The organism is Haloarcula amylolytica JCM 13557 (assembly GCF_000336615.1).
Taxonomy (GTDB): Archaea; Halobacteriota; Halobacteria; order Halobacteriales; family Haloarculaceae; genus Haloarcula; species Haloarcula amylolytica.
Genome location: NZ_AOLW01000012.1, coordinates 1 through 55,153 on the forward strand (window position 1 = coordinate 1; position 55,153 = coordinate 55,153).

The following is a 55,153-nucleotide window of genomic DNA, read 5'->3' on the forward strand; positions in this document are numbered from 1 at the left end:
TTTGTGACACGACGAACCGAGCACCGCTGGAAATTGGCTTTAGAATTTCGCTTGCTGACACAACCCTCTAAACTAAACACTACCGGTTGACCGTCCACAGCAAGCTTACACTGCTTGCCGTTGAACTCAGTACTTCGGATATAGTAACAATTGGCAGTGTATCGCTACGAGTGCGTAGAGGTCGTGACAGTCACTGTTCGCAGCCAGCGACCGACGGACGCGGCGATCGAAGCACTGGTCCTTCGTGCAGTGGCCAGGCAGTCGGATGAGTTGGATACCCTGATGTGCTGGAACTTCGAGTAACACTGGACGTCGACGTTGACAGGAAAGCACCGCTGGTGGGCAGATCGTGACAACCGTTTCGGTAATCGATTTTGACACCATGCTGGCTGGATATCGATAGTTTCAGCCGTCATGGAACCGCTCCCGTTGCTGTGTTTTTGCACCGGCTCACCGAGATACACAATTGCATCCGGGAGTCGGTCAGCTAAGCATGAGCGGTCCCACCGAAAGCGTCTGTTTAGCGAGCGTCGCGAGCCGGAGGATGAAGGAGATGAACAGGAGAAATGGCAGCGTAGAGATAGCGAACGCGGCGCTAACGACCCAAAGAACGGTCTCGATGCCGAAGACCGTCCCGAGGAACGTTGTCGGGTCAACGAAGATGACCATCCCTCCAGCGGTGGTGAGTGCAACCAGGGCGGCATACAGGATCGCTCGTGAGAGTTTCACCAGCGCCCACTGGATGTAGAGGTTCTTGATGTACTCGCGGACTGGTCCGTACATTGTAAGCACCTCTAGCAGATCTCGGAACGCGCTTCGCTCCTCGTTGGTGAGGGAGTCTCGGTTCTCCATCCCGAGCCGGCGGACATGGTGTATCTTCCGGTCATAGTTGTAATCGAGTGCGGGCGATACGACGTCGAAGGTGCCAAAATCTGCGTCTTCGAGGAGGCTGTGTGCGTGATTGGCGTTCTCCAGTAGATCGGCGACGTACTCGTCCACTTGTTCGTGGAGCTCCTGATTTTCAGTTTCGGAGAGTGTATTTCGCAGTGTCTTCGCTCGCTGTTCGCTTGTCTCGATAAGCTCATAGAGGTAGTCTGCAGGGTCGGCGGGTGTCGTCATCCCGAGGAGGCTGTCCGTATTCTGGCGGAAATCCATCGTCAGGTCCATCCGACTGCGCTGGCTCCCAAGCGAGCTGATCTCCTGGGAGAGGACGAGCTGATTGATCGTGACGACCAACGTCGTTCCCGTGATGATAGCCCCGATAAGACCGGAGAATAGCGTCTCGACCATGTCGCTCGACTCCATCGTCGAGTGCAGCGACACCGGTTTCAGCAGGCCCCAAGTCATGAATACGAAGAAGATCACGAAAGCGAGTCCGACGGCGAGGAGCCATCGGTTGGCCTGGAGCAGTAACCAGAACCAGTACTTGTTGATGTCCGTTCGCTCACGTAAGGTATCCCCCGTAGAGAACTCACTCATGTGAGACTGGACGTTTGAACAGCAGTAGTTTCGTCCCGCCACCGTCGTAGCTGATGGTCTCGACGAGTTCCCAGCCCTCTGTACCGAGACGGTTGAGTTCCTCTGTTGGATCGACCGTCTCTCGCTTGGTCAATCCCTTCGGCGGTTCGAGCGTCTTGTACTCCCATTGCTGGTGCATTGTGATGTCTATGAAATGGTAATGGCTTTCACGTTGATTACTCTGTTGACAGGTAGTTCCTGTCGCGTAATGACCGAGAATAGTGTACTCATGCATCGGCGTCTGTCGCGGTTACGAGTCTCCCGTAGCGAACGTACTCATCGCTGGTAGCGCCGAGTCCGGATCTCGACATTGTCGGGTGTCGAAACACACCATTATTGTCGCTCAGTTGTCGGCGGAAGACGCAGTGGCGTCTTCCGGATGAGAGGGCATCGAACCAGGCGGCGTTGTCCAGCTAAGTTCGACCGTCCAGCGATTCGCCCCTTCCTCGTCCGTCGCCTGTTCGACGAGGTGGACAGTGCCTTCCGGCTGTGGAACCAACTCTTCGCCGTCGGTCCCTTCCACAGCAGATTTCCTCGTAAGTCGCTCGTTCAGCGCCCGGAGATAGGCTTCGACCGCAGCCGAGTCGAGCTATGCCTCGCGACGTGTCAGGTACGGTCCGGCTTTCCCGTCGACACCAACAACACGGGTCGAGTATCCTCCCAGTACCGCGTTGATAATCTGTTCCGCGAGCGCACGTCCGTCGGAAACCGAAACCATACGTACCGTTATAGTTCAGAGGGGAAAACACATCTGCTGGCCCCTGCGTGAGCCTGGCCGATATAGAGGTCCGTTACTCGGGACCCAGAACGGACGCACACTCCACGCCACTCGAAGGCCGAACTCACCTACACTGCGATTGCTTTGATGTCCTGCCGGAGTTTGCTGGCCTGCTGGAGGCGTATCTTCCGTGCTGACAATTCGCCGAGCACCGGCGGGCCGCTAAATTCCGGTGCGATCGGGTCGTACTCCGACGGGTCGAATCCCATCTTCCGCAGGTAGGTTACCACCGCCGTCGATTCCAGTCCCGAGTGGATCGCCTCTTGACTCAGTTCCCGAAGCGAGGGAAACTCCGGTACTCCGATCCGATCCGAGTACACACCGTGATGGCCATGAGCGAGTGGCTTCTCGCCGGTCTGTGAAACCAGCTCCCCGACATCCACTGCCAGTTGGATCACTTCGCTTGGCAGTGCAGCGTCGGGCGCTCGCCACTCGACGGTCGGCTGGCACCGCCGGAGTCGGACGGGATTGAGCACGGTATTCTCCGCTTCGAACAACTCATCGACTTTCGCTGCGCTCACACCGCGGCTGCTCGCTAAGTGCTTGAAGTGGTTGTACGCCTGATCGACTCGGTCCGTCCATTCCTGTAGACTGCCTGCGTAGGGCCAGAGCTCGCAGAACTGCTGGAACTCTTGCCCGCACTTCGTCCGATAGGCTCGTGCTCGCGAGGAACTATCACCGGCTTCGCTACAGTAATACGGGGAAGAGTTCAGCAACGCCAGTGCCGGGTCGAGTGCAGTCAGCAGGTTCAACTGGTCTATCACACTCCCTTTCTGGAAGTGAATGTGTGTGCCGGCACAGTTCTTTGCGCTCTGTACCCCGTCACCGTAGATCTCCTCGAACAACTCCCCCCGTTTGCAGTTCGCCTGCGTATTCGATGAGGTGAGTGGTGTCCCAGTGGGACGAGCTGTTTGTCGTGCTTTTCAGCCACCCGGACGCCGGTCCGGAGTGTCGTCTCCAGGTCACGTCGCAATCCAAACTCGTCCTCGTGGGGTTCTGTTTGGACTTCAACGAGCGGGTCGATGAACTCCGGTTTTATCTGTTCGTGCGCAGCAACGATCTCTGAGCCGTCGGCCAGTCGCCCATTGTCGTCTACGACCCACAGTTCGAGCTCTACCCCGGTTTTGATATCGCACATGGCTATGCACCACCTCGTTTGATCTTGTCGTCGACGGATTCCTCGGTCGTCTCGCTGTCACTGTCGGACTGGATTGACATATTGGCCGAATGAGATCGGAGGGAAAGAGCGTTTGGGTCACTGTAGCGTGCGTTCTCAATCCAGTTAATTTCGCACCGATTAAATGGCATCTGATTGAACGTACGGTGAGAATGAGTGGTATCAGCTCAATCAAGGGGGATAGACGATCGTAGACATCTCTGGGCATCTCGCGTTCGGCCTGTTGTTCGCGCTGCCGGCCTGGCTCCGGTGGAACGACAGGCGAAGTGTCGGGTTCGTCATTCTCGCCGTAGTCGCATCACTGATACCTGACATCGACTTGTGGCTCGTTGCGGCTTTCCCGAACCAAGTTCATCATCACGGTGTAACGCACACGGTTCTGTTTGTCACGTCTGCGAGCGTCGTCGGTGCGGCGATAGTGGCGGGTGTGTTCACCGATCAACTCGACGAGTGGGTCGGAACCGAGCGACTCGACCGTAGACAGGTGTTTTTGTCGTCGTTTCTCGCGTTCTTCGCCGGGGGGCTCAGTCACGTTTTCGCCGATATGCTCTCAGCGCCCGATATCTCCACGCCCATCGAGCCGCTGTGGCCTCTCGTCGACGGGTCCTGGGGTATCGACCTCGTCTGGTACAACAATTGGTGGATCAATTTCGGCTTCTTCGCAGCGATGGTGGTCGCACACGTCGTCGCGGCGTACGCGCTGACGCCACCTGAACGCCGGCGTCGACTGAGTCCGTTTTGAGACTGAGCGGGTGAACCAGCCTGTAGGGTGGTACACGATAGTCCGCAGAACTCAGAGGCCATACCCGAGTGGGTACCCGCAGATCCAACTCGCCGTCAACGGCCCTTCGCGTCATCGGCTGCTTTGGTCAATCCGTCGAAAAACGCCGAACAAGCTTCGTTGAACCCGCCCGACTGGTCCTGGTTGACGAGGTGTCCGGAGTCAGGTATCGATTGCGCGGTCCCCGTCTGGACAGTTCGGGCGATTCGCTCACCCTGTCGCTTGACGAGTGGTATCTCGTGGTCGCCGTACAGGACGAGTGTCGGCGTCGAAACGTGTGAGAGCGTCGGAGCCACGCGTTCGTAGAGCGCTCGGAATATCTTCTGGAACTCGGTTGCAGAAATCGAATCGACGGCATTCAGCGATTGCTTGCGCACCGTTTCGTCGAGCGAGAGCCAGTGGCCGCCGTTCGTCATCCGGATCGAATCCAGCAGTGTTTTGAACGTCAATTTCGGCCCAACGGCGGAAAGCGACCCCGAAAGTAGCGGAAGGGGTGAAAACAGCTGTTTCATTCCGTGAGGAAGTTCTATCGGCGGCAGCGTCTGCAACGGTCCTCCAATGACCGCGCCACGGGCACTATCCGGGTGTCGGTCGAGATAGGTCTGAATGACCATCCCACCGGCGGAGATGCCGGCCAAAACCGGGCGGTCCACGTCCAACGTCGCCACCAGCTTCTCCAGATCATCTGCGAATAGGTCGACAGAGTACCGCCGTGACCCAGTCGGGCCGGTCCGACCGTGCCCTCGAAGGTCGACGGTTATAACTCTGTACTCGTCAGCGAAGTAGTCGACCTGTGCCTGCCACGACCGGTGGTCCTGCCAGCCCCCGTGGAGGCAAATGAGCGGCGGCCCGGTCCCCGTCTCTTCGTACCAGAGGGAGCCGTCTTCGATCTGAATTGTTGGCATCGATGAAAACCAGTGCCCCCAACTAATGAATCTTGGTCTTGCAGCGTCACGGTCATGAGTGGCGAAGTCACTACGTCGTTTACTGAAATGATGATACAGATGAAAGTACCTTGGTATGATATGTACTCGTCTCGGAGAGTGGAGTATGGTACTCGCACAGTTAGCCGCGGAAAGTATAATTCCAGTACAGAACGTCGTGCTTCAGTTTGGCGGTGATCTCATTGGTCTCGCGATACTGTTCCTCGTGCTCGCGCTCATCACAGGGGTACTGGGGGCGAGCGGCGTCGCCGGCCTCAGCATGGATATCGCGAAGTGGCTCGTCATCATCTTCGTGGTGCTCGCCGTCCTCACCTTCATATTCTAATCCGAGACGGGCTATAGCCGGAGCCAAGCCCGTATCAAGCCGGATAGCGAATCATCGGACGAGCAGTCTTGCGCTGGATGGTTATCAGAGGACAACTGAACGAATGAACCGAAACGAGACCAAGACAGGACAGCACACGACGAAGCGCTATCAGCGTCCGCTTCAGCAAGACAGCCGTGGTTTAAGGGCTGCTGATCCGAGGGGTCCCGCTCGCTGTCGGGGCGTAAATACCCGGTTCGACGACCGAACGGAGCCGTTTGTGTATTACAGGGCCATGCTGGAGTGGGCAGTTGCAACGAACAGCGATGAGTTACTGTCAACGTCGACGTGCGGGGTTCCCCGATGGATTTAAAACGCCTCGGATGGCTGCGAAGTTGGTTTCCCATCCCGGTGGGACGACGCGGGTTCAAATTCAGCCGGTGGATACTGCTTGAAGGACACCGGATCGCGGTCACTGGGGCATTGCTTTCTGTGACGTTCGCGAGCATCGTGTTCATGGGTTCGATCTGGACCTTTGAGATGAAGATGCTCCTCACCGAGACTGCGGCCGTCCAGACGATTCTCAACTCGTTTCTCAGCGGGATCATCCTGCTCGTGTCCATCGTCGTCTCCATCAATTCTATCGTCCTCTCCCACGATATCACCTCTATCGGCGCGCAGGAGAAACGCATCGAAAGCATGATCGAGTTCCGGCGTGACATCGGCGGTCTCACTGGTAATGACGCTGCACCGAAAGATCCGGATTCGTTCCTCAAGGTGATGGCGACGGTAATCAAAGAGCGCGCACACTCGCTTGAAGGTGCCAGTGAGGACCTCGAAGACGATATCGGTGACGAGTTCACCGAAGATATCACGACGTACGTAGACTCAGTTGCTGCGACGGCGGAAGAATTGGAGATTGCGGTTCAGCAGGTCCACGGTGGTGACCTCTATGCCCTGTGGTTGGGACTGGAGACCGATTACGGGCCGTTGATGAACAGTACGCACAATATGACCTCCACGTACCGGAGCCAACTGAACGACGACAAGATAGAGGAATTCACAGACCTGATGGAAATGTTCGAGATGTTCGCGACCGGTCGCGAGTACTTCAAAACGCTGTACTACGGCAAGGAGATCTCAGAACTCTCGCGAACGCTGCTGGTTTTCTCCCTTCCATCGATCATCGTTACCATCTGGGCGATACTGGCTATCGACGCTGGCCTCCTGCCCGATGTCGGGGTTTTCGGCCTGTCACCGTTGCTTCTGTTCGTTGCCCTGACGTTCACAGTCGCGTTAGTGCCGTTCATCATCCTGACATCGTATATGCTCCGCGTAGCGACAGTGAGTTCGCGCGCTTCGACGTCGGGGCCGTTTAGATTACGGTCCTGACCGGCGGGCTGTCCTGACACCCTACCGATATCGGTGTATGTACCGATATGCGGTCTGGATAGCCTCGTCGAACGCTGTACTGCGAAGTTGCGGCTCTACTCGACCCGCCTGAATAGCCTCGACGACGGTTTCGGGGGTGAGCCGTGACGCCTCGATTCGGGTGAATGCGCGGCCGACTTCGAAGGGATAGTGTGCGTCGCTCCCGCCGACAATGGGAACCGATAGTGTGTCCGCGAGCTTTCGGACACGTTCTATGTTCCCCGGGTGCTTACCGTTCACTTCGACGGCATCGAACTCCGCGCCGCTCTTGCGGACATCACTTCGGCGGAACGGATGGGCGATAATCGCGGCACACCCTCGTTCGTGTGCCAGCGAGACGACCTCGGTTGGGGTGAGCGTCCCCGGTGTCGTCCGTCGAGGCGGGTCGGGACCGACGACCAGAACGTGCCCGGCCGTCGTCGAGATTTCGATACCGGGAACGAACAGCGTCTCGGTCGTCCCACTTTCGTACCCGGGCGAGTAGTCGTGATTAGTCAGGGCCACACCGTCCAGAGAGTGCCACCGGCTGGCGAGCCGCACCAGTTGGGCCCCGAGTGGGTCGTAGGCTGTCGGCCTGCTCTCGAACCCGTGGAAGAACCGCGTGTGCGTGTGGAGATCTACGGTGTACATGAAACCATTGGCAGACAGTGGATAATCACGACAGTCTGTTCTGTCGGGTTCATTCCGGATCCGGATCGTATCCGTCGCCCACTGCGACGGACAACGTATCCGGGCGAACGTCGATTGTAAGCTCCCGGTGGCTGATTATTTCGCCGTCTAAACTGAAGCTGACAGTGGAGGGGTCGTGGTTCGTGATCGTGAGCGACGACGCCTTCGACCGTATGATGTGTTCGGAATCACTGCCCAGGAGTCGCTCGGTGATCCGGTCGCTCATCAGGTCCAACGTCGAGACGTCTTTGATCACCACGATGTCGAGGAGACCGTCCTCCATGTCTGCCTGCTCGCCGCCCGTTGTGGTAAACCGACGACCGTTGCCGATGAGCACACAGATCGCCTCGCCGGCCCACGCTGCGGACTGGTCATCGTCGGCGGGGTCGATAGTAAGCCGGAGCGAATCGAAGTCCGACATCGACCGGAGGCCCGTGATGACGTACGCCAGCACACCGAGTCGGTCTTTCATCGCGGGGGACGTCTCGCTGCTGGATTCGGCGGTCAGTCCCGCGACACAGGAGTTGACGAAGGGGCGGTCGCTGGCCTGCCCGAGGTCGATTCGACGTCGCTCGCCGTCGGTCAAGACATCGAACGCCGTATCGATGTCAGTGATTCCCAACTGCTGTGCGAAGTTGTTTCCCGTGCCGAGTGGGAGAACCCCGAGGGTCACACTGTCCAGTGCGTCCGCCTGGTCGATCCCTCGGATGACCTCGTTGATAGTTCCATCACCCCCAGCGGCGACAATCGTTTCGTACCCCGTCTCGGCGGCCGCTTCCGCCAGCGAAACGGCGTCGCCAGCCGCTTCGGTCTCTTCGATATCGTACTCGTGTGCCGCTGCCCGCTCCCGGACGGCGTCACCGTGGTCACCACTTCCGCTCCGGGGGTTATAGATCAGAACTGTTCCGGACATCCCTACATTGCTCCTTCCACAACGGTGTTTTGCGGCGTCCGCTGGCCAGTGTCCTGGCGCTTTCTGTCTCCTACGAGTCTCTGCATACCATAGACATGCTCTTGTAGCATTTTGTTAGGAACACTATATCTCTCCTCGACGATATGCTGGTGCTTTCAGGGCAAAATAATGTTATATTACTGGCGTTCTGATCGACACGGCCTGTTATGTCAGGCTCGCGGGCGTGTCATCAGCGGTCGGTCACTGCCGCACTACTGTGAACCGCTTCAGCGGCGATGCTGTGAGAAGCGACGCGTTTCGTCGTCACAGAAATCGTGGTTCTCTGTATGATTCCTGGCAGTTGTCTCGACTCACACACTGATCAACTCCCTTTCCCTGTGCCAACATCACTGTGGTGCGACGAGTCAGTCGTTTTCTCAGCGGCGACTATCGTCACTCGGTCCGCTGTGTAGCTCATACTGTCGGCTGTAAGTCTGTGAAGAATTTCGCCACCCGAGGTGGCGAATATCTTAAAATAGTTACAGCCAACAGTATCAGTCCAGCCCAGCAGTCCACCCGATGCCAGGCAAACGACGCTCGATCAGTCTTCGCGGACTTCCGAAAGCGCTTCTCTGGGGGCATCACAGCTCGGGCACGCGGACGGAAAGCTGTCTTCGAGTTCGCCCATCTCTCCGCACTCCTCGCACTGCCACATCAGATACCCCTCGCCGAACTCTTGCCCGGGGATCTCCTCCTGATCGACACCGTCACTGGCCCCCGTTTCGACTGTTTCGACTTCGAATCCATCGTCTGTGAAGCCACTGACGCGGCCCACTAGTTGTCCGGCTTTCGTGTAAACGGGTTCGCCCGGCTCGATAGACTCGTCGGTGGTCGCTAGGTTGTCGCTCATTGTCAACTAGTTACCCGTCCAACATATCAAACTGTCGACTGCCGCCACGCAGACCGAAAACAGGTCACTGGCCGGCAAGACACGTCGCAAGCTCGAAGGAGAGACGGAGAGGATAGTAAACGGAGGCAGTGCCGACCGGCCCCGGTTGATGCTCCCGACAGAAGTGTGTGATCCGCTCCGACCGCGTACTCTCGATCACTGCGTACCGCATAGATGAACCGCTACATACACTCTATCCTAGCAAACAACGGGCGTAAAAACCGTCTTGCTTCGGCTACGAGTGCTACTGCGTACAAGACGCGCTCGTTGTATCCCGAGGCGTAGCGTCGGCAAGGCTACGGGGAATGCCGACTCAACGCAGGCGACGACCGAGTCGAAGCAGTATCGAGACGGCCACCCCGATACCCGGGACACGCTGGGAGAGCGCCGCCGAGGCGATCAGCAGGAGTCCACTTTTCGACCGGCCGCGGGAGAACGCGACCGCGGCATCGACCAGTGTGGAAACGATTCCGATCCGTGAAAGCGTATCCGACGCTTTTGCTGTCTGTACCATCGCCTCGAACAACACGGCCGTCACACAAGTAAACTCGCCCTATTAAATTAGGAGTCCGGGTAGATTACTCGGTTACGCGTTCGCCCTCCTCGCTGAACAGCACGGCCGCGACAAGAGGTCGGAGCAGATGCCACAGCGATAGCGACGGCTTCCGCTTGTCGTGTAAACCGGTGGAACACGGCTCCCAACCCTGAGATGTCTACAGGACTACTCTGCCCGTGATTTTGCCAGAAATTGTAAAATCCACAACACCTATCCGGCTGGTCGCTGAAGGGAGTGTATGGCAAACGACCAGTCCAGCAGTGAGGAGACAGCCGACTCGCGGGAGTTGGGCGTCGACTTCGGCAGCCTCGGCGACGAACTGGCGTCTGAAACGTATCCAATCGAGCGGGAGATGCTACTTTCGAAGTACGGAGACGCCGAAATAGAAACGAATCGTGGTTCCCAGACGTTACAGTCGATACTCGGGGGCCAAGAGATAGAGACTGATAGTCACGAGTACGACTCAGCGGACGCGGTTCACCAGGCCGTACTCAACATGATCGGTTCCGAAGCGATCGGACGGGAGGAATATTCGGACCGTGGCGGGTCGAACAGGGATCAGGGCGACGAGGGGGAAAACCAGGACGAACAATCCCTCTGAGACATCGAATCCATCGTCTTTCCCCATAGTTACTGGCCGACTGGCCCAGTCTCGAAGATCCGACCGTCAGTATGATCGACCGCATTCGAACTACAACGTTCATCAGTACACTCGGGATGCTCTCAGGGGTACTTGCCGGCGGGTTGGAAACTCATGCGGGACTCCGCCACCTCGCTCTGTTCCACAGAACGTAGCCGCGTCCGTTGCGTAGCGACTGACCTGAACACTGTCTGGGCCAAGCGAACCTTTTCGGGCTCTGTTGCGTTTCTCAGCAACTGCTGTATCTCGCCCCAGCTTCAGTCACGACAGGGCACCACCTGAGCGCTGCTGAGGTCAGTAGAGCCGTCGAGTAACGAAGATGAAGAGACCGAGGATAAGGAGACCGATGCCCCAATAAACCGACGGGTACGGAAGATACGCAAGCAGGAGCGTTACCATACCGGAAGTGATGAGTGACCACCCGACTGTCGTTTGAATCGCCATATCACCCAAACAGTAGTGACTAATATGATTAGTCGCCCGTTTCGGTCAGTAGGAACACCTACTGAGCGATCGGTACAACCTATATTGTGTCTCTCAAGTGGAGGATTTCGAGAGCGGACCTTTCCAGATAGCTGAAACAGTTCTAAAAGCGTACTCTCGCCACGCCCCCGACACGCGGCGATACGTGTCCACGATGGGCATACCACTGAGCCTCGACACCATGCTAGGCATATCAGTCAAAATGTGAACGACTACAATGACAACAGACCCAATCTATGGATACAACGAATCGAGTATCAGCACTCGTTGGCCCCTCGGAATTCTATCTGGTGCCATCGGTGTTTGAAGGGTTTCAAGCGATGGTAACTGCGTCGACGTTGTGTGAACGGGACATCCGTCCCTTACAGGGTCGCTAATTCGTGCAGCCCTGGCAACGTATATGATTGATAGTCCCGCTTATTAACGAATTAATTTGCTGATTTGACGTGTGAGATTATCATATTTACCTATCTCAGAGTATGTTATATATCAGTTGAAAACGTTCAGCCGAAACAGTATCCGAAGCGAACGCAGCCTGAGATGGGTGGGCTTAACAATAGTACACCTGTTATGAAAATAAATGCTAAATTTTATCACAGAGTCTGTGTTGATTACCCATACCACCCACTCCGCAGAACTGAATCGACTCGCTCTCTCGGCATGAGTCCCCGGCAACAATCAGTGGTCTAGCGCCTGAGAACGGACCAAAGCGTCGCAAGGCTCGCGACCGTCCGCACTTCGATGGAGTTCAGCCTATTTTGCTACAAAGAATGAGACTCTAGCAGCGGTGGGCTCCAAGGCAACGATAAACGGTTTTCCGGGATAGGTAACTAGAACGTAACCTACGGCTGGAACCGTGAGATCTGAGTTGCCATGCGTGATGACAAAGGGAACACGGAGTTGTGACAGCCCTTCCATAGCAGGGACAGAGCAGCCGGTGAGAGAGCTAGTAACCCCGGATTTCGCTGGCCAAGCCCAGGCACCCACAGCTTTGGTACCTTGTACTATTGAGTGCGGAGAGCGATACCCACATATCATATGGCCACGATGATGCGAGCCGGCATTCCGACCGAGCAGTTCGCACTGTCCGGAACGTTCCAGGCTGTGCCCGAAGTGGAGTTCGACGCTGTCAGGTTTGCTACATACGGAACTGACCGGGTTGTTCCCCTGCTCCGGGCGACGAACGCAGACACTGATTCCGTAGGTACGGCGATTACCGAAGACGAGACGGTGCGGAGCGCACAGGTCATCACCAGCCAGGATCAAAACACGTTACTCCGAATGGACTGGACGGATCAGGTCCGGTTTCTCACCCGTGTACTGGTAGGAGAGCACGGGACTGTCGTCAGTGCTCGCGGGAGTACTGAGGGGTGGACGTTCCGTATCCTGTTTCCGGAACGAGACGCGGTTTCCTCGACATGTGACGCGTTCGAGGAATACGATATCGACATCGAACGGATAACTGCGCTGAAAGACGCGCCGTCGATAGAGGGGTCCCAGCTCACTGACGGACAGTTTTCGATACTCAAAGCCGCAGTCGACGAGGGCTACTACGAGGTCCCTCGCCGAACGAATCTACAGGAGCTGGCATCGGAACTCGGGGTCTCACATCAGGCCCTCTCGGAACGATCTCGTCGTGGGCACCGAGCCCTCATCGAGTCAGTCGTCATGCCGTGACAGTGAACTACCCCACCCTACCGCTCGCCTGACGGCTCGCGCTTGAGGGTGGGGCTTCCTGCTTCTATGACGCACTTTGCAGATACAGGCGTATCCACAGGGAGCGCAGTCTCCACAGGCGTTAATTCGGAGCGTCCCGCTCCTAACCGCTTCTTGATGCCGCGAGAAAGAATATTCCACGCCGCGTTCGCATCTCTATCTGCCTCAAACCCACACGCCGGACACGAATGCTCGCGCACCCACAACGGCTTCTCCGTCGAAACGCCGCAGGAGGCACACCCCTTCGTTGTTCCGCGCGGATTCACAGCGACGAAGTGCGTTCCTTCGCGTTCACACTTGTATTCGAGCATCCGTAGGAATGTTCCCCACGCCGCGCCTGCTCGGTCCTGGGAGTTACCCGGTAGTTCGACCAAGCCCTTCGCGTCCAAGTCCTCTACAGCCACGAAATCGTATTCGCGGGCGTAGTGATTCGACAGTTTGTGGAGGAAGTCACGGCGCTTGTGCTTGAGGTCGGCGTGGTGTTCGGCCACGACACGGCGCTGTCTCTCCCAGTTGTTCGAGCCGTGTTCCTTCCGCGAGAGGTCGCGTTGGGCACGTTCTAACCGTTCACGTTCGTCGGACAGGTCGAGAGATCCCACGGCGGTTCCGTCGGTATCGTGGGCGTACTTGAGAATTCCTACGTCGATGCCGACGCACTGCTCGGGATTCTCGGGCTTCGCAGGCGGGTCGTCCGGGGATTCGACGCCGAGGATGGCGTACCACTTGCCGGTTGGTTCTCGTTTGACTGTGACAGTCTTGATTTCGGCGTCGTCGGGCAGGTCGCGGTGGAAGGTGAGGGGGATGTCTCCGAGTTTCGAGAGCCACAGTCGCGTCCGACCGCTCGTGTTCTTGAGCTTGAAGCCGGATTGACTATAGGTGAAACTGCGGTACTCGCCCGGAGCCTTCCAGTTGAGAGTGCCGACGTGGTAGCCGTTCTCTTTGCGACCGCGAAGCGTTGAGAGGTTGTCGTACAACCGCTGAACGACTTTCTGAAGGACCTTCGAGTGAACGCTTTTCAGGTCGTTCCACCACTTCTTAAGATTCGGAAGGAGTTTCTGTTCGCTGTATGCCGAAGTGTCGTCGGTTCGGTTGAGTCGGTGGAGGAAGTGGTTGTAGACCTGTCTACAGGTATCGACAGTCCACGCTAACTGTTCTTCGAGAGCGTCGGACGGTCGAAGTCGATACCTGTAGTTGTAGTTCATCTACGAGCGTTCTTCGATGAGTTCGTCAAGTTTCTCTTGGACGAACGAGGACAGACTCAGGTGATTCTCCTGAATCCAATCCTCTTGGTCGTCGCGGATAGAGATGGTCTTGCGCGTTGCCACACCATAAGTTATGCAAAACACGTACTAAATGGTTGCGATTGCGTGGGCCTGTGGGCCAAGCGACGAACGTGTTTGAGAACCGTGCGGCGCTGTATCCCCTCCCTACTCAACCGCTTCGCTTGTTCGTTGAGGAAGGGGCCTTAGCGCCTCAATTCAGGTAAAAATGAACGGCACCAAGAACCACAAGAGGCCCGAAGTCGACAGGCACGACGGCCTACACATATAGACCGGAGATGTATCCGCTGCCAGAATGAACTAATTCATAATGAGCACTATCGTCGAAGCGACTGTCCCTGCAAACCAGTTCGCTCTCGGGCAGACGTTCGTCCGAGAACCGAGCGCGGAGTTTCGCACAGTCAGCCTCGTGGCAGACGGACCTGGCCGCGTCATGCCGTTTCTGTGGGCCGACCACAACGAAGCAGACCGGCTGATCGGCGTCATCGAACACGACGACAGCGTCCGTTCGGTCGATCTGCTCTCGGAGCGCGGTGGGGCGTGTTTGCTCCGGATCGAGTGGGGGCCGCGCATCCGCACACTCGTGTCGACTCTGACAGAAGCGAACGTCTCGATTCTGTCGGCATCAGGATACGACGGGTCCTGGCAGTTACAGCTGTTTTTGCCGAACTATGACCGAATAGCGGCTATTCACGAGTTCGGCGACGATAGCGGCGTTGACCTTTCTATCGACCACATCAACCGTCTCTCCGAATCCCCCACGTATGGCTCACTGGGCCTGACGGAGCACCAGTACGAGACTGTGATGACGGCGTATAACGCTGGATACTACGACGTTCCGCGCACGGTCACCCTCGTTGAGCTCGCAGAGGAGTTCGATGTCACACACCAGGCCCTTTCCGAGCGGTTGCGCCGGGCCCACGGGGCGCTCGTGACAACTGAACTCTACCACAGAACGCACCAGTGTGAGTCTGCCGTCTCCCCCAGATGTGCAGCAAAGACGATATCTAAGGTAAACCAATGATTCACTGCACCAGCCGTACCGATCTCTCACTGTCAGTATAACCGCTGTCGATCAGCTTTGGAACTCCGAAGTCACCCCATGGTGGATTCCCTCTCAGTACAGCGGTGCCGGGAAGTAACCTTGAGTACCGCCATTCACAGCGGAGCCGCCATACTGACGTGGACCGCTGCGTCCACATCCATCTCCCCAAAAGCGGTATCGAGACACATTGTGGTCACCGGCTGGGCCCTGCTTCGAGACCGAGGATTCAGGGGTTCAGTCACGTCGGACAGACCACTGCCGTGCTCACCGGTCCCGGACTCAGGTGTCTATCTGCGATCTCTCACAGATACGAGTCGTCCCACTCATCGGCGAGATGGAGGTTGCCACACTCGCTGCATTCGAGACGGTCGAGCCCGTCGCCTGATACGTCAGTACTGCCACAGTTCGAGCAGAAGTAGCCGTACTGGTCTGTGCGGTCCTCGCCCATATAGGTGGAAAAGAACGGAGCTTCTCGACCGGGGACAGTCTCGTCCCGTTCGATGGGACGGGCGGTCCCATCAACCGTGACAGACTCAGGGACTGGAACTGAGGGCTCGTTTGCGTCTTCCGTCCCCTCTCCCTCAGTGAATACCGCTACTGCGAACTCCTCGTTACCGAACGTCACATGCGCGTTGTCGTCGCTCTCGAGGTCGAAGTCTTCGAGGAATTCGCCACCCTCGACGGCGTCTTCGAGAATCCTCGCAACGAGCGGTGTCCCGTCGTCGTCCTCTTGGACACCCTCCAGCAGCGCGGTGGCGATCCCCTCGCCACGCGCCTCGGGGTCGACGTGAAGCCAGCGAATCGTTCTCTCAGTTCCTCCTGCCACGTCGATGAACCCCTGCACTTGCTCGGTGTCGCCGGCTGCGTGTTCGGCGACTAGCACCGTTGTGTCAGGGTCTGCAAGCCGATCAGCCAGCGTTTCGTCATCGAATTCGTTTTCGACTATCGTCTCAATCTGCTGCGGACTGAGTGCGTACGAGGTTCGGAACGAATCCCGTGCGAGCGTCTCGACTCGCTGACGGTCTTCGGAGTCAGCAGGACGAATCTCCATACACACTGTTCTCGGCGGACGGTAATAAGTCACCGCACTGATCTGTAAACGTCGGAGCTTATGTGCCACGGTGACGCGTCGTTTAGCTGTACCGGCGAGTCATCCACTCGATCTGCGACCCATTGCTTTGTGCGAGCAGCGTATTCGATAGTGTCTGGTCTCGTTCACTTGAGGTGCTCGTAGCCCCAACTCTCCAGTATTGAAGCCACAGTGTCGGGATTCTCTGCAGCCAGTTCGACGAACGCCTCGCGCAGATCCGTCACCGAGACATCCTTTGAGCGCATGCCGAGTTCATCGGCCACGTCGGCCCTCACTTGGTCCTCTAATTCGGCGTATTCGTCACGGAGGAACGCGACGTGTTCGTTATCGCGGTCTTCTTTGACCGTCTGTCGGCGAATGACGTACGGGATTTCGTCTGTACTCATGCTGTCGGTGGTGTCGCTTTCGGATTCGGACGGAGATCCGGCTGTCGTTTCAGGTGTTGGGTCCGGCGCTGGGTCGTCTTGCTCGTCGGTCGTCTCGTCGGCGAACGGGTCCTCTCCGGGGCCTTCTTTCATCCCGGCCATTTACGCCACCTCCTCGATAGCGCCGGGTTCCGGTGGGTTCGGGGCTTCGATCCCGGCTTGCGCTTCGAGGTAGCGAGCCAATCGGTCGTACTGTGCCAGCGTTTCGAGCTCGTAGTCACGTCGACGGTCGCGATGGTCTCGGACATACGTGAACGCCGAGCACTGCTGTGCCCACGACCCTTCCATGAGCGAAGTACGGTCGCCGAAGATTTCTGGTGTCGAGTACGGGATCTCGCTAAGGACGCGCTTCTGGTCGTTCGTCCCTTTCACGCCGACTGGGACGGCGGCAAGGACGCCCACATCGATTTCAAGCGTGTCTTCAAGGCCGGAAACGAGCTGTTCCAACCCCTCAACAGCGGCTTGACCCTTCGCGCTCGGTTCGACTGGGATAACCAACGACCGTGTGGCGTTGATAGCGTTGTGTAGGTGTGGGCCTTCCGTCGCCGGCGGGTCACAAATCAGCACATCGTACTCGTCACGAACGCCAGCATCGGCGAGCGTGCTGAGTAACGCGGCGTGAATATTGAACGCATCCCCGACAGCGGCGGCCTGGTCCTGTTCGCGGCGGAGCCAGTCCCCGAGATCGGCGAGTTGGTTGTGTTCAGGGATGACATCGACGCCGTGTTCAGCGGTGACGATGAGATCCTCAAAGTCACCTTTGGGCCGGTTGATCATATGCCGGGCGAGATGATCGATGTTCTTCGAGCGGTCCTTGTCGACGCCAAACAGCCGCGAGAGATTGCCTTCTTGCGGATCTAGTGGGACGACCAGTGGTTTGAGACCGGCGCGGGCGTGTGCGACGGCGAGGTTCGCGGCGGTCGTCGTCTTGCCGACGCCGCCGGCCTCGCTGTAAGTGCTGTATGAGAGCATAGCTGGTTGTTATAGCCCCCAGTTCAAATAACCTATTGATTGAACCCCCTGGTTCAAACAACTGGTTCAATCAACTGGTTCAAACAACTGGTTCAACTAACCGATTCAATCAGCTGGTTCAATCGATTGATTCAATTTTCCAGTTCAAGAGCTAACGCAAATCGACAAAATGCGGTCAGGGAACCACTGGCTGGCCGGGTCTGGTCATCCTGATCGCTGTCACAAGATAGTACCATGGCTTAAGTACACAACCGCACTACAGAGGAGTCGAATGGGTTCGGAGCCGGAGCCGACGCACACGTCGCTGGAGACACTGCAGGAAGCACTCCAAACGGAGCGAATCACCTACGTCGATACGCTGAACGAGGATATCGGCGCAGTCGTCGAGAGCGCAGACCAGCTCGCCTTCGATTACGTCGTCGGTGATGTCTCCGACTATGGTGTGTCCTCGAACGACCACGTCCACCTCGATCTGGTCCACGAGGGTTCGACAGTTCACTGCGTGCTCTTTGGGTACAAACGATCGACAATCGACACCACAATCGAGGATGGGATGCAGGTAGCTGTCAAAGGCTCGCTGTCGTACTACGAAGACGGGGGCAACGTCTCCGTCATCGTCGAAGACATCGTGGCGGTCGGTGAGGGCACGTACCAGCAGATCTACGAGCAAAACAGGGAACTGCTGGACTCGGATGGATTGCTCGATCCGGAGCACAAGCAAGCCCTGCCGGACTTTCCAGAACGGATCGGGATCGCCACCAGTGCGACAAGCGATGCCCGGATGGATGCGATCACCAGCGTCCACGAGCGGTATCCCGACGTGGATATCGTCATCCAGAACACGAGCGTTCAGGGCGACGATGCGATGATGTCGATCATGGGTGCGATCAGTGAACTCGATGACGACCCGCTGATCGACGTTATCGTGCTTACTCGCGGTGGTGGGTCCGACAAGCACCTCCGGGTGTTCAACGAAACGCCGCTCTGCCGTGTTATCCACAAAACCGAGACGCCAATCGTAGTTGGGGTCGGCCACGAGAACGACCGAACACTGGCCGACGAAGTGGCCGACAGACGGGTGATGACGCCGACCGAGGTAGGCAACATCGTTCCGGAGCGGACAACCCTCGACGCGGAGCTGGACACGCTCGAAGAGCGTCTCAACACGGCCTACACAGCGACCGTCGAGACGACGCTGGAGACGATGGATGACCGACTCACCCACGCCTACAGACGGACCGCCGAATCGGACCTGTCCTCGTTCGAAGGCGAACTCGACCGCGCATACGACACGCACGTTCGCGATGTACTGACCGATCTTGAGAACCGGCTAGAGCAAGCACGTACCCAGTACGATCAGGAGCGGAAACGGAAACAGGAGGCCACAGCCTATCGCCGCCAGCGTCGACGGCTGCTGCTCGTCCTGCTCGCTCTGGGCCTGCTCGTTGTAGCCCTGCTCCTGTACATCCTGCTTCCACTATGAAAGATGAGACAATCGCCGACAAGACCGACCGGCTCGAACAGATTATCGAACAGCTCGAAAACGGAGACGTCTCGCTGGAACGGGCGAACGAACTCCATGCCGAGGGAACGGAACTGATCGCCGAACTCGAATCCGAACTAGCTGTTGGGGACGGCGAGGTTATCGACCGCTGAAGCCCGGTTGAATCCGTTTTGTGCTGTGGTATCCTCTCTCGTGAAAGCGTCCGAGAAGTACACGTCAGGCACAGTCTTCGCTCCGATTAATTCGTCACCCAACCGAGAGAGTCATTGTGCTGCCGGAGATACGTTGGTGCGACGTTGCCGTCCAGCTGGGGGACTGACTCACCAGCTCGGTCGACGATTGTCTGTTTCAGCAGGTCACTGTCGGTCTCGAAGTCGGGATTGACGTGCAGCCGATAGTTTCGGTCGATAGTGAATAGTTCGCGGTCGAAAGCTGCGTGGTGAATCTTGCTGAGTGGGAGGACATTAGTGGGATCCGCCCGGCGCTGTGGGTAGTCGCTCCAGGGCAGGACATGAGCGACATCCAACAGCCCACGGTGGTCAACGCCGGATATCGGGCAGGTCTCATCATACTGGACGAGGACTGTCTCCCGGAACTCCGGATCAACTGCACGGGCCTGAACCGTCGTTTCGTAGGTCGTTACCGTCGGAGTATCTGTGGTAGGTGCATCGGCCTGTGGGTTAGACCCAGCCCACTGCTCGACGGCGGTCTCAACGAACTGGCGGCCCTCATCTGTGAGGGCATACTGCTGGCCGTCCTTGTGGACGAGTCCGAGGCTTCGGAGCCAGTTTGCCCGCTGTTTGGCCATGTCCGTGTTGGCCGGATCCCAGCCCAAGCTTGTATGCGTCTTGAGTTGCTGGTGCCCGATTTCTTCGATTGTCATCGGAGCTGGCACAAGTGAGTACAGCAGGCTCCGGAGGCCGACGTTCCGGCGACACATGATTTCGAGGAGCGTTTCGGTCGTTTGCTCAGCGACGTAGGTGGTTCCCTCCGGCCCGAGTCGCCAGTGGTGGCCGTCTCGTTCGATAAAGTCGACATCTTCGAGATAGTCGATCCGGCGCTGTATCGAGTCCCGGCTCGAAACTCGGTCGAAGTGCCCCCGGTGCCAGCCGATGAGTTCATCGGGAGTGGGCTGTTGGTCGTCGACGTACTCGAGGATTGCATTGAGTGTCTTGACGTAGTTCGTTGCGCCGCCGAACATCGGGACGATACTCCGGAGCCGGTCAGGTGGCATCTCTGCCTGGTATTTTGGAGGTCAGTACATGGTCTTTGGGACTACGCGGTCGGGTCAGTAGTCAATAGCTGGACCGAGATCGAGTGCACTCCGAGTCTTCAGCGTAGTATTTTTGATAACTGTACTGGAGGGTAGACTCAGCTATAGGCTCGAAAGCGGTTACAGTACACCCAGACAATCGTGGGAATTCTGTGGATAAACTGTCCCACACTGGGTTCACATCCAGAACAAAACGCTGTATCCAGAGTACTGTGGAACTACCGGGGGTGTTCAGTCACCGTTTGGATCGACGCCTGGTATTCGAGCAGATTTTCGTTACCTGAAGAGCGCTTATCATCGAAACTCAGCCGCTTGTGAGCCCGGTAAAAAGACCGACAGCGATAATTTTGCTTGTGATAAACCAGCGGGTAGATGCCCTCCTCACGACGTCGCTTTCTGGGATTAGCCGCCTTGGGAATTACCGGTTCAGCTGGCTTCACGTCTCTCGATACGCAGGAACGTATTGGTAGTCGATCACTTTCCGACTGGCCGATGGGCCGGTACGATCCTCCCGGAACCGGGCACAACCCCGAAGTGTCAGGTCCAAAAGACAATGTAGCGGTTGCGTGGACACATCAGGCCCCGGATTGGTTTCGGGGGAGTACCCAACCGATCCGCCGTGGGAAGACGCTATACGTCGGTGGCAACGGACTGCTTGCGCTCGATACCGAGACTGGGAAGCGGCGGTTCAGCTTCCAAGGGCCGTATCACTCAGCCCCAGCGATCGCCCCAGCCTCGATCTATCAGACGAAGACACTCGGTATAACCGGGTCAGATGGGGTTTACGGGCTTAACGCCAGTGGCGGACGGGAACTTCCCTTCACAGATATGAGCGTCGGCGGCGAGCGATGGACAGGACCGCAATCGCCGACGCCCGGTTTCTTCGGGCCGGCCGAGTCAACAACGCCGGTCACTGCGAACGGGACGATATACACGGCACTACCTGGGACGAACTCAATCGTAGCACTGAATCCGAACAGTGGGGAGATCCTGTGGCAACAAACCCATCACAAAGACGAGGCGGTCAGTGGGACGTACAACAGACCCGCGGTGGACGACGGCCTCGTGTTCGTCACCGCGTGGCCACAAGAGGCCACTGCGTATCGTGCTGATACTGGTGAGCAACACTGGCACCGTGAACTCGAAGAGATGACAGTTCTGCCGCCAGTGGCGACAGACGAGGGCGTCGTCATTCAGACGCGTGAGTCAGTTCAGTTGCGTACCAGATCCGACGGCGCACTCCTGTGGGAACGCAACCTCGACGGGAATGTGACCGACAGCACGCCAGCGGTAGCCAACGGGACGATATTCGTTGCCGATGAGCGGGAGTCACTGCATGCGCTTTCGCTGGCAACCGGCGAGACACGGTGGACAGTTCCGTTCGACGGAAAAACGACGCCGGTTGTCGCTGACGGTCGCGTCTACGCTGTGGACTCACTCTGGGCACTGGAAGCGTTCGACGTCGCCACGGGTGAGAAACAGTTCGAGTACCATCCTTCGGAAGTACCCCTCTCGCCACCGATGGTCGGGGATGGTATGTTGTATCTGGCGAATCGTGGCCGAGTTCTCGCACTGGAGGAAGCATAATGCCCGGAACAGAGGGAGATGGAAGCGAGGCGGTGTCTTCGCCTGGACACCCATCCCCGACGACTCGACTGTCTACCCTGGACGTGCTCAAGTCCGCGCTCAGGTGCATTCGTCGCGACCCTGTGCTCGCTGTCCCATTCGCCGTCGTTGGTGTGCTGGTTTCACTCGTCGACTGGCTTCGCCAGCACGATTCAGTTCCGATGGTGCCAACCGACGCACTCAGTCAATCGGTCAGTGTCAACTACGCAGTGTTCCCGCAAGGGACTGCACGAACGGCCCGACACATTGGTGCGTTGGTCGACCTCGAAACACGGTATCTCCTCTGGGCTGTCGGGCTTGAAGTCCTCGTTCCACTCGCAGTCGGGATCGCCGGTTGGGTGACGATTACACGAGTCCTCGATACCCACTCTGGTCCCCGTGCGTTGAGCAGGTATCTTGTCGCGCTGGCTGCGGTCATCTCCATCCCGCAGCTGTTGGGCGGTTTCTCGGTGGATATCACTGGTTTCCTGTTCGGACTGCTGCTGTTGGCGGTTGCTCTGTTCGTTCTGACCCGTCTGTTCCTGCTTCCTGCGTTGCTAGTCACTGGCAGTGGCTTTGTGACGGCACTCAGGCAGAGCTACCGTCGATCACGAGGGCAGGGCATGACCATCGCCGGCCTCATCATCGTCATTGGTCTCGCCTACTGGGGCCTCGCGACCGTACCGGTCGCCGGCGGCTTTCTGAGTACCGCGGTAGTGGCACCGGTCCACGCCGTTGCGGTCGGAACCGTCTTTTCGACGGACTCTCGTGAGACAGCGCCGAGCCCAGCCGACCATATCGAATCGAGAGACGCACGCTCAGACGAGAGCCAGTAACGACGTTCGTGCGTGCTCTCTCTTGTGAATCGCCACCAGCACATCATCAGGCACAGATTGAGCCACCACTGATTCCGCCATCTTCCTCGAAGGTCAAACTGTGTTCCTGACCAGTTCTGGGACACGTCCGTACTCTAGTGTAGACATGCGTCTCGTTATCGGCGACCTTCTCGCCGAGGTACACCGTCACGTCCCCACGCGTCCACCCATCAATCGTGGTCGTCACCGTCTCGCCGGGAGCGACGGTGATCTGTTCCGTGGGGACCCCATCGTCAGCGAGTGTGACGTTTCGATCCCCATCCGGCCAGACCAACTGTGAGAGCGTCTTGAGCCTGTGTTCGCTATCTCTGGTCGTGACCTCGAAATTCATGTACATCGCCTGCTCTCTGCTTTCGACAGTGTACGCTGATAGGTGATACGCTGTCGTGTCGTTGTTTTCCACAGTCAGTGTGGGTTGGAAGGGTCCAGAGACGGTATCATACTGGACATAACCAATCACAAGCGCCGATCCGAGAAGGAGTGCGATCGTTCGACGGGAGACCATCCGTAGGACCGTGTTCCAACAGGAAACAGAATATCATTCCGATTGTCTCATCCGAGTGTCACGGCCAGAGTTGATAAACCGAGATCGAATCAGCGATTCAGGTTGAGATTGCTGATGAGGGGCCAGAAGACTCATGCAGAAAACGGGACGTAGTACCGCTGAGGAAGATACGGTCTTCGGACACAGTACTGGTAGTGGATTGTGCTGATGTACTGGCCCGTCTTCACACTCGATGGGACAGTCGAACGAACAGATACCGTCTCACTCCCAGTGCTGAATCAGGAACGCAGCCGATCATATCCGTTCTGCCTGCTCCCGTAATGTCGAAAAACTCATATGGATTTAATACACTTCAGTGACAATTACTCAGTATGGTTGCTCAAACGACACAACGACAAGACTCGTTTTTTACGCTCCCATCGCATCCAGTGGGGTACCTCGCAATCGTAGCTACGCTTACCACTGCTGGCATCCACTTATTGCTCGGTCCACAGGTCATGGGATTCAGTCAGACATTGGGGACGCTGTTTATTCTGAATGGGCTTGGATTTCTTGGCGGGGTCCTCCTGTACAGTAGCCGGTACTGGCGACCCGAGCTGTACCTTGTCGCTGCGGGATACGCCATTGTCACCATTCTCGCACTGTTTGCGTTCCAGGGTTTCAGCTTTGACGCGTTCTATATGCAGGGGAACCTGAATCCGCTAGCTGTCGCAGCGAAGGTAGCTGAGGCCGTCCTCGCCCTCTGTGCCATCTACTTGTACAGAACATCGGCTCCGTGAGAAGGCCATACTGACCGTCCATAGAAGAGGGACACGTCAACGAGACACTGTTTTTCAAGGCAATCCAAGAATTTGTCAGTTAGTCCCAAATGATGGACCGGTTCAAGTCTGGGGTGACGTTCGTGGTCCTCGACCGAGTCATACTGTTGTCTCACCGATTCGGGGAGAGAGCACGCAGCAAATGAGCAGAACATCCATCAGCAGGTGCAGAGACAGGTGCCCCTTCTATTGGCTCTGGCGTTGGATGCGCTCCGTCAATCAGCTTTCTCGCTCTCAAACTCATCGTCGACTCCGAGAGTAACAACAAATAAGTGGCGCGACTGGTCCGGACAGGTATGGAGATTGTGGAACTCTCAGCAAAAGAGCCTGCTGTCCGGCGCTTTATCGAGGAGCTCTGGCTACCGTACTACCGCGAACTCGAAGGGACTGTCGATGCCTTCTCACTCGCCGACGACGTCGACCTCGTCGCGGAGGAACTCCCGTTCCGCGTCGATCGACTCGATTCGGAGGAGTATCGAACGTGGATCGCCGTCGATGGATTCACCGACGAGACTCCACTCGCCGATGCTGACGGTGAGCTTGCCGGGTATATCGCGGCCGAAGTCGACGAAGCGCCGAGTGTCTTCGACCGCCCCGACCGACTGTTCATCTGTGACATCTACGTTGGCGAACCGTATCGTGGAACCGGACTGGCTGCGGACCTGTTCGACCGTCTCAGAGACTGGGCACGCGAAGCCGGATGTGAGGAGTTCAGTCTCGATCCGCACGTAGACAACGAGCGAGCCATCGCCTTCTACGAAAAGCTCGGGTTCGAAAAGACGCAGTCTCACATGGTGGCTAGCGTCGACGACTGTGAGGAGAGATAGGAACTGATATTTGCCCGTTCGTTTGGAGGGAAATGGTGGGCTGCAATGGGCACCTTGCGTAGCGCCCACCATTCTGCTATGTCAGAGGCACGGCTGGGTTCTGGACCCGGGAAACCCAGTCAGACGACCAGCAGTCAGGGGAACTCGAAGCGGGGACCAGAACCCACTCGGTTGTGACAGACGCCACATAAATAGCCTTTGTGGAACCACGGTAGCAAATACCACGCTTCAACCCACTCACAATAGTGGCCAGCTCTACCACCCTACCGATGTTTCCAGTGGCGTACGCACTTGGACGTACACAATACCCCGTGGCTCCGCTGTGTACACCAGCAGAATACTTAAATCTGGTTTTGATACTACGCTCGGCCTAATACGCGACGACAGTAACTCGTGAATGCAATGGTGACAGTCTCCGCATTTAAAGACGGATCCGCTGCTCTCCGAGAAAATCCGATCCTGTTCGTCGCCGGCCTCCTCATCGGGGCAGTAAGTCAACTCCAGTACGTGGATCATCTGATCGAATCACCACTACTGTCAGCGGGTGTCTCTCTCGTATGGCTCATTGTGTTCCCGTTCGTTCTCGGTGGATTCATCGGCACCGCACAGACCGCAATCGAAGGAGTAGACGCGTCGTTCACCCAGTTTTTCATTGAAGGGCGAACACATTACTTCCCACTTCTCCTCGCAACTGTGTTGTTCATACTTATCGTGTTCGGGACCGCTGTCGGACTCGGATTTATCGGGTTCATCCTCGGTATCGGATCGATGGCACTCGCCCCAATTAACGAGATGGCTGCCTTCGTCGCCGGCGTCGGATCTATACTCATCTGGCTGCTGTCCATCCTCGTTGTCATTATGTTCGTGCAGTTTTACGACACTGCGATTGTCATCGAGAACGAGAGTGTTACTGATGCGTTCCGAAAAAGTGTTGCACTCGTCCGCTCAAATCTCAGAAGCGTCGTTGGATTCTCACTGGCGTGGAGTGTCCTGCTGAACGCCTTCTTCATTCCCGAATATCTCGTCCGGTTGACGCTGACGAACGCTGGACCGGCTGACGTATTACCGATTGAGATAGGAATTCCGATGATCGTCTTGCTCCCTCTCGGAATCGCTCTGTCTTCAGTCGGCTTCGCGTACTTTTATACGGTCTACACGGCCTATTACTTGCGATTAACTGCTGTCCCGGAATCAACATAAACACCGACCAACAATTACAAACGATAGTTTCGAACAGCAACCAGCCGGGTCAGATCCCGCGCTCCAGCCACAGCAGCTACTCACACACATGGCACGACTTCTTCCAACACAAACTGACGCCGCCGTCGAACGAAGTGATAACCCCGCTATCTTGAGTCTCGATGACGACACGACACGGGAGGTAATCGAAGCGTTGTCCTCCGAGACTGCGTACGAGATCTTCCAACTGCTCAACGAAACGCCAGCGACACCGGCACGGATCGCCGAGCAACTCGGCCAGAGCCTGCAGAACGTTCACTATCATTTGGAGAATCTCGAATCGGCTGGCGTAATCGAAGTGACTGACACCTGCTATTCGGAAAAAGGCCGTGAGATGAGTGTATACGTCGTATCAGAGGACCCGACACTCCTCTTCCTCGGCACTGAGGACGACCGCCCGAGTCTCAAACGTGCGTTCAAATCGTTCGCTTCGCTGCTTGGTCCCCCCTCGGTTTTACTCGCTATCGGCGAATCCATCTCACAGTTCATCACTGCCGAATGAGCGAACACACAGACCCCCCAGTCCGAAGCGCTTCTACCGGTGACGACACAAGCGAGTGTGACGTGGCACCAACGATCAAGTCACGGGAAGATATCGATGGCTGTGGTTGTCTCGAATGCCGAAACATCGAGACGACGACCACCAATCGGACCGTCCTTGATGCGTTGGTCTGGTCCGTTCGCCTGTTTCGCTCCTACCCGTCGATCATCGCCTTCGCGGGTGTGACTATCTTGGCCAACCGACTTCTCGAGACAGACATCATCAACGGGCTCCCGATGCCTGTAATCGGCGTACTCGATGCTCTGACGGCGTTTGTGTTTATAATCTTGATTCGAGCTTATGTGGGAACGATTGTCGCCGGAGAACTGACTGATAACTCTGTAACGATGCGCGAAGGAGTCCATCGGAGTATCACCCGAACACCGGCGTTGATTGGCGTAACACTGCTTATCGTTTGTTCTGTAATGACGGTTCCGTTCTTTCTGTTTCTGCCACTACTCCTCCTTGCTGGCGCTATTCCGGGAAACCCCGCAGATATAGTTGGCTTTCCCGTCGTTGCGGCGGTGGGTGGGCTCGTTTTTGCCGTGCCGTTTCTCGGCTTGTTGTTCAAGTTTTGGTTCGCACCGGAGGCCTGCGTTATCGGCCAATATAGCCCTCTCAAATCACTTCGGATTAGCTGGCAGATTACGACGAACTACCGTCGGAAGTTCGTGCTCATCGCAGTAATCGCTATCGGAAGTGTAAGCAACCTTTATCTACCCGAAATAGGGACGAGCGTCGCTTCGGTGACGCCTGTTTTGCGTGTGTTCTCTACAAGCGTTGGAGACCTACTTTCAATCGTGTGGGCGAGCGCGTACGCCCACCTCTACATCCAAGAGATTGTATCGTAAACGCAGTTCCCCCAGACAGAAACAGGAGGAAGAGTTAAAGAGACCGGACAGCACAGCGACTTCATTTGTTTTAGACAGGTTCCGCTGAATCGATTTCAGCGTGTGTTCGGCGTGATTACTCGATTTCTAACTGACCACTTCCGCCGCCCTCCTCGCCATCATTTTCGTCCCATTCGAGTTCGAACTCAACACTTAGCTCCGTCATATTGTCTGCCGGCCCTTCACGTTCGGCTTTGACCTCGAAGGTCGGTCGGGCAGGGGGATCCAGCGTTACGGACTCGGAGCCTGCTTTCAGGTTGATAGCGTTTCCGCTGTCGAGATTATCCGCGACTTTCCGGAGGTACGATGCGATCTCTTCTCGGCTCTGATCACTTTCTGACTTGAACAGGACTTCTTCGGGCATACAGGAGTCGATACACAGCCTGCACCAATAAAGCCGCCTGCCGTGTGGGTGCGACGTGATCACGTCACCGTCGAACTACCCGATACAGTCGGTACACTGAGCAGGACACGTTTCGAAGAACGTCTCATCTATTCCCAGCGATGTGCAATCGTCTCAGCGTTGAAGTGTACTGTATCCGACAATCAACTGATGACAGAACGTTCCACGGACTTGATATCGGGTGCGTCGAGCCGAACCCCGACCTCGTCGCAGACGAACTCACCGCCGGGTCGGCGTTGCTGTTCGGACAGGCGGACGAACAGATCCCCGTTACGGTCGTCCGGGGAGTGGAGTACGAAGACGGCGTGCCGAATTCGGACGGTGTCGTCCGCCGCGGACTCCGAAAGAGTGTCCAGCTAACGGCTCGCCTGAAGGCCCGCGAATGGTTCTGATAGCGACGCTATAAGCTATAGTAGCCATTGAAAATCAATGCACACCGGATCGCACAACTGCAGTGCGAGCAGTGTGTAAATCGTTTCAATTGTTACTATAGAGTCGGGATACTGGAGAGGTCATCGAACCATTGGTACACATTGACGATGGTGTGCCTGTGCTGATAGTCACTCGGCGGCGCGATCCATCGGGTCTTCGAGTTCACCGGTGATTGCCTCGAAGGCGTCTGTCGCGGTGAGGAGACCAACGACGACGTCGTCGAGAAAACCCGGCAGGTCGGCCGGGATCAGACCCAAACCGAGATCCTCGCGATGGATATGGCAACAGCTGAGGGGTTACTCAAAAAACGCTACATCGGCCTCGATCTGTTGGAGAACACTGACCACAAGGCCGCCACAGGTGGCGTCACACCCGTTGTGGTGGAGTCTACGCCCTAACCCTGTGACACCGGATAGGACGCGAACCGACACTGAACCAACGCTGCTGGACGCGGTGGTACGTGCCCTGCCGCCGTCGACGCCGCTGTTTGCTAGCTGCAGGAACCGGGAGCGACCCCTTTCGTACAGGAGTGTAGTGATTGGTCGTAACACAAACGGAGCGACCACAGCGATTCCAGTGGTCACAACAGGTGTGACAGGGCAATGAAAGGTCCCCGACTGGGGAGGTGTATACAACCCCCGATGAGGACTCTGTGTAGAAACTGGGATAGCGACGCTCACCGACTATGGAGCGTCCACTGTTGATTTGGGTCCCCTTCCCAGTGCCACTGGTGGACGTTCGCGCCGGGTTGTTCGCCGTCAAGCACGCGACCGCTGTGTTTGTTGATGAACGCGTAGCGGTCGTCTCCGACTGATACAGCGTACCACCGCTGGTTCGCATTCCCGGTCCAAGGCCACTGGATGATGTCGACCGCGTCGTCTGTTCCTTCGTTTTCCACATCGAGTACCTTGCCGCTGTGTACTGCGTCAAGTCGGTACGTGCCGTCGTCAGTCGGTTGGATACTGAACCGCTGGTGGTCACTCTCAGTCCAGTCGGCCTCAACCGCGCTCGCACCGTCGCTGGTATCCCCATCCGTGATTTCGATGACGTTGCCCGTCTCTACCGAGTGGACCGAGTAGACTCCTTCTGAAATCGGGGGCGTATCACTTGTCCCATCCAGCCCGGCGACACTCAGTCGGCGGCATAGCGGGACGATATCGGACGTTTCGTAGTAGTCGACACGGATAAGGTTCGGATTCAGTTCCGGAGCGACGCTGACGACTTGCTCGTACAGGGGTAACATCGCGTTCGTCTGCTGTGCGCCGCTGTAGAGATCTGTTGGTGCGCGGATGATCCACTGTGTCTCGCCCAGCCGGTCCGTTTCAGTGTGGTCGTTCCTGACACCGTTTGCCAGCACATCCCCTGGTGTAGCTGTGTCTGGATAGGAACTCGCTACCCAGTCGGCCCACGGCGCGGTGAAATCAGGCAGTGAGACTGGGTCGTCGTGCTCCGTGAGCGTCCGATAAAAGATCGCTATCTTCGGTCTATCGAACTCGGAGAGTGTTGCATCAAGGAGGGCATCAGTGCCGCCCACCGCACCCAAGTCGAACGCGTACGCCCCGAACGTGTCGGTCAGGAGCGTCGACAGCGCTTCCCAGTCGTCTGCCTCGAACGCATCGTCGCTGAACGCACCGGAATCATAGAAATGCGAGAGCTTGAGTAAGATCAGTTCCGAGGCCCCGGCGTTGTCGACCGCTGAGAGGTACTGGGCAATCTTTGGGAACACCGTCTCATCGAGGGACTGGCCGGTTTCATCGGCGTGATGGCCGTAGAATACGGTTCCGTCGCCGTCACCCTGTGACTCGACGCGAACGTCCAGAAACCGGATTCCGTCCGAGAGTTGCGTGTAGACATCTCTGGTCTGGCAGTCATAGTACTCTGGCGAGTCCGGCTCATCAGTCACCATCGCAGCGTGATGGGTCCCGGGGAAGCTTAGTTCCCGAACCGGTGTTTCGGGGACGGCATCCGTCTGCCACGTCTTCGTTTCGAACGAACTCTCTGCTGTTGCTGTGTGCGTCATCACTGTCCCTCCGAGTGCCGTACCACCGACCGCGAGGCCGGCCGTCTGTAGCACTGCGCGCCGACTCGCCGGGTAGTTTCCGTCCGAGACGTGTTCGTCCGTCGTGTGACGCCTGTTCTGCATGTTATTTGCCATTGTGTTGTCTGAAATCTCTCATTCGCCTGTACAATACTGTCCACAGTATGCCGAGTTCTACCGATGGTATGTCGCCACATCTTACGGCCGGCTACCGGTGGGAACGGCGGTGTCTGTAGATAACTCGGTCTGTCGAATCCGCGCTCCCGTTTCGACGTCGAACACGTAGGCACGCTCGCCGGAGACGCCCAGCCAGATGGCGTCACCCCGTGTAACGCTCACGTCAAACGGAGCTCGAACTGCAATTTCCCTGCCGTCGCCGTCGAACCGGACCGTGAGTAGTTGCTCGTCGCCCATCGGTTCCGTTACTGTGACCTCGGCTTTGGCTGCGCCGTCGATTGGTGACTGGTGAACCGAGAAGTACTGGGGCCGGACGCCGAGGACGAATGGGTCGGTGTCGTCAACAGCAGTGGGTAGTCCTTCAACGCTGAGGGCAAACGTAGCGTCGTCGGCAGCCACGACTCGCTGTGAGCCGGGCGCTTTGCGGCGGACCCGCAGGAAATTCATGCTCGGGCTGCCAATGAAGCCGGCGACGAACTGGTTTGCTGGGTCGTGGTACACCTCGGCCGGCGTCCCGACCTGTTGGACGGTCCCATCGTTCATCACGATGAGCTTGTCGCCCAGTGTCATCGCCTCCTCCTGGTCGTGGGTGACGTACAGCGTCGTGATGTCCAGTTCCCGCTGGAGCTTCTTGATCTCGTTTCGCATCTCAACTTTCAGTTTCGCGTCGAGACTCGCCAGCGGCTCGTCCATCAGGAACACGCTCGGACGACGGATGATCGCTCGGCCGATGGCGACCCGCTGGCGTTGCCCGCCGCTGAGTTCGTCTGTCTCGCGGTCAAGCAGTTCGCCGATGTCCAGCGTCTCGGCGACAGCTTCGACCCGCTCCCGTCGGGTCGATTTGTCGACGCCCTCCACTTTGAGCGGGTAGCCGATGTTCGCCGCGACGCCCATGTGCGGGTACAGGGCGAGTTCTTGGAACACCATCGCGATGTCGCGGTTTTTCGGATGCCTGGCGGTGATGTCTGTCCCGTCAATGCGGATTTCGCCCTCGGTGGGGTCGGTAAGCCCCGCAAGACAGCGCAGCGTCGTCGTCTTGCCACAGCCGCTCGGGCCGAGCAACACGGCGAACTCGCCGTCCTCGACGGTGATATCGATATTTTTTGCACCAATCTCGTTTCCGTACCGTTTCGTCACGTCGTCGTAGCGTACGCGTACCATTAGTAATCGCTCCGCTTGTCGCTAGTTATTGTCTGTACTCGGTTCCGTGTCGTCGTCATCGGACCGCCCCCATCGTGAACCCACGGAGCAGTTTCTCCCGGACGAGGAACGCGAACAGCAAAACGGGGGCCATCGCAATCGTCCCCGCCACGGTCAGCAGCTCCCACTGAATCGCGTAGGCCGTCTTGAACGTCGCAAGTGCGACGGGGAGGGTCTGTGCCTCGGTGTTGCTCGTAAGAATGACCGCAAACAGCAACTCGTTCCAGGCGTTGATGACGGTGAAGATGGTCGCCGCGATCAGCCCCGGGCGCACCATCGGCAACACGATCTTGAAGAACGCGCCGAGTTCCGTGTGCCCGTCGAGAACGGCGGCTTCGACGATGCTGTCCGGGAGCTCGGCGAAAAAGCCCTTCAGCATCCAGACGACGAAGGGGATGTTGAACGCGGCGTAGGCGAGCACGAGGCCCAGCCGCGTGTTGAGCAGGTTCGCGGTATCGAAGATGACGTACAGCGGAATCACGGTCACGATGGGCGGCAGAAAGCGCGTCGTCAACACGAGGAAGGGCAGGTGGAATCGACCAAGGTCGTACGGGAACTCGTAGTTCACGAACCCGTAGGTCGCTGCGGTCCCGAGCAACACTGCGAGGGCGGTCGAGCCGACCGTCACGACAACGCTGTTGAACAGAAACTCGTAGAACGCCGGACGCTGGGCGAACAGTTCGGGGTAGTTCCCGACCGTGAGCGCGGTCGAGACCAGTTTCGGCGGCGTCGCGAGCAGGTCACTTCGGGTCCGAAGCGACCCAGACACCATCCAGTATACCGGGAACAGCGTCCAGACGACGAACAACAGAGCGATGCCGTTCGTGACGGTCGGGACGAGCCCGTAGCTGTCGAGCGTCTCGTGGATGCGCTCGACGCCGGCAAGCAGCGCCCTGCCGACGCCCCGTTTCGGTTTCGTGTCGGTCGCCATCTCAGAACTCCACCTCCGACACCGTCGCGAAGGCGTAGGTGATCGCTAGGGCGATGAGCAACAGGAGCAGCGCCATCGTCGATGCCCGTCCGTAGTTCCCGTAGCTGAACGCTTCCCGGTACATCGCCATGCTGATGACCTCCGTTGACTTTGCCGGGCCGCCCCGGGTAAGGACAAACACCTTCGCAAACACGCGCATCGTCCCAATGACTCGGAGGATGAGGACCAGCACGACGAGTTCCTTGATGTACGGCAGTGTCACGTCGACCAGTCGCCGCATCCGGCCGGCACCGTCCATCATCGCCGCCTCCTGGACGTGGTCGGGGACCGACTGGAGGCCAGCGAGGACGATAAGCGTCACCAGCGGCGTCATCTGCCAGACATCAGGGAGGACGAGCGCGTACAGCGCAATGGAGGGGTCGCTCAGCCACGGAACCGGGCCGTTCGTCAGCGGGGTGACCAGTGAATCGAGAACCCCGCCGTTCTGGTACAGCAACTGCCACAGCAGCGCGACAACCGTCGGCGAGATGACGAGCGGAACGAGGCCGATAGTCTGGATCAGCCCCCGGAACCGCACCTTGCTGTTGAGGACGAACGCGATGGCGATGCCCAGGCCGACCTCAAGCGAGACGGCGAAGAACATGAACTTCGCCGTGATCCACAGCGACTGCCAGAATGCGCCCGCCGTTAGTATCGCTACGTAGTTTTCGAGCGCAACGAACTGCCGCCCGCCCGTGTCGAACTGGTACAGTGACAGCACCAGCGCACGACCGACCGGATAGATGAAAAACGCCGCGAGAACGGCAAGCGCTGGAAGCGTCAAGATCCACCGGAGGTGATCCTCGACCCACAGCAGGACACGCTCGTAGCGGCCGCCGCCGACCGTCTCGGAGTAGTGTGACATGGCTATCGACTGTCCCGGTCCGGTTCAGTAGCCGTTCTCATCGAGAATCGATTCGATCTGTGACTCGGCCTCGGTCATCGCCTCCTCGACGGTCATGTCGTCGACGAGCGCGGCGTTCAGCGGCTGCCCCTGTGCGGTCTCGATCTCGCTCCACAGCGGCGTCCGGGGCCGCGGTTTCGCGTTCTGGAGGCTACCGTACAGGGCCTCGAACCACGGCTGGGCGTCCATGTTTTCCTCAAACGTGTCGTGTCGGAACGGCACGCCACCGAGGTCGACGTACTGCTCTTGGGCCTGCTTCGAGACAAACGACTGGAGCACGTCGCCGGCGGCGCTTTTCGTCTCCGCATCGGCGTAACTGTTGATGCCGAGCAACCAGTTCCCCTGAACAGGGGCCGCCCGCTTCTCACCCTCCGGAATCGGCAGGAACGTGATGTTCTCGTACTCAGTTGCCTTATCCTCGTTCAACAGGAGCGAGGTCCCGGAGGGCCACTGTGGGGCCGCAGCGATACTTCCGTCAGCCAGTCCCGAGAGCACCTGACTGTTATCAAAGGAGGCGACCCCGTCTGGGCTGATAGAACCGAGATCGTTGACGAAGAAAGAGGCTGCCTCGACGCCGCTGTCGTCGGCCCAGTCGTAGCCCCAGTTCTCGTCAAACATATTCCCAGCCATGCTCATGCCGACGCTGAAATACGAGGACATGATCGGGTTCCCGCTCTTGCCGCGCATGGCGTACCCTTCCGCACCGTCGACCTGCTCAGATATTTTCTGTCCAGCGCGGAAGACGTCCTCCCACGTCTCGGGCAGATCCTCGCCGACCTCCGAGTACAACCGCTCGTTAACGACGAAGATGTGTGAGTTCCCGACCGCACACAGCGCTTTCAGTTCCGGTTCAGCGTCCTGTGCGTTCGGCGGGACTGCCTCACCGGGCGTCGGCCAAGTCCCGATGTCGAGGGTCTGCTGGATGATCTGGCTGGTCGGCAGCGAGTCGACGTGGTCCCGGATCGGCGCGAGATGCCGCGCGAACTGTGGCATCCACGGATCGTCCATGGCGACGATGTCGTAAGTCGCCTTCTCGCTTTGAAACATCGTCGAGAGTTTTTCAAAGAGGTTCGCGTTCGGGAGAATCGTCGTCTCCGTCGTCACGCCGACTTCCGATTCGACGTGGTTCTTTAGCAATCGCTTGATCAGCTCCCCGTCACCGCTGGACACAGCGAGTGTGATCGTCTGGGTCCCCGACCCACCGCTTGAATCGCCGATACACCCCGAGAATGCCGTCGCCCCCGCCGCACCTGCAGCGGTGATGAACCGTCGCCGCGTCTGTTGGGCCTCACCCTGCGATGTGGTGCTGTTCCGTGTCATCAACCAGGAGAACTACAAGTATATAAAAAAGATCTTATAATATTATGCTATACGTCGCTATATATCTACAAACCGGGGTATTTAAACGAACGTGGTCATGACGGCTACTAATTTTCGCCCTTCTTGCTCCTACCGGCCGTCCGTCTTGGGGACAGTCCCGGCCGACACCAGCGCGACGAGATCCTGATGGATGGCCTCGTTTGAGGCCAGCACCATCTCGCTGTTTTTTCCGTCAAGAGCTTTGATGCGGGTCACCTCGCCGCCGGCCTCCTCAACGATTTTGACACCTGCCGCAGTGTCCCAGACGGAGAGTTGCCGCTCGAAGAACGCGTCGAACTGCCCGGCGGCGACCATCGCTAGTTCGCCAGCCGCCGAGCCGAACCGCCTGACGCCCTGTGTCACATTGAGGATGGTGCGGAAGTGGTCGTATTCCTGTGCCTGCATCGACGCTGTGTCGAACCCTGTCACGATAAGCGCCTCGGACAATTCAGTCGTTGCCGACAGTGACAACTGCTGGCCGTTGGCGTATGCACCACCACCCTCGATGGCAGTGTACATCGTCTCTGAGGGGACATGATAGACAATTCCAACATCTGGTTCGCCTGCGCCCTCGAAGGCAATAGAGATGGAATAGTGGGGGATGCCATTGAGGAAGTTCGTCGTGCCATCAATCGGGTCGATGATCCAGCGCGGTTTTGTCGTGAACTCCGGCGCACTCTCTTCGGAAACGACAGTATGGTCGGGAAACTGCCCACTCAGCTCCGCTAGTATGGTCTCTTCGACCGTACGGTCTGCCTCAGTGACTATATCGCCGTTGTGTTTCACTTGAAACTGATCGGCGGCCGGTTTGACGGACTCAAGCGTCCGGCCAGCTTTCCGCGCGGCCCGGACAGCGGCCCACAGTTGCGGGTATGTTGCATCTCGCATACCCGGCTGTTCCGGGCAATACTAAATTGGATTGCTATGAACGCTATACAGACCTCGATACCGCTCCCTACAAGGGGTGTCTTTTTACGATATCAATGCGGGTGAGAAAGTCGCCGATGCCACGGGCCAATGGAGGTTGCGCCGTGCTCGCATATCAGGGAGCTACTCTGGCCGCAAATATCCCGGAATCCAAATCCACCTTCCAGCAGTTATCACAAGATGGAGTCTATCAGCTCGGGCGGCTGGAGGGCATCAGCGACATGAGAATGTTTGTATCGAGAAGGTACGTCATATCTGTTCGCGGGCATCCCGGACCTCGGCAACAGCATCCACATCAACATCAACGGCGACTGCAACAAGAGCGTCCCCAAGTCCGAGATCCTCATCATCAGTCGGATCTAAACGGGTAAACTCCCGAAAATCATCTGTTGTGAGACTTATATGTATCACTTATAGTGGCGGTTGAAAAATGCGCCGGTGACTTTGCCTGCCGATTGCCACCGGGTATTAGCTGTTCGGTGCTCATGTTCGGGGCACCACTTATCGGGGAGACGCAAACCCGCCTCTACGCCAGCCAGAGCACTGATGTCTTTGGCTCGGATAAGAAGAACTGATTCGGTGTTCTGGTCAGTGACGAACTCGGCGAGCGTGGCCAGCGGTATCGTTTTGTCGCCGTCGATGCTATCAACCGCACGTCGATTGTGGCGTGTATGGGACACCTCATGGGTGGACTCCAGAGACGTCCCGTTTCTCACGGGAGCCAGTTGCTACTGAACTCTAGAGGACTTTGCAACACGACCAACTTTTAGTGTTCTTGGACTGCCCCCGAATATATGGCTAAAGCCCTCTCTGAAACGCGTCCAGGGCGAGTGGTGGACGTTATTCTCGCCGCAGTCAGTCTATTAGCTGTTCTAGACCACTTTAGCGTGGTTGAGGTTACTTCGACAAGCATCTACATATTCTTCTTCGCTCTTGTGAAGCACGTTGTTGATTTTCAGAGGGCGGCGTCGAGAGCATGTTTGAGCGCTTGGTCACCTGGTTTTCTGTAGAGTTCGCGGCGGAGCTGAAAGGCTCTGAGATAGGGTGTTAGCTTGTCTTTTGACACTCCTCGGTGGGGCGAGAGCCACCGTCGCGTCAGCGATGCGTGGCTCTCGCACGTGTTGACGTGGATGTCGCCGTCAGCGTATTCTCCGTCGCCGTGGATGACGTATTTGCGGGTGAATGCGTCGTCTTCTTCGAGCGGTTCGTACGCTCGAAATCCATCTGTATAGACGGTCAGCGACTCCTCGTCGTGGTCAGCAAGCAGGAGTCGAATGGTCGATTCGTCGGCGGATTTCGCTGGCACGACGTACCGGTGGTCCGAGCCACGATCGACCAGCGTGAACACCGGTGGTTTGTCGCCGTCGTACGATCCTCGTCCACGCGTGGCCAGGCCACGCGAGCGCGACTCCTGGTCGCGCTCGCGGCCTTTGAGGCCGGCAGAGACGTACACTTCGTCGATTTCAACTGGTCCAGACAGCGTGATAGAAGGCGCGTCGAGCGCTCTGGCAAAGCACTCGACGCGCCATCTCACCGTTCTGTACGAAAGATCGAGTTCCGCCTCAATCTGCCGAATGCTCGTGTTAAACCGTAAGAACACGTAGATCGTAAAGTACCACTCTTTCAGCGAGAGCTTCGAGTGAGCGAAGATAGTGTCGGTCTTGTCGTTGAACGTCCGACCGCAATTCTTACACAAATACCGTTGATACACTCGATAGCTGCCGTTTCTGACCGTCAGGTCAGAACGGCAGCGGGGGCACTCAACGCCATCACGCCAGCGAACCTGTTGTAGCAGGTCCGCTGCAGCCGATTCCGACACGAACCGGCTTATTGGGAACATATCGGGCACCGCTGGCGCGGTGCCCTTGCCCTCTTCGACTTTCAGCCGCAGCTCTCCCCATCAACAATCTACTTCGCAAGAGCGTTCTTCTTTATTACTCCTCTTGGGTTTCTCCGTTTATATGTCGATTACCGATACAAGAAGCGGCCCACAAAATAAACAAACTTATTCTTCGCTTATATGACTGTGTAGACTACGCATTATCTCGCCTGAAATAGATTCGTATCATTCGGGGCGCAGCCGCTTCCTCAGTCCTCGTATCAATGCTTCTCCTTGACCAGACTCTCTTGGAGACCATCGTCTCAGCAGTTGCTATTGGGTTTGGAGGCGTATTGAGTCTGGAGTTATTTGAGTACACTCAGTCGCACAACCAATAACCGGTGCTGAATAGTAAGAGACTGATTGCGGTGACAGGTGCACTACCTGTACTGATCAGTAGCCGTGGATGAGCGGTAGCTGTGTATAGCCTATCATTCCCACTCAGGACTGCAGCAATAGCCAACCGACCGACACCGGGGCGAGCGTGGTACCCACATATCGATCCGCCCCGCCAGTGGGTATGAGCGAGTGGATCGTCGACGTTCGTGGGGGCGTCTGCCACCAGTGCGACAGCCAGTATCAGCGCCTCACACAGCACTGGTCGCGGAGCAAGCGTTTTCGTATCGTGATCTGAGTGATGCCCAGCACGAGGCGATTCAGGGCTGTCTGGTGGGTGACGGGGATTTCGACAATCCGAACGACGGTCCGCCGGCGCTGCGGATATCCTCAATGCGGCGGCCCCAACCCTCATAGGTTCGTGCCCAGCTCGGCTGGCTTGTCCGCGGGATTACTCGCGACACTACTGGACGCGGTGGCACTGCCCTGCCGCCGTCGACGCTGCTGTCTGCTGGCTGCAGCAACCGGGAGCGACCCTCTGTTGTCAGGAGTGTAGTGAGTGGTCGTAACACGAACGGAGCGACTACAGCGATTCCAGTGGTCACAACAGGTGTGACGCCAAGTCCAGTCACAAGACCTTCCTGTAGCTTGCATCCCCGGTTTGGGTTAGCGACGGTGTCCGGTTTTCCGCATATATAGAGATATCGGATACTCACTGTGCTAACCAAAATATACCACAGATATTTTTGCCTTAGCCCGAATACGATGACCGCAAGCAAAATGGCGGGCAACAGTCTTCCCGATGAAGCGCCTGGCGAGTATGTTCCCTTCGGACGCCGGCCATACTATCTTCCAGATCCACTGCCACCGGCACATGCCCTCGAATTCGACGCCGACTTCCAGCAGTTGCTGCAGGACGCCATCTATCAGCTCGGGCGGCTAGAAGGGATCGGCGACGAGACGGAAGCCAATCCGTTGCTGTACACGACAATGGTCCGTCGCGAAGCCGTCGAATCGGTCGTGCTTGAGGGTGCAGATATCGATATTGAGGACGTATTCCGGTCCCAGGAGCTCGCCGATAGCGGCACCACTCGGAAGGATGTCCAAGAAGCACTCAATTACGAGCGGACGATCACTGAAGGTGCGACTCGGATTTCCGAGGGCGACCAGATCACACTTGGACTGTTACAGAACCTGCACGAGTTGCTGATGGCGGACGTGCGTGGTCACTGTGAATACCCTGGGGAGTTCCGTGCGAAGCCGATCAATCTCCCGGCAGCCTCGTCGTTCCAGGAACCATTCGTCCCGCCAGCACCGGACCGGATTCCGGAGCTGATGACGAATCTAATCGAGTACTGCAACACGACCAGCGAGTACCACGACCTTGTCCAGCTTGGGCTCGTCCACTATCAGTTCGAGACCATTCACCCCTTCGAGGATGGGAACGGCCGCCTGGGACGTATCCTCATCACGTTACAGCTGATTCAGAACGGCTACCTCACACAACCGTATCTGTATCCAAGCGCGTATTTCAACCGCAACAAAATCGAGTATGCCGACCGGATGCGAACAGTCAGCGAAACGGGTGCCTGGGAGCCTTGGCTAGAGTTCTTCGTCGAGGGGATTCGCTCACAAGCTGCCGAGGCAGTCACACGAACGAACAATCTTCGGAATCTCCGTCGAGAGTACGAGCGAACCTATGGACACGAGAAAACAGCCGCCGACCGGCTGGCGATGCGCCTGTTCAAGCAGCCATACCTGACCACGAACGACGTCGCTGAGCTACTGGATGTGACCGCACAGACAGCACGGAACGCAATTCAAGAACTTGAAGCACAGGACGTCCTGACCGAAACAACGGGGAAAGAGCGGTATCAGGAGTTCAAGGCTGTCGATATCTTTGACATTCTCGACCAGCCCCTAGAGTGAGAGCGGGGCCAAAACGAACTAGCTTGGTCTGTATTGTGTGCTTCTCCGACATAGCTGGTAGTCAAGACGCTCTCTCTGGAACGCCTCTCACCCGGTGGAGGCTCACAAAATACGGGCGAGTTCCCTTACTGTCGGACTAGGATTGCTCTAGCGGTTCGACCCACTCGGGAGCGCAATCATGGGTCCCGCCGTAGATCGAGTGCTCGGGGTACTGGTCGTCGTCAGCCTCGACAGCGACGATCACGTTGCCGCCGGAACGCGAAATCTCTGTAACGGTTCCGACGACTACATCGAGTGGGCCGTCTCCGTCGGTCCAGTCGGCTCGAACGTGGTCGCCGCGGTCGAAGTCATACTCCTCGAAGGAAGGTGCTGTCGTACTCATGATCTCCTCCGGCTCCGAGGGAGACACAAAATGGCTCGGATACCAGCCAGAGTGCTGATACTGCTTGCCGAGAGAAGAAGAACTGATGACCNGACACAAAATGGCTCGGATACCAGCCAGAGTGCTGATACTGCTTGCCGAGAGAAGAAGAACTGATGACCGAATTGCGGGTCCGGAAACCCGATAGTTGGACAATCGTCTCGTTTCCCGACGCAGTTGTGACAGGACTACGAGGTGTGGACGATAATCCCGTCTGACTGGATTTTAAGCGTAATTTGGTCGACTTGGAGTGTGAATACTTTCCGATGGTGACCGTCCGGGTCGTACCGCATCGCCGTGGTGACGACGGTAGCTGCCTTCAGCTCCTTGAGTCGACGGTACACCGTCGGTCGTGAGCAGTCACAGGCCGCGACGATATCACGCGCTGGCATGGGGCCATCTTGCAAAGCAGTCACGATCTGGCGGGTGTACTGGTCTTCCAGACACGACAGTAGTTCGTCGGCCGTCGGTCCGGCGTGCATTTCGTCGGAGCCCGACGATGATCGCGTGGTGGCACTTGTCATTAGGCCGCACGCTCCCGTCCGACGGAAAGGAATGCATCGGTCATGAGGCCGCCGGCCGCAGCAACCACGTTGATGACATTACACAGTATCCAGATTCCGGCAACACCGACGGCGGCAACACCGATTGCCTCTGGGAGGGTTGAGACGGCGTACTGTCCGAACTGGTAGTTTGCTCCTGGATCGTCGTAGACGAAAGGGGCGGCCAACAGCGTGCCGACTAGCGAGGTGCCGGTGATAGTGACGACGAAAGCCACTATCCCGTAGACGAATTTCAGGAGGACTACCGCTACGCTCGTCCAAGTGGTCGGTTCAGTGGCAAAACGCCACACTGCCGCAAGATAGCCGTCATCGGAGTCAAGTGTCTCTCGTGGCGATGGAGGGGTTGCCACTTCTTGATCCAGCAAGACCGTTGCGAGGCGAGCTTCCAGTCCGGCTGCTCCCGTCGTGGCGACGAGCGTCACGAGCAAGACCGGAAGGCCCACCAGTGTGAATGCCAACCCGAGGCCGAGGGAGGACCCTGTGGTGAATGCAACAAAGTAAGCCACCCCCAGCGGGAACGCGAGCAGGAGGTAGAGCAGTCGCTTGTACGTCGCTGTACGAACCGGTGCGGTGACGAACTGTTGGAGCGTGTCACCTGCAGTCGTTTCCATCATCTGTCTCACGGGTAGACAGAGGTCCGAATAGATGGTATATACACACTGACGGCTGTCGGTTGGACAGCTGTGGGAAAGATTTATTAACTAGAACTGAACGTCCGGTAGATGGCAAGCAGACCAATAGTGTGTGAGAGTGTTGCGCCCAGCAGGGCCTGTGCGTCAGTCAGCGGCAGTAGTGGGGTAACTACCTCGACGACGAGGAACGGAACAACAGCGATAGCCACGATACCGATTGCCAACCCACGCATCACCGGACTGTCGTTGCGTCGGTAGCCGCGGAAAGCCAACGACGCGACGATGATACCGAGCAGTGCAGTCCCGGCTGCACCAACCGTGGCGAGGGTATCTAGCACAGTCATCGGTCCCCCTGATAGATTACTGCGAGGATAACGAGCAATCCCATTGCTTCGACCGCGGTGGTTGATAAAACGCGTACTGGAGTAGTTACAGTGATAATATTCCCTGCAGTGAGACGGAGGAGCATTGGCGCTGGAGCCAGCAGGAACATCCCGATGGCCAGTAGTAGAATGGGCCTGGAACGCGACTGGAGATATCCCTGCAGGAATCGATATGTAACGAGCACGGCGAGCACTGTCGCCACAAGAAAGGTAATCAGCGCCGCAATGCTGGTCACCGTTGCACCACCTTCCACAGTCACTTGCAGCGGTATGTGGTTATTGCAGATCATCCGGTAAATTCCTCGTATAGGCGTGTAAAGCGGTCGGAAGGCGGTTCACGGCGGTCGACATCAATCTCGACGCCCGAGTTCGTAAATTCGATTTCGACCCGTTCCAACCGGGCCGAATACGTTTTGTAGTGGTGGCCATCGGGGTCAAGCTCCTGATGAGCGATGAGGAGGTCTCGGTCTTGTAGCCGGTCCACGAGGCGATACACTGTCGAGTCATCGGCCCCACAGCAGTTGCTCAGCGCCTCAACCGACTGAGACTCCTCTCTTGTCTCGACCAGTATCGTCCGGACGTTCTCATCATCGAGGAGCGTGAGGAGCTCCTCGTCCGGCTCGCCGGCCGGCTCCATCAAAATGTGGTTGTGCCGCCCGGGGTATTAATTACAGTCCTGCGTCTCAGATATTGCAGTCCCCCGATATCTTTAGACGGCGGCTTTCCAAAGTATGCCTGTGCCCGCGTCGTTGCCTTCCCTCCGATCTATCGTTGTCACGCCGTTGCAACCTCGGACCTACCTCCATCTCCTCTATCTCGGGCTGGCTTTTCCCTTCGGGATAGCGTACTTTGTCATCCTCGTTACGGGGTTTTCGATTGCAGTGCCGCTGACTGTCCTTATTATTGGCATACCGTTGTTCATCGTGACATTACTTATTGTTCGAGGACTGGGTGCCGTTGAGCGTTTGCTCGCCAATGTCTTACTCAGTACTGACATCGCCGCGCCAACGTATCCGTTCCGGGACGGCAGTGTGCTAGGCCGCCTGCGAGCGCTCATAGTGAACCGTCGAACGTGGGCCGAGTGTGGCTATCTCCTATTGAAATTTCCCGTCGGTATCGGTGCTTTCGTGTTCCTCGTGACTGGACTGACAATGTCGATTACATTGCTTGCCACACCGGTGTTCTACGACGAACCCGGCTTGCGCGTCGGTATCTTTCCCGCTGACCCGGTCACGCTTGCGCCGTCACTGTCAATTCCGTGGGGCAACGTGCTAGTTGGTGCGGAGTTCGTAGTCACAGTCAGTGAGTGGGCTGTCGACTCGTTGGCTGACGCGCTCTTGTTCTCGGCCATCGGCGCCGTCCTGTTTCTGCTAACGCTGAATATCGTCAACCTCGTGGCGTGGCTATCTCGTCGGTATACACGCGCCCTTTTGGGAGATCCAGCCGCGGTGTTGGATTGGCTCTCGAGCCTCTAGACGGCACTTGGCTCTAGCTCAGTTGACTGCTCTGTTGCGTAGCGGCGTTAGTCAAAGTAGTCAGATTTGAGTTGGGCCCTCAGGGGTTGTGCCGGTGGTCTAAAGATCGGTGTCACTTCAGCGTCGCTCAGAGGGCACTATTTAACACAGCCGACAGAATGCTTCCTGATCAGTGGGCATTCTATATTGACTACTGGTGAAACTGTGCTGGTTTTGTATGAAAGGTTGGTATCTTCACGTACTCTTTCACTTTGCCGGGCATCAGCACTCACCTGTCTTCTTCATTGTCACACCACCTCCGCACGGCGCTGAGCCCCCAGTTGCGCATACTTAACACGCAGGTGTAGTGAACGGATAGTTCATCTCGATTGCAGCGAAAGGAATACGATTCGTATCGTTCTATGACATCCTCGGTCGTAACAAAAGTATAGCTGTCCGAGTGCGAAGCCAGCCAACTCTTCAACAATGCCGGAGACACAGAACGGCGGGTTACAGTATCATTTGCCATACAGTCTGGACTCCGCTCAAAGGCAGGCGCTGTCGTACTCATGATTTCCTCTGGCTCCGAGGGAGACACAAAACCTCAGCTGTTCACCGGTCGGTCATGGACGTCGAACACGAATCGTATCGTAGCCAAATTGCACTCCCATCTACGAGAACAGACGTTTTCGACCGCACAGGTGAGACTACACGACGCGATATGCGAATAGCGCAGCCAAACACTCAATAATCGGGTTATCCAACAGACGAGTATGGCTACTATCGAAATTGACGAAGAGGTGTATGAGGCGCTCCAGATTCCTGAGGGAGAGCGGCCGCAGGCAATGAAACAAGAATTAGCTGTCTCGCTTTACGCACGTGATATCCTTCCGTTCGGGAAAGCGCGTGCATTGGCAGAACTGTCCCACCGAGAGTTCCAAGCGTTACTCGGAGACCGCGAAATCCCACGCCATTACACCGACACTGAACTTGCCGAAGACCTCGACTATGCCGAATAGCGAGCTTGTAGTCTCGGACACGTCACCGCTGCTGAATCTTGCACTTATCGACCAACTCACCCTTCTCAAATCGCAGTTTTCGAGCATCACCATTCCACGTCAGGTTTGGGACGAACTCACTGATGGAGAGGCAGGTGTAGACGCGCTTCGCTCGTTGCGTGACGATGAGTTCCTGACGATCACCGAGGTCGAACAGTCGCACCTCTTCACTGAAATCTTCCACGAACTGGATCTCGGGGAAACAGCTGCTATTTGTCATGCCATCGAGCACGATGCTGACCTCATCCTTTTGGATGAAAAAGACGGTCGACAGGTCGCTCGGAGACACAACCTGACGGTAACGGGAGTCATCGGGATACTACTCCGCGGAGCCAATGCTGGAGACATTGAATTAAAATACGAACTTGACGCCCTTCGTGACGCTGGCTTCTGGATCTCCGATGAGCTTTACTCAAAAGTCCTTTCTGAAGCAACGGAATAGTTACCGCTCCCACGGAAAGAAGCCATTCCGCTCGCGATAGGCACTGATCTGGTCCTGAAACGCTTGTTCCTGGAAGTCTGGCTCGTCGCCGTGGATATCCTCCGGTGAGACGCCGTCGGGAAGATGCTCATAGCCCGTGACATCCTCCGTGTCATCCTCCTGTTCAGGTTCGTGTCGGTGCTGCCCACACTCTCTGCAGGTCCAGATCATGCGGTCAAGATGTGGGTGACACTCGAAGCCATCGAGCCCGTGAGATTCGTGTCCCGTCACGGCGCCACACTGGCGACAGTAGAACCCAATTCCAATTATCTCCGGTTCAGCTCTTGCCTGATGGCGCTGCACGACGCCGGGAACAAGCCAGTACGTCCCATCATCCTCTCGGAACTCATCCGTGAGCTGCTGGAACTCCGAGCGGTCGGTGACTGGCGACCCGTCCTCGAGGTAAATCCGTGGCTGGACGTCGTCTCCATCCCCGCCCCAGTTGGTCTGTTCGTCGGCTGTCTCCAAGAGCGCCTGTCCGGATTCCTCGTCGAGCGTGGTTTCGGTCGGCAGGTCGGGCCAGCCCTGCGTGAGAGTGGCGGCTGGCTCGGTCCCGAAGGCTGCTCGACACTTCACGGTTCCATGAGAGACACCCTCACCGCTCGCGATGCTATCAGACACGGAGAAGGCCGCAGCGCCGAGGGCTCGTGCATGGAAGTCAGTGTTCGCTTCGACGAGTGCAAGTACTACCTGACCGAACGTCCACTCCCCAAGTGGGCTGCTATCCTGATCGTCGAACGAAGTCTCTGAGATGTCGGTTTGAGCGCAGAACGGACACTGGCGTTCACCACGGGGAATATCCTGTCCACAGGTCCGACAGGTGCGAGCATCATCCTCTGTACGGTCGGGATACTTGGTGGATTCGAGGACTTGTTCCCGTCCGTTCCCTCTCGTGTCAGGATCGGAACTCGCTGCGCCGCGGATATCAGCGGGATCGTACTCAGGATTCCGGTCAGTCACACGCTTGGTTGCGTTCGTCATGGCATTTAAACTCCAGCCCCGAGGGAAGCACAAACCGACAGAGACCGAAACTGGACGAGTTGGCTACTCGTCCCTGTGTTGTCCACCACTGTGTGGCGTCATCACGCTGATCGGCGGCAATATTTATACAGACGACACGGAAGAGGTTGTGAGCATGACCTGCCCGGTTACTCGTTGATTATCTTGATGAGGACATCTTCTGTGACGAGAGTGAAGTCAGTGATGACTGGTGAAAGCACCCACAAAAACGTTGACTTTGAGTAGAATAATCGGTTTTCATGGGCTCAGAATCGACTCATCTCAGAGTCCATTTTCAGTATGGGACTCATTTATGTCTGTTTCGCCTGTCGCTTCCGGAGCATGAAGACACCGAACGTGTGTCTCCCGAACCTCTTCGAGTGACGGATGGTGTTCCTGACAGGATTGTGTCACGGCCGGACAACGTGGATGGAATGGGCAGCCTTCCGGTCTATCTGCTGGGTCAGGAGGAGCACCGTGAAGCGGCACTGGCGGGGGATCTCGTGGGTCATCACTCGGAATCGCACGGATTAACGCTTCAGTATAGGGATGGTTTGGGGACTGGAACAGGTCGCCTGCTTGCCCGACTTCGACGAGTTCGCCAGCATACATTACCGCGACCCTATCAGCGAGGAACCTGACGACATTGAGGTCATGGGAGATAAACACGTAGCCGACACCGAACTGCTGTTGTATGTCTGCGAGAAGTGAAAGAACTCTCGCCTGTGTGGCCATGTCGAGTCCGGAGACTGGCTCATCGAGTACGATTATATCGGGGTCGTGTGCAATCGCTCGGGCGAGAGCGACGCGCTGTATTTCGCCGCCGGAGAGTTCCCGGGGATACCGGTCAGCGATTGCTGGCGCGAGATCAACACTGCACAACAGCTCAGCGACCTCGTCTGGACCGGTGTCATGTAGGGAAGCCGAGGTGGCGTCGCTACTGGCTTCAGCAATTGATCGACCGATGGGCCACCGGGGGTCAAAGCTTCCCCGGGCGTGTTGAAACACGACGCCGACTCGCCGCCGTTGCGCGGTGGAACGCTCTGAGAGCTCACCGACGCGCGTTCCATCGAGACGAACTTGCCCATCGTCCGGGGTGAGCTGCCCGGTGATGAGTTTCGCGAGTGTTGATTTCCCGCAGCCACTCTCACCAACAAGTCCCAGTGTTTCGCCTCGTTGGACGGCTAAGGATACATCACAGACCGCTTTCGCCGGTGAGTCGCTGCTACGCAACCGACCGAGGACGGATCGTGTCGATGAAAACGCTTTCGAGACGTTTTGTACTTCGACCACAGGAGTACCAGACTGCACATCATCTGGAGTTTGGTTACGCTGTGTCATTCTGTTGTCCTCCGTTAGCTGCCGGAATCTCCTGCTGTTCGGACACGAACTTGGCTTCAGAGAACGGTGCTTCGACGCAGGCGAGTCGGTGGTCCGACGCGGCCTCAGTCGTCGGAATCGGCCCAGAGCGACACGTTTCGGTCACATACTGGCAGCGGTCGGCAAACGGACAGCCCTCGTGGCTGCTGCTGGGGTCTCGTGGACGTGCCATGGCGGACTGGACTTGCTTGTCAGCGTCGCTGTTTCGGACCGAACACGAAAGGAGTGCTCTCGTGTACGGACGTTCCGGTGCGGTCAGTATTCGCTCGACGGGACCGGCCTCCATTACCTGTCCGTCATAGAGTACCACGACACGGTCACATGTCTGTGCAATCACACCGATATCATGGGAGATAAGCAGTATGCCGATATTCTGCTCGTCACGTAACGAGCGCAATCGACTGAGAATATCTGCCTGTGTGGTTGTGTCAAGTGCTGTTGTTGGCTCGTCGGCAACCAGCAACGCGGGTTCACTGGCCAGTGCAATGGCGAGGACTGCTCGTTGCCGGAGGCCACCAGAAAATTCGTGTGGGAATGACGATACATTTGCTTCCGGGTTCGGGATGCCTACTTGGTCCAGCAACTCGATAGCGCGCTCCCGTGCGTTCTCCCACGCTGACCGGTCACGGAACGGTGACACACCGAGGAAATCTAGCAGACGTTGTGTCTCGCTCGATTCGTGTACCCGAACCGATTCTGCGATCTGCTCGCCGACCGAAAACACAGGGTTCAAGCTTTCCGTCGGGTCCTGAAAGACCATCGAGAGCTTATTTCCACGTAGTCGACGCAGTGTCGCTTCAGTGGCAGTTGTTAGCTCTCTTTCAGCAAAGGTAATGGATCCGCCAACGATGTTTCCCGGGTCTTCAAGTCGGCAAATTGATCTGGCAGTAACAGACTTGCCGCTCCCACTTTCACCGAGTATACCGACAATTTCGCCCCGGTCGACGGTGAACGACACCCCGTTGACCGCGTCGACAGTCCCGTGATCAGTGTCGAAACGAGTCTGTAAGTTCTCGACGCGAAGCAGTGGTTCACTCATTGCTACAGTTCCTCCATCTGGGCTGTCTGCGTAGGTGAAAGCATATCTCGAAGGCTGTCTCCGAGAAGATTGAAGCCGAGCACGGTGAGCATGATACAAAGGCCCGGAGCGTTGACAAGCCACCACGCCTGTCTGAGATAGCTGCGTCCGGATGCAAGCATTGTCCCCCATTCAGGTGTAGGTGGCTGTGCGCCCAGCCCAAGGAATGAAAGTCCCGCTGTGCCGAGAATGACGCTGCCGATGTCAAGCGTTGCCAGAACGACAACTGGTGCAACGACGTTCGGGAGTAAGTGGCGGGTTGCGATGTGCGTTCGTGACCGGCCGAGCAATCGTGCGGCGCTTACAAACTCACGCTCTCGAAGCGAGAGTACGTTACTCCGAACTAACCGTGCGTACGATGCCCAACCAACGACCGACAGTGCAAGCATCACGTTCACCAGACTCGGCCCCAGAATCCCGGCGATGACAAGTGCGAGGACGATTCCAGGGAACGCAAGCAGTGTATCGACAAGTCGCATCAGCGTCTCATCAATCCAGCCACCGGCGTAGCCGGCGAGGAGGCCGACTGCCGTCCCCATAATAAGTCGTACAGTGGTTACAGCGACGGCGATACCGAGCGAGAATCGCGCACCATGAAGGAGTCTTGTCAGTACGTCTCTACCCAGCTGGTCGGTCCCGAACGGATGAGACAGTGACGGAGATTCAAGCCTGTTCGAAAGGTCCTGTTCGACTGGATCGTAGGGCGAAACAACTGGTCCAAGTGCCGCAAGGACGAGCAACGTGAGCACAACTCCGATTCCGAATTGTCCGAGGCGGTCCGTTGCGAGTCCGTCAGTTCCCCTCGGTTGCTTGGTGGCTTCCTGCTGCTTTCTTCTGTCGGCTGTTCGGTCGCTCATGTGTGCTCACCTCCGAGGTCGATTCGTGGGTCAAGTCGGCTATACGTCAGGTCGACTGCAAAGTTCACCAAGACAAAGATGACGCCGATTAGCAGTGTTACGCCCTGTACGACCGGGTAGTCACGAGCAAAGATTGCATCAACGAGTAACGTCCCCAAGCCCGGCCGTTGAAACACTACTTCGATAACAACTGCGCCGTTAAGGACGTAACTCAACTGCAAACCTATAATCGTCACGACGGGCACAAGCGCGTTCCGGAGCGCGTGTTTATAGACGAGAATCCGTTCGCGCAACCCTTTCGATCTGGCGGCCTGGATGTACGCGTCATCCAGAACATCAAGCATCGCTGTTCGAACCAGTCGCGCGATAACCGCAGCCATTCCAGAGCCAAGCGTCAGTGAGGGGAGAACCAGATATTTCGGTCCAGCCGCGCCGGCCACCGGAAGGAGGTTGAGACGGAGCGCACAGACGATAATAAGCAGATAGCCAAGCCAGAAGTTCGGCATTGAGACTCCAATTAGCGAGCCGATCTGTGCGGCGTAGTCAATCCGGCTCCCCGGATTACTCGCGCTGGCAATTCCGGCCGGGAGAGCTATTACAAGCGCGACGAGCATCGATGCAACAGCGAGTCCGATTGTATTCGGCAACCGTTGGACAATCATATCAGAGACAGACCGGTCGCTGTAGTACGATTGACCGAGGTCGCCTTGCAGTGCGTTCCCCATCCAGCGGGCATACTGGACTATGAATGGGTCGTCAAGCCCATTTTCAGCTCGAAACTGATCGACTGCATCCTGAGATGGTGCCTGTCCACCCATCTGTTGGGTCAGAATCGTTCGCGCCGGATCCCCCGGTGTGACGAAGACCAGCCCGTACGTGAGCAGCGACACGCCCAGCAGAACGATTGCCATCGTCAGCAGTCGTTTGCAGAGTCCCGCCCCAGTCATCGCCGCTGTGTGACCTCCTCCAGATGATAACAGGATTCGATGGGATGGGGCTGGTATCCCTCGACGTCGGCACGAGTCCCGATGACGTTTGCGTAGTAGGTGAGCCAGCCGAGAGGGAGGTCACGTTGCATACGCCGCTGGACCGCTGCGTATCGCTCGAACCGCTCGTCACGGTCGGCTGTCCGCCTAGCTGCTTCGAGGTGCCGATCGACCGCTTCGCTCTCGTAGCCACTGAACATCGTCGCCGTCTCCGAATGAACGAGGTCAGACAGTCGGTCCGGGTCAGGATACCATAACACTGAACTCGACCACAGAACGGTATCGAACTCCCCGTTTGTTGCTTGCTCTTTGATTGTCGAGGACTCCATGACTGAAATATCGACATCGAAGCCAACCGCCTGAAGCTGTGTCTGTATCACTTCGGCAATCGTGGGCAGCAGTGGACGGGTATTGTACGTCCAGATCGACACCGAGAGTGTGTCACCGTCACGGGTACGGGTGTCCCCATCCGGTTCCCATCCCGCTTCAGTGAGGAGCCTCCGTGCCTTATCAGGCGAGTATTCATACGGTTCGAGCTCTGCGGCCCACTCCGTTACATCCGCTGGGAACGGACCGATCGCTTTCGACCCCAGCCCATTCAGCAACGAATCAACGATGTGGTCCCGGTCGATAGCATACATTACCGCGCGACGGACTTTTCTGTCCGCAAACGGTGCAGAGTCGAGGTCGAACACAAGGTATCGGGCTCGCGGAATCTTGTACGTGTGAGCAGTGAGATCGGGACTGGATGCAAGTGTATCCGCTGCCTTGTTCGGAAGAATACGTGCCATATCCAGTTCCCCGTTTTCGAGCTTTAGCCGCCGAGTCTGGTCGTCAGTGATGCCTTCGTAGATTAGTGTCTCGATGTGTGCGGTCGACCCGTGGTAGTCCGGGGTAGCGGTCGTTGTGATTGTCGAGCTTGGCTCCCAGTTTTCGAATTGAAACGGACCAGTACCGATCGGCTCAGTGATTGACCCATCGTTGGCGATTGCAGACGGTGAAACAGGGCAGGTAATCCCACGGGTACAGTGTGCTGGCAGTGGTGAGAACGGAACTGTAGTTTGAATTATAATCGTCCGGTCAGCAGCGGCTTCGACTGATTCGACCGGGACTGCAGCCATCGAACTTGATTCGAATGCTCGTGTGAGCGATGGGAGCACAGTTTCTGCGGTCACCTCAGTCCCGTCGTGGAATGTGACTCCTTCACGGAGTGTGAACTCCCACGTCCTGTCGTTGACCATGTGCCAGTCAGTGGCCAAGCCCGGTGACACAGTCGCGTCGTAATCGACGGTAAGCAGTGGCTCAAGCACATTGAGGCGTCGCCAGAGCCAGCCGTTTGCCACGGGATCTATCGCATCCGGCGTCCACGGTGAGCCAACCCTGAACGTGTCATCGTCTACGCTTTCGCCGCTTTGTAGCCAATACCCACTGAGGCCTGAAATACCGGCTGCAGCTGCAAACAATGTCTGTCGTCGCGTGAATTTATACATACGATATCACACACTGTATCCATCTCATTCGATTTCTCGTCGATACCATCTGGCCTATTACCGCAGAATCACTGGCTGGTGGCGGTTGGCATATCGGCCCCAGATGGCGAATCCAGCCAGTACCAGACCGGGAACGCAGGAACCCTACGCTCACGCCATCCCTGTTCATTGTTCTCGCGTGAGTCCGGACCATTCGATCATGTTGTCTACCGGGTGGCTGTCGATACCGGAGACATCCGCCCGCCGGCCGAAGACAGACTCATTGTAGTACAGTGGGATGACCGCTCCGGTATCGACCACGCGCCGCTGGACTTCACCGTAGTAGTCCCGTTTTGCCTCCAGATTTTCTGCCCGGTATCCCTGCTCGATGAGGCGGTCGACTTCTGGGCCAGGATTGTAGATGCCGGTGCCGTCTTGTTTGTAGCGTTTCCGATTGTCACTGCCTTCGGAGTGGAACATTGCCCGAATAAGATAGTCACAGGCAGCGCTATTCGATCCGAAACCGACGAGCGTCAGGTTCGCTTCGCCCGCGGTGAACCTATCGTTGAACGATGCCGGATCGATCTGTCGAATCTCGCTTGTGACGCCTATCTCTTTGAACCAACCGGAAAGCGTCTGTGCGATCGTTCTATCGTCGGCATTTTTGCTATTGATCAGAACCGATAGCGTTTCGCCGTCGTATCTGGACGCCTCAACGAGGTCCCGTGCCCGATCTAGGTCTGGCCCGTAGGTCGGGAGTTCATCGTGAATTGACCATGGAATAGTAGACGAAATCGGTCCATGTGCTGGCTTGCCAATATCGTTGAGAACATTCTCGACGATCTGGCTCTGGTCGACAGCCCAGTTGAGTGCCTTTCGAAGTTGCTCGTCATCGGTCGGCGACCGATACAGATTGACTGCGACGAGCCCAGCCTCAGGTGTGAGATACGTGTTTATCCCCATCTCCGAAGCCTCGACAAGCGCCGTAGCCCGGCTTTTCGGGATTTGTTGTGCGATATCGACTGAACCTTTTTCAAGAGACAGCACGCGCGTGTTGGGATCCTTGATCCACTCAAAAGTGAGTTCTGTGGGAGTAGCTGTCCCGTCTCGATAGTCAGCAAACGGCGTAAGCGTGATTGACTGTCCTGCCGTGACTTCATCGACCTCAAACGGGCCTGTCCCAGTCGGCGTCTCGTTTTCATCAGGGTGTTGAATGCCGAAATACTGGTGTGAGATTGTGCCAGGAAACGCGGGGAAGGGGTCCGTTGTCTCGAACCGAACAGTGGTGTCATCTACTGCCGTGACGCCGTCAGACGTGACACCAATCCAGCCCGGGACCCACGACCACTGCTCAAAAACACGGTCAAAGGAGCGGACAACCGCGTCGGCTGTCAGCGGGTCTCCGTTGTGGAATGTGACATTATTGCGTAAGGAAAACTCCCACGTCGTCTCGTCGACGGCCTCCCATTCTGTGGCAAGCAGCGGCGCGGTTTCCATCTCCGCTGTGGTGTCAACGAGCGGTTCAAACACATGCGTATAATACGGTGTGATACCGTTGTAGACATCCCACTTTTGCCGTGTTGGATCTCGCGCCAACGCAACAGTAAATGAATCCTCAGAATCGGCCTTTGAGGAACTACAGCCTGCAATCAGGCCAGCAGCTCCAGCCACAGCACCGCCCAGCAGTTCCCGTCTCGAACAGTGTTTAGGCATTAGCACTCACCTCACTGCCGACAGAAGAATATGACCTCACGGAGCTGCTTGCCGGAAGGTATTGTATAAATCTCGACATCATGTGAGATACGGTAGGGACGCTAATAAAACAATTATGGTTTAGTTAACTAAAACAAAGTTTCACAAGAAACGCTCCTGTCCCGAAATACTCCATAGTATGCAACTTCAGGAGATCTTTTGCAGTTTCTGGGGGAACTAACTACAACCGATCGCCGATTCACACTCTTCCATTGATGATATCAGCAACCCGCTGTCGGTCGAATAACTGGTGCTCGGTGGGAACGTCGCCGACAGACCCAGGCCACTCGCCAAACTCATCCGGGTACAACTGCATCGCAACTGCCTCCGCCGAAAATAGGTCAATGATCGGTCCCATATTCGTCCCAGCCGACCGAACGAAGTTCTCGTTTTGGACTGCAGTCAACTCACTCAACGTTTCGTGATTCTTGGCTGCCTGAAGGGTTTGCTGGAAGGACTCGTTATTTTCCGTCGTCAGATTATCGATGAGTGCAATGTATTCCGGGTCGACATCGAGGAGTTTCTCGTAACCGATCTCTTTGTATCGGACGTAGGTGTCCCCTTTGAACGCACTGTTGACGCCCAGTTTACGAAAGGTTCTGGTGTCGTTTCGGAATGCATCGATCTCTGCCGCCCGCAGGCTTTTGCCTTCAATATCGAAATCGATGATAAATGCGCCGACAGTCGGTTTGTCATCAGGCAGACGAGACTGTATCTCGGCAAACACCTCGTCTTTGAGATCGACCCATGCATCGTACCGTTCTTGCCGCTGGAAGATTTTTGCTGCTTTCTCGACAGCTTCGTACAGTGTGTAGTACGGATGGCGTTCGTATGGGAAGCGGATCATCGATCCCAGTATCGGACCGACATTGTGCTCTATCTCTTCAAGATCGTCATCGTTCCACCCCGAGTACCGCTTGAGAATCCGCGGGTCCATCAGGTGTACGTCAGCATCAACCTCGTAGAACACTTCCTTGTCGAATTCCGAATCATTGGAATCCAAAAGAGTCTCTACGGAACCCAGATCGACAGCAACGTCAGGAAGTGCTTTGTAGTATTTCAGCTGCTCTTCCTCAAGAGACATCATTGCAGATGGCTTGATACCCAATGCCATCGCAATATCCATCCAAGCTCCGGGAAAACTTGCATAGGTTTCGGGCACTGAGTCAAACGTATGGGTCCCGGCTGGTTTGACTGTCACTTCGTACGGTGTTGGATCGTCAGCTTCTGTCATTGACTCTTCACCAGATGGGGACGTAGGAGTGGTGTCATCCGACGACGAGTCGTCGGTGGTACCGAGACAACCGGCAACTATCCCGCCGCCAACGATACTACAGCCAGCTTTCAGAATTTCCCTCC

The 55,153-nt window shown here is 57.0% G+C and carries 62 protein-coding genes and 1 pseudogene (1 of these 63 cut by a window edge); 22 read left to right on the forward strand and 41 right to left on the reverse strand.

Annotation, left to right across the window (positions count from 1 at the left end):
• Window positions 1-483: 483 nt before the first annotated feature.
• From C442_RS05380 to C442_RS22515, 6 genes are all read right to left on the reverse strand, one after another.
• Window positions 484-1,479, reverse strand: coding sequence for a hypothetical protein (locus C442_RS05380; RefSeq protein WP_008308480.1), 996 nt, complete (start codon window positions 1,477-1,479; stop codon window positions 484-486).
• Complete coding sequence (locus tag C442_RS05385) at window positions 1,472-1,657, reverse strand: DUF4177 domain-containing protein (protein WP_008308481.1); 186 nt, start codon at window positions 1,655-1,657, stop codon at window positions 1,472-1,474. Before C442_RS05385 ends, C442_RS05380 begins: the two co-directional genes overlap by 8 nt.
• A gap of 204 nt (window positions 1,658-1,861) precedes the next feature.
• Window positions 1,862-2,041: a hypothetical protein gene (locus C442_RS05390; protein ID WP_049942846.1), complete on the reverse strand. Its 180-nt coding sequence runs from the start codon at window positions 2,039-2,041 to the stop codon at window positions 1,862-1,864.
• A 66-nt stretch (window positions 2,042-2,107) separates the two neighbouring features.
• A complete protein-coding gene (locus tag C442_RS22835; protein ID WP_275039405.1) occupies window positions 2,108-2,236 on the reverse strand; it encodes a hypothetical protein in 129 nt (42 codons plus the stop codon).
• Window positions 2,237-2,364: 128 nt separating this feature from the next.
• Entirely contained in the window at window positions 2,365-3,060 is a 696-nt protein-coding gene (locus C442_RS05395) for a hypothetical protein (RefSeq protein WP_204366243.1), read from the reverse strand.
• Window positions 3,057-3,434: a glutamate--cysteine ligase family protein gene (locus C442_RS22515; protein ID WP_204366244.1), complete on the reverse strand. Its 378-nt coding sequence runs from the start codon at window positions 3,432-3,434 to the stop codon at window positions 3,057-3,059. The genes C442_RS05395 and C442_RS22515 overlap by 4 nt, the downstream gene beginning before the upstream one ends.
• 235 nt (window positions 3,435-3,669) lie before the next feature.
• Here C442_RS22515 and C442_RS05400 point away from each other — a divergent pair, with 235 nt between their 5' ends.
• The gene (locus tag C442_RS05400; RefSeq protein ID WP_275039406.1) at window positions 3,670-4,215 is read left to right on the forward strand and encodes a metal-dependent hydrolase; all 546 of its coding nucleotides are present in this window, start codon (window positions 3,670-3,672) and stop codon (window positions 4,213-4,215) included.
• Window positions 4,216-4,310: 95 nt separating this feature from the next.
• On the opposite strand, the gene C442_RS05405 is transcribed toward C442_RS05400, so the two are convergent.
• Entirely contained in the window at window positions 4,311-5,159 is an 849-nt protein-coding gene (locus C442_RS05405; protein WP_008308487.1) for an alpha/beta fold hydrolase, read from the reverse strand.
• Window positions 5,160-5,304: 145 nt separating this feature from the next.
• On the opposite strand from C442_RS05405, the gene C442_RS05410 reads away from it, so the two are divergent.
• Together C442_RS05410 and C442_RS05415 are read left to right on the forward strand one after the other, a co-directional pair.
• Complete coding sequence (locus C442_RS05410; protein WP_008308488.1) at window positions 5,305-5,523, forward strand: DUF1328 domain-containing protein; 219 nt, start codon at window positions 5,305-5,307, stop codon at window positions 5,521-5,523.
• A gap of 495 nt (window positions 5,524-6,018) precedes the next feature.
• Entirely contained in the window at window positions 6,019-6,894 is an 876-nt protein-coding gene (locus C442_RS05415; protein ID WP_204366245.1) for a hypothetical protein, read from the forward strand.
• A gap of 21 nt (window positions 6,895-6,915) precedes the next feature.
• On the opposite strand, the gene C442_RS05420 is transcribed toward C442_RS05415, so the two are convergent.
• The 4 genes from C442_RS05420 to C442_RS05435 all read right to left on the reverse strand — a co-directional run bounded on the left by C442_RS05420 (window position 6,916) and on the right by C442_RS05435 (window position 9,957).
• Entirely contained in the window at window positions 6,916-7,563 is a 648-nt protein-coding gene (locus C442_RS05420; protein WP_008308492.1) for a PHP-associated domain-containing protein, read from the reverse strand.
• Between the two features lie 49 nt (window positions 7,564-7,612).
• Window positions 7,613-8,515, reverse strand: a complete 903-nt coding sequence (locus C442_RS05425; RefSeq protein WP_008308494.1) for a diacylglycerol/lipid kinase family protein — start codon at window positions 8,513-8,515, stop codon at window positions 7,613-7,615.
• Window positions 8,516-9,095: 580 nt separating this feature from the next.
• Window positions 9,096-9,404 carry a DUF7130 family rubredoxin-like protein gene (locus C442_RS05430; RefSeq protein ID WP_008308495.1) on the reverse strand — a complete coding sequence of 103 codons (309 nt, stop codon included), beginning with the start codon at window positions 9,402-9,404 and terminating at the stop codon, window positions 9,096-9,098.
• A 352-nt stretch (window positions 9,405-9,756) separates the two neighbouring features.
• Window positions 9,757-9,957, reverse strand: coding sequence for a hypothetical protein (locus C442_RS05435; RefSeq protein WP_049942856.1), 201 nt, complete (start codon window positions 9,955-9,957; stop codon window positions 9,757-9,759).
• Window positions 9,958-10,237: 280 nt separating this feature from the next.
• Between C442_RS05435 and C442_RS05440 the strand changes: the two genes are divergently transcribed.
• Both C442_RS05440 and C442_RS05445 read left to right on the forward strand, forming a co-directional pair.
• A complete protein-coding gene (locus tag C442_RS05440; protein ID WP_008308500.1) occupies window positions 10,238-10,600 on the forward strand; it encodes a DUF5789 family protein in 363 nt (120 codons plus the stop codon).
• 1,560 nt (window positions 10,601-12,160) lie between these two features.
• Window positions 12,161-12,799: a helix-turn-helix domain-containing protein gene (locus tag C442_RS05445; protein ID WP_008308502.1), complete on the forward strand. Its 639-nt coding sequence runs from the start codon at window positions 12,161-12,163 to the stop codon at window positions 12,797-12,799.
• 17 nt (window positions 12,800-12,816) lie between these two features.
• Here the strand turns inward: C442_RS05445 and C442_RS05450 are convergent, their stop codons facing one another.
• Together C442_RS05450 and C442_RS22840 are read right to left on the reverse strand one after the other, a co-directional pair.
• On the reverse strand, window positions 12,817-14,040 hold the full coding sequence (locus tag C442_RS05450; protein WP_008308503.1) for an RNA-guided endonuclease InsQ/TnpB family protein: 1,224 nt from the start codon (window positions 14,038-14,040) through the stop codon (window positions 12,817-12,819).
• Window positions 14,041-14,163, reverse strand: a complete 123-nt coding sequence (locus C442_RS22840; protein WP_008308514.1) for a hypothetical protein — start codon at window positions 14,161-14,163, stop codon at window positions 14,041-14,043.
• 265 nt (window positions 14,164-14,428) lie between these two features.
• On the opposite strand from C442_RS22840, the gene C442_RS05455 reads away from it, so the two are divergent.
• Window positions 14,429-15,142 carry a helix-turn-helix domain-containing protein gene (locus C442_RS05455; protein ID WP_008308515.1) on the forward strand — a complete coding sequence of 238 codons (714 nt, stop codon included), beginning with the start codon at window positions 14,429-14,431 and terminating at the stop codon, window positions 15,140-15,142.
• Window positions 15,143-15,464: 322 nt separating this feature from the next.
• On the opposite strand, the gene C442_RS05460 is transcribed toward C442_RS05455, so the two are convergent.
• The 3 genes from C442_RS05460 to C442_RS05470 all read right to left on the reverse strand — a co-directional run bounded on the left by C442_RS05460 (window position 15,465) and on the right by C442_RS05470 (window position 17,650).
• Complete coding sequence (locus C442_RS05460; RefSeq protein ID WP_008308517.1) at window positions 15,465-16,214, reverse strand: GNAT family N-acetyltransferase; 750 nt, start codon at window positions 16,212-16,214, stop codon at window positions 15,465-15,467.
• Between the two features lie 164 nt (window positions 16,215-16,378).
• Window positions 16,379-16,780, reverse strand: coding sequence for a hypothetical protein (locus C442_RS05465; RefSeq protein WP_008308524.1), 402 nt, complete (start codon window positions 16,778-16,780; stop codon window positions 16,379-16,381).
• On the reverse strand, window positions 16,781-17,650 hold the full coding sequence (locus C442_RS05470; protein WP_008308526.1) for a ParA family protein: 870 nt from the start codon (window positions 17,648-17,650) through the stop codon (window positions 16,781-16,783).
• Between the two features lie 271 nt (window positions 17,651-17,921).
• Here C442_RS05470 and xseA point away from each other — a divergent pair, with 271 nt between their 5' ends.
• Window positions 17,922-19,133 (forward strand): exodeoxyribonuclease VII large subunit, encoded by a 1,212-nt coding sequence (gene xseA / locus C442_RS05475; RefSeq protein ID WP_008308528.1) that lies wholly within the window; start codon window positions 17,922-17,924, stop codon window positions 19,131-19,133.
• Window positions 19,130-19,306, forward strand: a complete 177-nt coding sequence (gene xseB / locus C442_RS05480; protein ID WP_008308529.1) for an exodeoxyribonuclease VII small subunit — start codon at window positions 19,130-19,132, stop codon at window positions 19,304-19,306. The genes xseA and xseB overlap by 4 nt, the downstream gene beginning before the upstream one ends.
• A gap of 86 nt (window positions 19,307-19,392) precedes the next feature.
• Here xseB and C442_RS05485 read toward each other — a convergent pair whose 3' ends face one another.
• Window positions 19,393-20,388, reverse strand: a complete 996-nt coding sequence (locus C442_RS05485) for an HNH endonuclease (protein ID WP_008308531.1) — start codon at window positions 20,386-20,388, stop codon at window positions 19,393-19,395.
• An 867-nt stretch (window positions 20,389-21,255) separates the two neighbouring features.
• Here C442_RS05485 and C442_RS05490 point away from each other — a divergent pair.
• Entirely contained in the window at window positions 21,256-22,014 is a 759-nt protein-coding gene (locus C442_RS05490) for a PQQ-binding-like beta-propeller repeat protein (RefSeq protein ID WP_008308533.1), read from the forward strand.
• Window positions 22,014-22,868, forward strand: a complete 855-nt coding sequence (locus C442_RS05495; protein ID WP_152418435.1) for a hypothetical protein — start codon at window positions 22,014-22,016, stop codon at window positions 22,866-22,868. Before C442_RS05490 ends, C442_RS05495 begins: the two co-directional genes overlap by 1 nt.
• A gap of 46 nt (window positions 22,869-22,914) precedes the next feature.
• Here C442_RS05495 and C442_RS05500 read toward each other — a convergent pair whose 3' ends face one another.
• Window positions 22,915-23,412: a hypothetical protein gene (locus C442_RS05500; protein WP_008308537.1), complete on the reverse strand. Its 498-nt coding sequence runs from the start codon at window positions 23,410-23,412 to the stop codon at window positions 22,915-22,917.
• A gap of 371 nt (window positions 23,413-23,783) precedes the next feature.
• Between C442_RS05500 and C442_RS05505 the strand changes: the two genes are divergently transcribed.
• The 5 genes from C442_RS05505 (at window position 23,784) to C442_RS05525 (ending at window position 27,688) form a co-directional block, all read left to right on the forward strand.
• Entirely contained in the window at window positions 23,784-24,191 is a 408-nt protein-coding gene (locus tag C442_RS05505; protein WP_008308538.1) for a DUF7475 family protein, read from the forward strand.
• Between the two features lie 335 nt (window positions 24,192-24,526).
• Complete coding sequence (locus C442_RS05510) at window positions 24,527-25,057, forward strand: GNAT family N-acetyltransferase (protein WP_008308539.1); 531 nt, start codon at window positions 24,527-24,529, stop codon at window positions 25,055-25,057.
• A gap of 402 nt (window positions 25,058-25,459) precedes the next feature.
• Complete coding sequence (locus tag C442_RS05515; protein ID WP_008308540.1) at window positions 25,460-26,257, forward strand: DUF7847 domain-containing protein; 798 nt, start codon at window positions 25,460-25,462, stop codon at window positions 26,255-26,257.
• A gap of 88 nt (window positions 26,258-26,345) precedes the next feature.
• On the forward strand, window positions 26,346-26,798 hold the full coding sequence (locus tag C442_RS05520) for an ArsR/SmtB family transcription factor (RefSeq protein ID WP_008308541.1): 453 nt from the start codon (window positions 26,346-26,348) through the stop codon (window positions 26,796-26,798).
• Window positions 26,799-26,860: 62 nt separating this feature from the next.
• Window positions 26,861-27,688, forward strand: coding sequence for a hypothetical protein (locus tag C442_RS05525; RefSeq protein WP_239642266.1), 828 nt, complete (start codon window positions 26,861-26,863; stop codon window positions 27,686-27,688).
• A 115-nt stretch (window positions 27,689-27,803) separates the two neighbouring features.
• On the opposite strand, the gene C442_RS05530 is transcribed toward C442_RS05525, so the two are convergent.
• Complete coding sequence (locus C442_RS05530) at window positions 27,804-28,091, reverse strand: amphi-Trp domain-containing protein (protein ID WP_008308543.1); 288 nt, start codon at window positions 28,089-28,091, stop codon at window positions 27,804-27,806.
• Between the two features lie 140 nt (window positions 28,092-28,231).
• Here C442_RS05530 and C442_RS05535 point away from each other — a divergent pair, with 140 nt between their 5' ends.
• The gene (locus C442_RS05535) at window positions 28,232-28,522 is read left to right on the forward strand and encodes a F420-dependent oxidoreductase (protein ID WP_008308544.1); all 291 of its coding nucleotides are present in this window, start codon (window positions 28,232-28,234) and stop codon (window positions 28,520-28,522) included.
• 168 nt (window positions 28,523-28,690) lie between these two features.
• On the opposite strand, the gene C442_RS22845 is transcribed toward C442_RS05535, so the two are convergent.
• Window positions 28,691-28,819, reverse strand: coding sequence for a hypothetical protein (locus C442_RS22845; protein ID WP_008308546.1), 129 nt, complete (start codon window positions 28,817-28,819; stop codon window positions 28,691-28,693).
• Between C442_RS22845 and C442_RS20805 the strand changes: the two are divergent.
• A pseudogene (locus tag C442_RS20805) lies at window positions 28,772-28,960 on the forward strand (hypothetical protein); the annotation flags it as partial. The gene C442_RS22845 and the pseudogene C442_RS20805 overlap by 48 nt on opposite strands.
• Window positions 28,961-29,238: 278 nt before the next feature.
• Here C442_RS20805 and C442_RS05540 read toward each other — a convergent pair.
• From C442_RS05540 to C442_RS05565, 6 genes are all read right to left on the reverse strand, one after another.
• The gene (locus C442_RS05540; RefSeq protein WP_049942849.1) at window positions 29,239-30,717 is read right to left on the reverse strand and encodes an RICIN domain-containing protein; all 1,479 of its coding nucleotides are present in this window, start codon (window positions 30,715-30,717) and stop codon (window positions 29,239-29,241) included.
• An 81-nt stretch (window positions 30,718-30,798) separates the two neighbouring features.
• On the reverse strand, window positions 30,799-31,938 hold the full coding sequence (locus C442_RS05545) for an ABC transporter ATP-binding protein (protein WP_008308552.1): 1,140 nt from the start codon (window positions 31,936-31,938) through the stop codon (window positions 30,799-30,801).
• A 55-nt stretch (window positions 31,939-31,993) separates the two neighbouring features.
• Window positions 31,994-32,908 carry a carbohydrate ABC transporter permease gene (locus tag C442_RS05550; protein WP_008308555.1) on the reverse strand — a complete coding sequence of 305 codons (915 nt, stop codon included), beginning with the start codon at window positions 32,906-32,908 and terminating at the stop codon, window positions 31,994-31,996.
• A gap of 1 nt (window position 32,909) precedes the next feature.
• A complete protein-coding gene (locus C442_RS05555; RefSeq protein WP_008308557.1) occupies window positions 32,910-33,812 on the reverse strand; it encodes a carbohydrate ABC transporter permease in 903 nt (300 codons plus the stop codon).
• A gap of 24 nt (window positions 33,813-33,836) precedes the next feature.
• Window positions 33,837-35,171, reverse strand: coding sequence for an extracellular solute-binding protein (locus C442_RS05560; RefSeq protein WP_008308559.1), 1,335 nt, complete (start codon window positions 35,169-35,171; stop codon window positions 33,837-33,839).
• 129 nt (window positions 35,172-35,300) lie between these two features.
• Entirely contained in the window at window positions 35,301-36,098 is a 798-nt protein-coding gene (locus tag C442_RS05565; RefSeq protein ID WP_008308561.1) for an inositol monophosphatase family protein, read from the reverse strand.
• 270 nt (window positions 36,099-36,368) lie between these two features.
• On the opposite strand from C442_RS05565, the gene C442_RS22850 reads away from it, so the two are divergent.
• The gene (locus C442_RS22850) at window positions 36,369-36,500 is read left to right on the forward strand and encodes a hypothetical protein (RefSeq protein ID WP_255359470.1); all 132 of its coding nucleotides are present in this window, start codon (window positions 36,369-36,371) and stop codon (window positions 36,498-36,500) included.
• Window positions 36,501-37,092: 592 nt separating this feature from the next.
• On the opposite strand, the gene C442_RS05570 is transcribed toward C442_RS22850, so the two are convergent.
• On the reverse strand, window positions 37,093-37,977 hold the full coding sequence (locus C442_RS05570; protein ID WP_008308563.1) for an IS1595 family transposase: 885 nt from the start codon (window positions 37,975-37,977) through the stop codon (window positions 37,093-37,095).
• A gap of 1,155 nt (window positions 37,978-39,132) precedes the next feature.
• Between C442_RS05570 and C442_RS05575 the strand changes: the two genes are divergently transcribed.
• Window positions 39,133-40,281 (forward strand): Fic family protein, encoded by a 1,149-nt coding sequence (locus C442_RS05575; RefSeq protein WP_008308565.1) that lies wholly within the window; start codon window positions 39,133-39,135, stop codon window positions 40,279-40,281.
• A 136-nt stretch (window positions 40,282-40,417) separates the two neighbouring features.
• Here the strand turns inward: C442_RS05575 and C442_RS05580 are convergent, their stop codons facing one another.
• The 6 genes from C442_RS05580 to C442_RS05605 form a co-directional block, all read right to left on the reverse strand.
• On the reverse strand, window positions 40,418-40,663 hold the full coding sequence (locus C442_RS05580) for a hypothetical protein (RefSeq protein WP_008308566.1): 246 nt from the start codon (window positions 40,661-40,663) through the stop codon (window positions 40,418-40,420).
• Between the two features lie 227 nt (window positions 40,664-40,890).
• Window positions 40,891-41,226: a winged helix-turn-helix domain-containing protein gene (locus C442_RS05585; protein ID WP_008308568.1), complete on the reverse strand. Its 336-nt coding sequence runs from the start codon at window positions 41,224-41,226 to the stop codon at window positions 40,891-40,893.
• Window positions 41,226-41,879, reverse strand: coding sequence for a sensor domain-containing protein (locus C442_RS05590; RefSeq protein WP_239642268.1), 654 nt, complete (start codon window positions 41,877-41,879; stop codon window positions 41,226-41,228). The genes C442_RS05585 and C442_RS05590 overlap by 1 nt, the downstream gene beginning before the upstream one ends.
• Before the next feature lie 83 nt (window positions 41,880-41,962).
• Window positions 41,963-42,241, reverse strand: coding sequence for a DUF7521 family protein (locus C442_RS05595; RefSeq protein WP_004966836.1), 279 nt, complete (start codon window positions 42,239-42,241; stop codon window positions 41,963-41,965).
• Window positions 42,238-42,570 (reverse strand): hypothetical protein, encoded by a 333-nt coding sequence (locus C442_RS05600; protein WP_004966837.1) that lies wholly within the window; start codon window positions 42,568-42,570, stop codon window positions 42,238-42,240. The genes C442_RS05595 and C442_RS05600 overlap by 4 nt, the downstream gene beginning before the upstream one ends.
• Complete coding sequence (locus tag C442_RS05605) at window positions 42,567-42,917, reverse strand: hypothetical protein (RefSeq protein ID WP_008308573.1); 351 nt, start codon at window positions 42,915-42,917, stop codon at window positions 42,567-42,569. Before C442_RS05605 ends, C442_RS05600 begins: the two co-directional genes overlap by 4 nt.
• 94 nt (window positions 42,918-43,011) lie before the next feature.
• On the opposite strand from C442_RS05605, the gene C442_RS05610 reads away from it, so the two are divergent.
• The 3 genes from C442_RS05610 (at window position 43,012) to C442_RS05620 (ending at window position 45,234) form a co-directional block, all read left to right on the forward strand.
• Complete coding sequence (locus C442_RS05610) at window positions 43,012-43,755, forward strand: sensor domain-containing protein (protein WP_008308575.1); 744 nt, start codon at window positions 43,012-43,014, stop codon at window positions 43,753-43,755.
• A gap of 752 nt (window positions 43,756-44,507) precedes the next feature.
• Window positions 44,508-44,753 (forward strand): UPF0175 family protein, encoded by a 246-nt coding sequence (locus tag C442_RS05615; protein ID WP_008308579.1) that lies wholly within the window; start codon window positions 44,508-44,510, stop codon window positions 44,751-44,753.
• Window positions 44,743-45,234: a DUF3368 domain-containing protein gene (locus tag C442_RS05620; protein ID WP_008308581.1), complete on the forward strand. Its 492-nt coding sequence runs from the start codon at window positions 44,743-44,745 to the stop codon at window positions 45,232-45,234. The genes C442_RS05615 and C442_RS05620 overlap by 11 nt, the downstream gene beginning before the upstream one ends.
• On the opposite strand, the gene C442_RS05625 is transcribed toward C442_RS05620, so the two are convergent.
• The 8 genes from C442_RS05625 to C442_RS05655 form a co-directional block, all read right to left on the reverse strand.
• Window positions 45,235-46,254 carry a hypothetical protein gene (locus C442_RS05625; protein ID WP_008308583.1) on the reverse strand — a complete coding sequence of 340 codons (1,020 nt, stop codon included), beginning with the start codon at window positions 46,252-46,254 and terminating at the stop codon, window positions 45,235-45,237.
• A gap of 300 nt (window positions 46,255-46,554) precedes the next feature.
• Window positions 46,555-47,613 (reverse strand): oligopeptide/dipeptide ABC transporter ATP-binding protein, encoded by a 1,059-nt coding sequence (locus C442_RS23065; protein ID WP_080504288.1) that lies wholly within the window; start codon window positions 47,611-47,613, stop codon window positions 46,555-46,557.
• Window positions 47,600-48,691 carry an ABC transporter ATP-binding protein gene (locus tag C442_RS05630; RefSeq protein ID WP_008308588.1) on the reverse strand — a complete coding sequence of 364 codons (1,092 nt, stop codon included), beginning with the start codon at window positions 48,689-48,691 and terminating at the stop codon, window positions 47,600-47,602. Before C442_RS05630 ends, C442_RS23065 begins: the two co-directional genes overlap by 14 nt.
• A 2-nt stretch (window positions 48,692-48,693) precedes the next feature.
• Window positions 48,694-49,587, reverse strand: coding sequence for a nickel transporter permease (gene nikC, locus C442_RS05635; RefSeq protein WP_008308590.1), 894 nt, complete (start codon window positions 49,585-49,587; stop codon window positions 48,694-48,696).
• A complete protein-coding gene (gene nikB / locus C442_RS05640) occupies window positions 49,584-50,534 on the reverse strand; it encodes a nickel ABC transporter permease (protein ID WP_008308593.1) in 951 nt (316 codons plus the stop codon). Before nikB ends, nikC begins: the two co-directional genes overlap by 4 nt.
• Entirely contained in the window at window positions 50,531-52,063 is a 1,533-nt protein-coding gene (locus C442_RS05645; RefSeq protein WP_049942850.1) for an ABC transporter substrate-binding protein, read from the reverse strand. Before C442_RS05645 ends, nikB begins: the two co-directional genes overlap by 4 nt.
• Window positions 52,064-52,228: 165 nt before the next feature.
• A complete protein-coding gene (locus tag C442_RS05650) occupies window positions 52,229-53,572 on the reverse strand; it encodes an ABC transporter substrate-binding protein (protein WP_008308596.1) in 1,344 nt (447 codons plus the stop codon).
• A gap of 421 nt (window positions 53,573-53,993) precedes the next feature.
• Window positions 53,994-55,153: the 3' portion of an ABC transporter substrate-binding protein gene (locus C442_RS05655; RefSeq protein WP_049942851.1), read on the reverse strand. 37 nt of this gene lie beyond the right edge of the window; the window shows 1,160 of its 1,197 coding nt (coding positions 38-1,197); its start codon lies beyond the right edge, outside the window; the stop codon is at window positions 53,994-53,996.

Excerpts from the sequence above, each read along its gene's own strand:
- C442_RS22515 (WP_204366244.1), bottom strand. The coding sequence starts at position 3,434 with ATGTGCGATATCAAAACCGGGGTAGAGCTCGAACTGTGGGTCGTAGAC.
- C442_RS05435 (WP_049942856.1), bottom strand. The coding sequence starts at position 9,957 with ATGGTACAGACAGCAAAAGCGTCGGATACGCTTTCACGGATCGGAATC.
- C442_RS05425 (WP_008308494.1), bottom strand. The coding sequence starts at position 8,515 with ATGTCCGGAACAGTTCTGATCTATAACCCCCGGAGCGGAAGTGGTGAC.
- C442_RS22835 (WP_275039405.1), bottom strand. The coding sequence starts at position 2,236 with ATGGTTTCGGTTTCCGACGGACGTGCGCTCGCGGAACAGATTATCAAC.
- C442_RS05410 (WP_008308488.1), top strand. The coding sequence starts at position 5,305 with ATGGTACTCGCACAGTTAGCCGCGGAAAGTATAATTCCAGTACAGAAC.
- C442_RS05430 (WP_008308495.1), bottom strand. The coding sequence starts at position 9,404 with ATGAGCGACAACCTAGCGACCACCGACGAGTCTATCGAGCCGGGCGAA.
- C442_RS05555 (WP_008308557.1), bottom strand. The coding sequence starts at position 33,812 with ATGTCACACTACTCCGAGACGGTCGGCGGCGGCCGCTACGAGCGTGTC.
- C442_RS05520 (WP_008308541.1), top strand. The coding sequence starts at position 26,346 with ATGGCACGACTTCTTCCAACACAAACTGACGCCGCCGTCGAACGAAGT.
- nikB (WP_008308593.1), bottom strand. The coding sequence starts at position 50,534 with ATGACTGGGGCGGGACTCTGCAAACGACTGCTGACGATGGCAATCGTT.
- C442_RS05595 (WP_004966836.1), bottom strand. The coding sequence starts at position 42,241 with ATGACTGTGCTAGATACCCTCGCCACGGTTGGTGCAGCCGGGACTGCA.
- C442_RS05570 (WP_008308563.1), bottom strand. The coding sequence starts at position 37,977 with ATGTTCCCAATAAGCCGGTTCGTGTCGGAATCGGCTGCAGCGGACCTG.
- C442_RS05495 (WP_152418435.1), top strand. The coding sequence starts at position 22,014 with ATGCCCGGAACAGAGGGAGATGGAAGCGAGGCGGTGTCTTCGCCTGGA.
- C442_RS05645 (WP_049942850.1), bottom strand. The coding sequence starts at position 52,063 with ATGTATAAATTCACGCGACGACAGACATTGTTTGCAGCTGCAGCCGGT.
- xseA (WP_008308528.1), top strand. The coding sequence starts at position 17,922 with ATGGGTTCGGAGCCGGAGCCGACGCACACGTCGCTGGAGACACTGCAG.
- C442_RS05455 (WP_008308515.1), top strand. The coding sequence starts at position 14,429 with ATGAGCACTATCGTCGAAGCGACTGTCCCTGCAAACCAGTTCGCTCTC.
- C442_RS05565 (WP_008308561.1), bottom strand. The coding sequence starts at position 36,098 with ATGCGAGATGCAACATACCCGCAACTGTGGGCCGCTGTCCGGGCCGCG.
- C442_RS05490 (WP_008308533.1), top strand. The coding sequence starts at position 21,256 with ATGAGCGTCGGCGGCGAGCGATGGACAGGACCGCAATCGCCGACGCCC.
- C442_RS05485 (WP_008308531.1), bottom strand. The coding sequence starts at position 20,388 with ATGCCACCTGACCGGCTCCGGAGTATCGTCCCGATGTTCGGCGGCGCA.
- C442_RS05575 (WP_008308565.1), top strand. The coding sequence starts at position 39,133 with ATGGCGGGCAACAGTCTTCCCGATGAAGCGCCTGGCGAGTATGTTCCC.
- C442_RS05545 (WP_008308552.1), bottom strand. The coding sequence starts at position 31,938 with ATGGTACGCGTACGCTACGACGACGTGACGAAACGGTACGGAAACGAG.
- C442_RS05540 (WP_049942849.1), bottom strand. The coding sequence starts at position 30,717 with ATGGCAAATAACATGCAGAACAGGCGTCACACGACGGACGAACACGTC.
- C442_RS05460 (WP_008308517.1), bottom strand. The coding sequence starts at position 16,214 with ATGGAGATTCGTCCTGCTGACTCCGAAGACCGTCAGCGAGTCGAGACG.
- C442_RS05560 (WP_008308559.1), bottom strand. The coding sequence starts at position 35,171 with ATGACACGGAACAGCACCACATCGCAGGGTGAGGCCCAACAGACGCGG.
- C442_RS05505 (WP_008308538.1), top strand. The coding sequence starts at position 23,784 with ATGGTTGCTCAAACGACACAACGACAAGACTCGTTTTTTACGCTCCCA.
- C442_RS05500 (WP_008308537.1), bottom strand. The coding sequence starts at position 23,412 with ATGGTCTCCCGTCGAACGATCGCACTCCTTCTCGGATCGGCGCTTGTG.
- C442_RS05600 (WP_004966837.1), bottom strand. The coding sequence starts at position 42,570 with ATGATCTGCAATAACCACATACCGCTGCAAGTGACTGTGGAAGGTGGT.
- C442_RS05450 (WP_008308503.1), bottom strand. The coding sequence starts at position 14,040 with ATGAACTACAACTACAGGTATCGACTTCGACCGTCCGACGCTCTCGAA.
- xseB (WP_008308529.1), top strand. The coding sequence starts at position 19,130 with ATGAAAGATGAGACAATCGCCGACAAGACCGACCGGCTCGAACAGATT.
- C442_RS23065 (WP_080504288.1), bottom strand. The coding sequence starts at position 47,613 with ATGACACAGCGTAACCAAACTCCAGATGATGTGCAGTCTGGTACTCCT.
- C442_RS05550 (WP_008308555.1), bottom strand. The coding sequence starts at position 32,908 with ATGGCGACCGACACGAAACCGAAACGGGGCGTCGGCAGGGCGCTGCTT.
- nikC (WP_008308590.1), bottom strand. The coding sequence starts at position 49,587 with ATGAGCGACCGAACAGCCGACAGAAGAAAGCAGCAGGAAGCCACCAAG.
- C442_RS05470 (WP_008308526.1), bottom strand. The coding sequence starts at position 17,650 with ATGCTCTCATACAGCACTTACAGCGAGGCCGGCGGCGTCGGCAAGACG.
- C442_RS05590 (WP_239642268.1), bottom strand. The coding sequence starts at position 41,879 with ATGATGGAAACGACTGCAGGTGACACGCTCCAACAGTTCGTCACCGCA.
- C442_RS05380 (WP_008308480.1), bottom strand. The coding sequence starts at position 1,479 with ATGAGTGAGTTCTCTACGGGGGATACCTTACGTGAGCGAACGGACATC.
- C442_RS05385 (WP_008308481.1), bottom strand. The coding sequence starts at position 1,657 with ATGCACCAGCAATGGGAGTACAAGACGCTCGAACCGCCGAAGGGATTG.
- C442_RS05415 (WP_204366245.1), top strand. The coding sequence starts at position 6,019 with ATGGGTTCGATCTGGACCTTTGAGATGAAGATGCTCCTCACCGAGACT.
- C442_RS05440 (WP_008308500.1), top strand. The coding sequence starts at position 10,238 with ATGGCAAACGACCAGTCCAGCAGTGAGGAGACAGCCGACTCGCGGGAG.
- C442_RS05620 (WP_008308581.1), top strand. The coding sequence starts at position 44,743 with ATGCCGAATAGCGAGCTTGTAGTCTCGGACACGTCACCGCTGCTGAAT.
- C442_RS05605 (WP_008308573.1), bottom strand. The coding sequence starts at position 42,917 with ATGGAGCCGGCCGGCGAGCCGGACGAGGAGCTCCTCACGCTCCTCGAT.
- C442_RS05405 (WP_008308487.1), bottom strand. The coding sequence starts at position 5,159 with ATGCCAACAATTCAGATCGAAGACGGCTCCCTCTGGTACGAAGAGACG.
- C442_RS05585 (WP_008308568.1), bottom strand. The coding sequence starts at position 41,226 with ATGACAAGTGCCACCACGCGATCATCGTCGGGCTCCGACGAAATGCAC.
- C442_RS05420 (WP_008308492.1), bottom strand. The coding sequence starts at position 7,563 with ATGTACACCGTAGATCTCCACACGCACACGCGGTTCTTCCACGGGTTC.
- C442_RS05610 (WP_008308575.1), top strand. The coding sequence starts at position 43,012 with ATGCCTGTGCCCGCGTCGTTGCCTTCCCTCCGATCTATCGTTGTCACG.
- C442_RS05515 (WP_008308540.1), top strand. The coding sequence starts at position 25,460 with ATGGTGACAGTCTCCGCATTTAAAGACGGATCCGCTGCTCTCCGAGAA.
- C442_RS05580 (WP_008308566.1), bottom strand. The coding sequence starts at position 40,663 with ATGAGTACGACAGCACCTTCCTTCGAGGAGTATGACTTCGACCGCGGC.
- C442_RS05465 (WP_008308524.1), bottom strand. The coding sequence starts at position 16,780 with ATGGCCGGGATGAAAGAAGGCCCCGGAGAGGACCCGTTCGCCGACGAG.
- C442_RS05615 (WP_008308579.1), top strand. The coding sequence starts at position 44,508 with ATGGCTACTATCGAAATTGACGAAGAGGTGTATGAGGCGCTCCAGATT.
- C442_RS05625 (WP_008308583.1), bottom strand. The coding sequence starts at position 46,254 with ATGACGAACGCAACCAAGCGTGTGACTGACCGGAATCCTGAGTACGAT.
- C442_RS05445 (WP_008308502.1), top strand. The coding sequence starts at position 12,161 with ATGGCCACGATGATGCGAGCCGGCATTCCGACCGAGCAGTTCGCACTG.
- C442_RS05535 (WP_008308544.1), top strand. The coding sequence starts at position 28,232 with ATGTGCAATCGTCTCAGCGTTGAAGTGTACTGTATCCGACAATCAACT.
- C442_RS05630 (WP_008308588.1), bottom strand. The coding sequence starts at position 48,691 with ATGAGTGAACCACTGCTTCGCGTCGAGAACTTACAGACTCGTTTCGAC.
- C442_RS05530 (WP_008308543.1), bottom strand. The coding sequence starts at position 28,091 with ATGCCCGAAGAAGTCCTGTTCAAGTCAGAAAGTGATCAGAGCCGAGAA.
- C442_RS05510 (WP_008308539.1), top strand. The coding sequence starts at position 24,527 with ATGGAGATTGTGGAACTCTCAGCAAAAGAGCCTGCTGTCCGGCGCTTT.